Annotated in this window: 55 protein-coding genes and 1 other RNA gene (2 of these 56 cut by a window edge); 30 read left to right on the top strand and 26 right to left on the bottom strand. The window is 44.3% G+C overall.

What is annotated here, in order from left to right:
* A protein-coding gene (rluC, locus tag DKT73_RS02270) for a 23S rRNA pseudouridine(955/2504/2580) synthase RluC (RefSeq protein ID WP_111636958.1) crosses the window boundary here: on the bottom strand, window positions 1–929 show its 5' portion. Its footprint begins 43 nt before the window's first position; only the first 929 of its 972 coding nucleotides appear in the window; its start codon is at window positions 927–929; its stop codon lies beyond the left edge, outside the window.
* Between the two features lie 473 nt (window positions 930–1,402).
* Here rluC and rne point away from each other — a divergent pair, with 473 nt between their 5' ends.
* Both rne and DKT73_RS02260 read left to right on the top strand, forming a co-directional pair.
* Window positions 1,403–4,603 (top strand): ribonuclease E, encoded by a 3,201-nt coding sequence (gene rne, locus DKT73_RS02265; protein ID WP_111636957.1) that lies wholly within the window; start codon window positions 1,403–1,405, stop codon window positions 4,601–4,603.
* A 120-nt stretch (window positions 4,604–4,723) separates the two neighbouring features.
* Window positions 4,724–6,376, top strand: coding sequence for a SulP family inorganic anion transporter (locus tag DKT73_RS02260; protein ID WP_111636956.1), 1,653 nt, complete (start codon window positions 4,724–4,726; stop codon window positions 6,374–6,376).
* 173 nt (window positions 6,377–6,549) lie between these two features.
* Here the strand turns inward: DKT73_RS02260 and umuC are convergent, their stop codons facing one another.
* Window positions 6,550–7,833 carry a translesion error-prone DNA polymerase V subunit UmuC gene (gene umuC, locus DKT73_RS02255; protein ID WP_111636955.1) on the bottom strand — a complete coding sequence of 428 codons (1,284 nt, stop codon included), beginning with the start codon at window positions 7,831–7,833 and terminating at the stop codon, window positions 6,550–6,552.
* Window positions 7,820–8,266, bottom strand: coding sequence for a translesion error-prone DNA polymerase V autoproteolytic subunit (gene umuD, locus DKT73_RS02250; protein WP_111636954.1), 447 nt, complete (start codon window positions 8,264–8,266; stop codon window positions 7,820–7,822). Before umuD ends, umuC begins: the two co-directional genes overlap by 14 nt.
* 696 nt (window positions 8,267–8,962) lie before the next feature.
* Between umuD and DKT73_RS02245 the strand changes: the two genes are divergently transcribed.
* The 3 genes from DKT73_RS02245 (at window position 8,963) to DKT73_RS02235 (ending at window position 11,505) form a co-directional block, all read left to right on the top strand.
* Window positions 8,963–10,060, top strand: coding sequence for a nucleoid-associated protein (locus DKT73_RS02245; RefSeq protein ID WP_111636953.1), 1,098 nt, complete (start codon window positions 8,963–8,965; stop codon window positions 10,058–10,060).
* Window positions 10,057–11,037: a GTP pyrophosphokinase gene (locus tag DKT73_RS02240; protein ID WP_111636952.1), complete on the top strand. Its 981-nt coding sequence runs from the start codon at window positions 10,057–10,059 to the stop codon at window positions 11,035–11,037. Before DKT73_RS02245 ends, DKT73_RS02240 begins: the two co-directional genes overlap by 4 nt.
* A 111-nt stretch (window positions 11,038–11,148) precedes the next feature.
* Window positions 11,149–11,505, top strand: a complete 357-nt coding sequence (locus DKT73_RS02235; RefSeq protein WP_111636951.1) for a hypothetical protein — start codon at window positions 11,149–11,151, stop codon at window positions 11,503–11,505.
* A gap of 474 nt (window positions 11,506–11,979) precedes the next feature.
* Here the strand turns inward: DKT73_RS02235 and DKT73_RS02225 are convergent, their stop codons facing one another.
* Both DKT73_RS02225 and ffs read right to left on the bottom strand, forming a co-directional pair.
* Window positions 11,980–12,369 carry a hypothetical protein gene (locus DKT73_RS02225; RefSeq protein WP_111636949.1) on the bottom strand — a complete coding sequence of 130 codons (390 nt, stop codon included), beginning with the start codon at window positions 12,367–12,369 and terminating at the stop codon, window positions 11,980–11,982.
* A gap of 574 nt (window positions 12,370–12,943) precedes the next feature.
* Window positions 12,944–13,040: signal recognition particle sRNA small type (gene ffs / locus DKT73_RS02220), an RNA gene on the bottom strand.
* Window positions 13,041–13,250: 210 nt separating this feature from the next.
* Between ffs and DKT73_RS02215 the strand changes: the two genes are divergently transcribed.
* From DKT73_RS02215 to DKT73_RS02200, 4 genes are all read left to right on the top strand, one after another.
* Entirely contained in the window at window positions 13,251–14,129 is an 879-nt protein-coding gene (locus DKT73_RS02215) for a 6-carboxytetrahydropterin synthase (protein WP_111636948.1), read from the top strand.
* Window positions 14,130–14,189: 60 nt separating this feature from the next.
* Window positions 14,190–14,597 carry a phosphoribosyl-AMP cyclohydrolase gene (gene hisI / locus DKT73_RS02210; protein WP_111636947.1) on the top strand — a complete coding sequence of 136 codons (408 nt, stop codon included), beginning with the start codon at window positions 14,190–14,192 and terminating at the stop codon, window positions 14,595–14,597.
* A 288-nt stretch (window positions 14,598–14,885) separates the two neighbouring features.
* Window positions 14,886–16,553: a methyl-accepting chemotaxis protein gene (locus DKT73_RS02205; RefSeq protein ID WP_111636946.1), complete on the top strand. Its 1,668-nt coding sequence runs from the start codon at window positions 14,886–14,888 to the stop codon at window positions 16,551–16,553.
* A gap of 82 nt (window positions 16,554–16,635) precedes the next feature.
* Window positions 16,636–17,421, top strand: coding sequence for a class II glutamine amidotransferase (locus tag DKT73_RS02200; protein WP_111636945.1), 786 nt, complete (start codon window positions 16,636–16,638; stop codon window positions 17,419–17,421).
* Window positions 17,422–17,513: 92 nt separating this feature from the next.
* On the opposite strand, the gene DKT73_RS02195 is transcribed toward DKT73_RS02200, so the two are convergent.
* From DKT73_RS02195 to DKT73_RS02185, 3 genes are read right to left on the bottom strand one after another with little or no spacing between them, the layout of a single operon-like run.
* Window positions 17,514–18,470 (bottom strand): isopenicillin N synthase family dioxygenase, encoded by a 957-nt coding sequence (locus tag DKT73_RS02195; protein ID WP_111636944.1) that lies wholly within the window; start codon window positions 18,468–18,470, stop codon window positions 17,514–17,516.
* A 10-nt stretch (window positions 18,471–18,480) separates the two neighbouring features.
* On the bottom strand, window positions 18,481–20,787 hold the full coding sequence (locus DKT73_RS02190) for an ATP-dependent helicase (protein ID WP_111636943.1): 2,307 nt from the start codon (window positions 20,785–20,787) through the stop codon (window positions 18,481–18,483).
* Between the two features lie 58 nt (window positions 20,788–20,845).
* Window positions 20,846–21,988: a succinylglutamate desuccinylase/aspartoacylase family protein gene (locus DKT73_RS02185; protein ID WP_111637175.1), complete on the bottom strand. Its 1,143-nt coding sequence runs from the start codon at window positions 21,986–21,988 to the stop codon at window positions 20,846–20,848.
* 168 nt (window positions 21,989–22,156) lie between these two features.
* Here DKT73_RS02185 and DKT73_RS02180 point away from each other — a divergent pair, with 168 nt between their 5' ends.
* The 6 genes from DKT73_RS02180 to DKT73_RS02150 all read left to right on the top strand — a co-directional run bounded on the left by DKT73_RS02180 (window position 22,157) and on the right by DKT73_RS02150 (window position 28,823).
* A complete protein-coding gene (locus DKT73_RS02180) occupies window positions 22,157–23,368 on the top strand; it encodes an ABC transporter substrate-binding protein (protein WP_111636942.1) in 1,212 nt (403 codons plus the stop codon).
* 20 nt (window positions 23,369–23,388) lie between these two features.
* Window positions 23,389–25,128, top strand: coding sequence for an ABC transporter permease (locus tag DKT73_RS02175; RefSeq protein WP_111636941.1), 1,740 nt, complete (start codon window positions 23,389–23,391; stop codon window positions 25,126–25,128).
* Window positions 25,122–25,760: an ABC transporter ATP-binding protein gene (locus tag DKT73_RS02170; protein ID WP_111636940.1), complete on the top strand. Its 639-nt coding sequence runs from the start codon at window positions 25,122–25,124 to the stop codon at window positions 25,758–25,760. The genes DKT73_RS02175 and DKT73_RS02170 overlap by 7 nt, the downstream gene beginning before the upstream one ends.
* Window positions 25,761–25,875: 115 nt before the next feature.
* Complete coding sequence (locus tag DKT73_RS02165) at window positions 25,876–27,237, top strand: biosynthetic peptidoglycan transglycosylase (RefSeq protein ID WP_111636939.1); 1,362 nt, start codon at window positions 25,876–25,878, stop codon at window positions 27,235–27,237.
* A 405-nt stretch (window positions 27,238–27,642) separates the two neighbouring features.
* Window positions 27,643–28,182 (top strand): nucleotidyltransferase family protein, encoded by a 540-nt coding sequence (locus tag DKT73_RS02155; RefSeq protein WP_198666517.1) that lies wholly within the window; start codon window positions 27,643–27,645, stop codon window positions 28,180–28,182.
* Window positions 28,183–28,343: 161 nt separating this feature from the next.
* Window positions 28,344–28,823, top strand: coding sequence for an acyl-CoA thioesterase (locus DKT73_RS02150; protein WP_111636937.1), 480 nt, complete (start codon window positions 28,344–28,346; stop codon window positions 28,821–28,823).
* 127 nt (window positions 28,824–28,950) lie between these two features.
* On the opposite strand, the gene DKT73_RS02145 is transcribed toward DKT73_RS02150, so the two are convergent.
* From DKT73_RS02145 to DKT73_RS02125, 5 genes are all read right to left on the bottom strand, one after another.
* Complete coding sequence (locus DKT73_RS02145) at window positions 28,951–29,580, bottom strand: M15 family metallopeptidase (protein ID WP_232827759.1); 630 nt, start codon at window positions 29,578–29,580, stop codon at window positions 28,951–28,953.
* A 127-nt stretch (window positions 29,581–29,707) separates the two neighbouring features.
* Complete coding sequence (locus tag DKT73_RS02140) at window positions 29,708–30,985, bottom strand: TRAP transporter large permease (RefSeq protein ID WP_111636935.1); 1,278 nt, start codon at window positions 30,983–30,985, stop codon at window positions 29,708–29,710.
* Window positions 30,979–31,464 carry a TRAP transporter small permease gene (locus DKT73_RS02135; protein ID WP_111636934.1) on the bottom strand — a complete coding sequence of 162 codons (486 nt, stop codon included), beginning with the start codon at window positions 31,462–31,464 and terminating at the stop codon, window positions 30,979–30,981. The genes DKT73_RS02140 and DKT73_RS02135 overlap by 7 nt, the downstream gene beginning before the upstream one ends.
* Before the next feature lie 44 nt (window positions 31,465–31,508).
* Window positions 31,509–32,543: a TRAP transporter substrate-binding protein gene (locus DKT73_RS02130; protein WP_111636933.1), complete on the bottom strand. Its 1,035-nt coding sequence runs from the start codon at window positions 32,541–32,543 to the stop codon at window positions 31,509–31,511.
* Window positions 32,544–32,690: 147 nt separating this feature from the next.
* Window positions 32,691–33,605 (bottom strand): LysR family transcriptional regulator, encoded by a 915-nt coding sequence (locus tag DKT73_RS02125; protein ID WP_111636932.1) that lies wholly within the window; start codon window positions 33,603–33,605, stop codon window positions 32,691–32,693.
* Window positions 33,606–34,195: 590 nt separating this feature from the next.
* On the opposite strand from DKT73_RS02125, the gene doeB2 reads away from it, so the two are divergent.
* From doeB2 to DKT73_RS02100, 5 genes are all read left to right on the top strand, one after another.
* The gene (gene doeB2, locus DKT73_RS02120; RefSeq protein ID WP_111636931.1) at window positions 34,196–35,380 is read left to right on the top strand and encodes a N(2)-acetyl-L-2,4-diaminobutanoate deacetylase DoeB2; all 1,185 of its coding nucleotides are present in this window, start codon (window positions 34,196–34,198) and stop codon (window positions 35,378–35,380) included.
* Between the two features lie 56 nt (window positions 35,381–35,436).
* Window positions 35,437–36,696 carry an aspartate aminotransferase family protein gene (locus DKT73_RS02115; protein WP_111636930.1) on the top strand — a complete coding sequence of 420 codons (1,260 nt, stop codon included), beginning with the start codon at window positions 35,437–35,439 and terminating at the stop codon, window positions 36,694–36,696.
* Complete coding sequence (gene doeA, locus DKT73_RS02110; protein ID WP_111636929.1) at window positions 36,693–37,970, top strand: ectoine hydrolase; 1,278 nt, start codon at window positions 36,693–36,695, stop codon at window positions 37,968–37,970. Before DKT73_RS02115 ends, doeA begins: the two co-directional genes overlap by 4 nt.
* A gap of 12 nt (window positions 37,971–37,982) precedes the next feature.
* Window positions 37,983–39,344 (top strand): NAD-dependent succinate-semialdehyde dehydrogenase, encoded by a 1,362-nt coding sequence (locus DKT73_RS02105; protein ID WP_111636928.1) that lies wholly within the window; start codon window positions 37,983–37,985, stop codon window positions 39,342–39,344.
* A 99-nt stretch (window positions 39,345–39,443) separates the two neighbouring features.
* A complete protein-coding gene (locus DKT73_RS02100) occupies window positions 39,444–40,190 on the top strand; it encodes an AAA family ATPase (RefSeq protein ID WP_232827758.1) in 747 nt (248 codons plus the stop codon).
* A 157-nt stretch (window positions 40,191–40,347) separates the two neighbouring features.
* On the opposite strand, the gene DKT73_RS02095 is transcribed toward DKT73_RS02100, so the two are convergent.
* The gene (locus DKT73_RS02095) at window positions 40,348–40,905 is read right to left on the bottom strand and encodes a CBS domain-containing protein (protein WP_111636926.1); all 558 of its coding nucleotides are present in this window, start codon (window positions 40,903–40,905) and stop codon (window positions 40,348–40,350) included.
* Between the two features lie 279 nt (window positions 40,906–41,184).
* Between DKT73_RS02095 and DKT73_RS02090 the strand changes: the two genes are divergently transcribed.
* From DKT73_RS02090 to DKT73_RS02070, 5 genes are all read left to right on the top strand, one after another.
* On the top strand, window positions 41,185–42,528 hold the full coding sequence (locus DKT73_RS02090) for an alpha/beta fold hydrolase (protein ID WP_111636925.1): 1,344 nt from the start codon (window positions 41,185–41,187) through the stop codon (window positions 42,526–42,528).
* A gap of 98 nt (window positions 42,529–42,626) precedes the next feature.
* Window positions 42,627–43,160, top strand: a complete 534-nt coding sequence (locus DKT73_RS02085; RefSeq protein WP_111636924.1) for a glutathione peroxidase — start codon at window positions 42,627–42,629, stop codon at window positions 43,158–43,160.
* A gap of 151 nt (window positions 43,161–43,311) precedes the next feature.
* Window positions 43,312–44,034 carry an arsenical resistance protein ArsH gene (gene arsH / locus DKT73_RS02080; protein WP_111636923.1) on the top strand — a complete coding sequence of 241 codons (723 nt, stop codon included), beginning with the start codon at window positions 43,312–43,314 and terminating at the stop codon, window positions 44,032–44,034.
* An 8-nt stretch (window positions 44,035–44,042) separates the two neighbouring features.
* Window positions 44,043–44,267, top strand: a complete 225-nt coding sequence (locus DKT73_RS02075) for a thioredoxin domain-containing protein (protein WP_232827757.1) — start codon at window positions 44,043–44,045, stop codon at window positions 44,265–44,267.
* Window positions 44,264–44,932 carry an NADPH-dependent FMN reductase gene (locus DKT73_RS02070; RefSeq protein ID WP_111636922.1) on the top strand — a complete coding sequence of 223 codons (669 nt, stop codon included), beginning with the start codon at window positions 44,264–44,266 and terminating at the stop codon, window positions 44,930–44,932. The genes DKT73_RS02075 and DKT73_RS02070 overlap by 4 nt, the downstream gene beginning before the upstream one ends.
* On the opposite strand, the gene DKT73_RS02065 is transcribed toward DKT73_RS02070, so the two are convergent.
* From DKT73_RS02065 to DKT73_RS02045, 5 genes are all read right to left on the bottom strand, one after another.
* Entirely contained in the window at window positions 44,924–45,679 is a 756-nt protein-coding gene (locus DKT73_RS02065; RefSeq protein WP_111637173.1) for a hypothetical protein, read from the bottom strand. The two genes, DKT73_RS02070 and DKT73_RS02065, sit on opposite strands and share 9 nt — an antisense overlap.
* Window positions 45,680–45,731: 52 nt before the next feature.
* Complete coding sequence (locus DKT73_RS02060; RefSeq protein ID WP_157959141.1) at window positions 45,732–46,505, bottom strand: helix-turn-helix domain-containing protein; 774 nt, start codon at window positions 46,503–46,505, stop codon at window positions 45,732–45,734.
* Window positions 46,506–46,543: 38 nt separating this feature from the next.
* The gene (locus DKT73_RS02055; protein WP_111636920.1) at window positions 46,544–46,999 is read right to left on the bottom strand and encodes a carboxymuconolactone decarboxylase family protein; all 456 of its coding nucleotides are present in this window, start codon (window positions 46,997–46,999) and stop codon (window positions 46,544–46,546) included.
* Window positions 47,000–47,158: 159 nt separating this feature from the next.
* Window positions 47,159–48,478 (bottom strand): YjiH family protein, encoded by a 1,320-nt coding sequence (locus tag DKT73_RS02050; RefSeq protein WP_111636919.1) that lies wholly within the window; start codon window positions 48,476–48,478, stop codon window positions 47,159–47,161.
* Window positions 48,479–48,754: 276 nt separating this feature from the next.
* A complete protein-coding gene (locus DKT73_RS02045; protein ID WP_111636918.1) occupies window positions 48,755–49,879 on the bottom strand; it encodes a tRNA-queuosine alpha-mannosyltransferase domain-containing protein in 1,125 nt (374 codons plus the stop codon).
* A gap of 104 nt (window positions 49,880–49,983) precedes the next feature.
* On the opposite strand from DKT73_RS02045, the gene DKT73_RS02040 reads away from it, so the two are divergent.
* Window positions 49,984–50,727 (top strand): dienelactone hydrolase family protein, encoded by a 744-nt coding sequence (locus tag DKT73_RS02040; protein ID WP_111636917.1) that lies wholly within the window; start codon window positions 49,984–49,986, stop codon window positions 50,725–50,727.
* A 47-nt stretch (window positions 50,728–50,774) separates the two neighbouring features.
* Here DKT73_RS02040 and DKT73_RS02035 read toward each other — a convergent pair whose 3' ends face one another.
* Complete coding sequence (locus DKT73_RS02035; protein ID WP_111636916.1) at window positions 50,775–51,329, bottom strand: YaeQ family protein; 555 nt, start codon at window positions 51,327–51,329, stop codon at window positions 50,775–50,777.
* 466 nt (window positions 51,330–51,795) lie between these two features.
* Between DKT73_RS02035 and DKT73_RS02030 the strand changes: the two genes are divergently transcribed.
* Window positions 51,796–52,011, top strand: a complete 216-nt coding sequence (locus DKT73_RS02030) for a DUF1127 domain-containing protein (RefSeq protein ID WP_111636915.1) — start codon at window positions 51,796–51,798, stop codon at window positions 52,009–52,011.
* Between the two features lie 273 nt (window positions 52,012–52,284).
* Here the strand turns inward: DKT73_RS02030 and DKT73_RS02025 are convergent, their stop codons facing one another.
* Window positions 52,285–52,485: a helix-turn-helix domain-containing protein gene (locus tag DKT73_RS02025; protein WP_111636914.1), complete on the bottom strand. Its 201-nt coding sequence runs from the start codon at window positions 52,483–52,485 to the stop codon at window positions 52,285–52,287.
* An 84-nt stretch (window positions 52,486–52,569) separates the two neighbouring features.
* Here DKT73_RS02025 and DKT73_RS02020 point away from each other — a divergent pair, with 84 nt between their 5' ends.
* Both DKT73_RS02020 and csrA read left to right on the top strand, forming a co-directional pair.
* Window positions 52,570–53,217 (top strand): LexA family protein, encoded by a 648-nt coding sequence (locus DKT73_RS02020; protein ID WP_111636913.1) that lies wholly within the window; start codon window positions 52,570–52,572, stop codon window positions 53,215–53,217.
* Window positions 53,218–53,353: 136 nt separating this feature from the next.
* Complete coding sequence (gene csrA, locus DKT73_RS02015; RefSeq protein WP_111636912.1) at window positions 53,354–53,566, top strand: carbon storage regulator CsrA; 213 nt, start codon at window positions 53,354–53,356, stop codon at window positions 53,564–53,566.
* A gap of 96 nt (window positions 53,567–53,662) precedes the next feature.
* Here the strand turns inward: csrA and DKT73_RS02010 are convergent, their stop codons facing one another.
* Entirely contained in the window at window positions 53,663–54,298 is a 636-nt protein-coding gene (locus tag DKT73_RS02010) for an SDR family oxidoreductase (RefSeq protein WP_111636911.1), read from the bottom strand.
* A gap of 292 nt (window positions 54,299–54,590) precedes the next feature.
* Between DKT73_RS02010 and DKT73_RS02005 the strand changes: the two genes are divergently transcribed.
* Window positions 54,591–55,439, top strand: coding sequence for an endonuclease I family protein (locus DKT73_RS02005; protein WP_111636910.1), 849 nt, complete (start codon window positions 54,591–54,593; stop codon window positions 55,437–55,439).
* Between the two features lie 64 nt (window positions 55,440–55,503).
* On the opposite strand, the gene DKT73_RS02000 is transcribed toward DKT73_RS02005, so the two are convergent.
* The 4 genes from DKT73_RS02000 to DKT73_RS01985 all read right to left on the bottom strand — a co-directional run.
* Complete coding sequence (locus DKT73_RS02000; protein WP_157959140.1) at window positions 55,504–56,007, bottom strand: GNAT family N-acetyltransferase; 504 nt, start codon at window positions 56,005–56,007, stop codon at window positions 55,504–55,506.
* Window positions 55,970–56,281: a type II toxin-antitoxin system TacA family antitoxin gene (locus tag DKT73_RS01995; RefSeq protein ID WP_111636908.1), complete on the bottom strand. Its 312-nt coding sequence runs from the start codon at window positions 56,279–56,281 to the stop codon at window positions 55,970–55,972. Before DKT73_RS01995 ends, DKT73_RS02000 begins: the two co-directional genes overlap by 38 nt.
* 172 nt (window positions 56,282–56,453) lie before the next feature.
* On the bottom strand, window positions 56,454–56,654 hold the full coding sequence (locus DKT73_RS01990) for a hypothetical protein (protein ID WP_111636907.1): 201 nt from the start codon (window positions 56,652–56,654) through the stop codon (window positions 56,454–56,456).
* A 164-nt stretch (window positions 56,655–56,818) separates the two neighbouring features.
* On the bottom strand, window positions 56,819–57,671 hold the 3' portion of the coding sequence (locus DKT73_RS01985) for a transposase (RefSeq protein ID WP_111636906.1). The gene runs 119 nt beyond the window's last position; 853 of the gene's 972 nt are visible here — the last part of the coding sequence; the start codon falls outside the window, past its right edge — the gene reads right to left on this strand; it ends in the stop codon at window positions 56,819–56,821.

Below are 57,671 nucleotides of genomic sequence, written 5' to 3'. Positions count from 1 at the left end.
CATTCTTTATCAAGCGGCGCCTCAAACAACATACGCTCACCATTAAGCATGATCTCCAATCGTGTCGCGTGAAGACACAAACGCTTAAATCCTAGCGCTTTTGACTCTTTTATCGACTCTGCTGGCGCATACTTGTCATCTCCGACAATGGGATAACCTGCATACTGAGTATGAACACGAATTTGATGCGTACGCCCCGTCACCGGTTCACACTCCACTAAGCTGTATCCCTCAAATTGTCGAACCAACTTAAATCGAGTCAAACTGTCCTTGCCATCAGTGTGAACGCGAACAATACGCTCTCCAGATTGCAGCTCATTTTTTAATAATGGGGCATTAACCTGTAATTTGCGCTTCGGCCAACTGCCATAAACCAAGGCCAAATAGGTTTTCTGTACGCCTTCTTTTTCACGCAACGCTGTATGCAACTCTTTGAGTACAGAGCGTTTTTTCGCCACCATGATAAGACCTGAAGTATCACGGTCTAATCGATGAACAAGCTCAATGAATTTTTCTAGTGGTCGCATTTGACGGATCACTTCCACCAAACCAAAGCTCAATCCACTCCCACCATGAACCGCCAAACCAGAAGGTTTATTAATCACGATTAAGCCTTTGTCTTCATAGACAATGCGCGATTCTATCTCGTTTTTTAAACGATCAGACAGCACTGGCTTGTCCGATTCTGGCGCAATAACAATCGGCGCAATACGCACGATATCGTCGTTTTGAAGGCGATAATCGGGTTTGGTGCGCTTCTTATTGACACGAATTTCGCCTTTTCTTAGCAGATTGTAAATCTTGCCTTTCGGAACCCCCTTGAGAAAAGTAACCAAAAAATTATCGATTCGCTGACCCGTATTATTGTCGTCAATCGTGACGTAACGAACCGCGGGACGCTCTGTTAAATTAAGTTCTGAGTCCGACATAAGCTAAGATTGGTTTCCTTTATAATTGAAGCACTTAGTTTTTACTGTTATATTCACATTCGCAAAGGGTAAGAGGCAACAAAACACCTCGAAGATAAGATGCAAGAATTGAATGACAATTGCCGAAGCGACACTTTGGCCCCCTATCTTACCTCTGTAACAGTTAATCTTAAATAATAAACCGCATGATTCGGAAAAATCCGCTTCAGTGGAAGGAACTCTCATTAAATTGCTCGACCGCGCGTTCGCGTTGTTTCGTAAAAAGGCAAAGAAACGAGACCGGTTAAAGAGACTATTTGGTATTGATCACGGCAGCGACCGCATGAAAGCGTTTAACATTAAGTAAACGAATCGCGTACTCCTCTCGCCAGAAAAGACTGAATGACTTGCTCTCATGCTGAGTCAGATTTATTAATGGTTACCCTATCACTGTTGTGACTCTTTCGAATCAGCTCACAGAGTTCACACATACAATGATTAGAATGCTTATCAATGCAACTCAACAAGAAGAGTTGCGCGTCGCCCTAGTAGACGGTCAACGTCTATATGATCTAGATATCGAATCCGGTTCACGCGAACAAAAGAAATCCAATATTTACAAAGGTCGCATCACTCGCATCGAGCCGAGTTTAGAAGCGGCGTTCGTTGATTTTGGTGCCGATCGCCACGGTTTCCTTCCCTTAAAAGAAATCTCCAAGACGTATTTTTCTAAAAAATCCAACCATGATGGCCGCATCAACATCAAAGATGTACTAAGCGAAGGCCAAGAAGTCATCGTTCAGGTTGATAAAGAAGAACGCGGCAACAAAGGCGCAGCACTAACGACCTTTGTTAGCTTAGCCGGACGTTACTTGGTTCTTATGCCAAATAACCCACGTGCTGGCGGTATTTCTCGTCGTATTGACGGTGACGATCGTTCACACCTAAAAGAAGCCATGTCAGGCCTCAACACACCAGAAAATGGTGGTTTGATCGTTCGTACCGCAGGGGTTGGACGTTCAACAGAAGAGCTTCAGTGGGATTTGGATTACCTTGATACCCTATGGTCTTCCATCACCAAAGCCGCTTCTGAAAAACCAGCACCTTTCTTGATTTACCAAGAGAGTAACATCGTCATCCGTGCCATTCGCGATTACCTACGTGAAGACATTGGTGAAGTATTAATCGACGAGAAAAACGCTTACCAAGACGCGATTAACTTCGTTATGCAGGTTATGCCGCACTTCAAGTCACGTATTAAAATGTATACTGACTCTACACCGCTGTTTAACCGTTTCCAGATCGAAACTCAGATCGAAACCGCTTTCCAGCGTGAAGTTCGTCTGCCTTCTGGCGGCTCTATTGTTATCGACCCAACAGAAGCCCTTGTTTCTATCGATATCAACTCGGCTCGCGCAACAAAAGGCGGAGACATTGAAGAAACAGCGTTGCAAACAAACTTAGAAGCGGCTGACGAAATCGCTCGTCAACTCCGTCTTCGTGACATTGGTGGCTTGGTAGTGATCGACTTTATCGACATGACCCCAGTGCGCAACCAAAAAGAAGTTGAAAACCGCATGAAAAACGCCCTAGAAGCGGATCGTGCACGTGTTCAACTGGGTCGCATTTCTCGCTTTGGCTTATTGGAAATGTCACGTCAGCGTCTGCGCCCTTCTCTGGGTGAAACCAGCGGTATCGTATGCCCACGCTGTAATGGCCAAGGCTTTATCCGCGACGTAGAATCGCTCGCCCTTTCTGTGCTTCGTCTGATCGAAGAAGAATGTTCCAAAGAGCGCACTGCGCAAATTCGTGCCGTTTTACCGGTATCTGTCGCCACTTTCTTGCTCAACGAGAAGCGCACAAATATCGCTAAAATTGAAAAACGCAATAACGTTCATATCATTCTTGTGCCAAATCCACACATGGAAACACCGCACTTTGAAGTAGAACGTATTCGTGACGACAGCACCGTCATTACCCAAAACGAAAACAGCTACACCTTGGTTGAGACACCGGAACAACCACCGTATGAGCCTCGTAAAGCAAGCGAAAACGTGCGCGCTCAAGCCGCCGTTACCAGCATTGCACCAAAGGCACCTGCGCCAGAGCACACAACACCTGCGCCAGCAGCGGCCGCAAAACCGGCTAAAAACCAAGCGAGCAAACCCAGTTTGTTCAAACGCATTGTCACAGCCCTATTTGGCAGTGCAGAGGCAAAACCTAAGCCAAAAGCGCCGAGTGCAACACCAAGCTCAAACACAGCGCCTCAAGCCGAACGTAATACGTCAAGCAAGCCTGTAAACAACCGTACTAACCGTAACAAACGCACGGTTAAGCACCAAAATGCAGACCGCGATGACAGCCAAAGTTCAGCAGAAAACAACCGCTCTACACGCCAATCTCGTCGTGAACAAGCAGAAGCGGCGACCAAAGGCAACAACAATAACCGTCGCAACAACCGCAACGGCAACAAGCAAGACGCTCAAGAACCAAGAGCGGAAAAGCAGGAAGCCGCTGTAAAAGCATCACCACGCCAGCCTCAGCCTCAGAAAGACGTGCCTGAAGTGAAAGAGCGCAAACGCGAACGCAATGATAATCGTCGTCGCAATGGCAAATTGAAAGACGAAGCATTGGAAGCAACGAAACTGCAAGAGCAAGAAGATGCGGCGTTGGTAGAAGCGGCACAAAACGCAGATGTCGAAAACGCAGACAACAATGACGAACCTCAACGTCGCTCGCGCCGTTCTCGTCGTTCACGTCGTCCGCAAAAAGAAGACAACAGCGTACAGCAAGAAAATGCAGAATCTGACAATGATGACACTCAAACGGCTGACTCTACAACACCAGTAGAAACCGCTGACACGTCGTCATCTGATTCAAAAGACACTGACGTTAAAGCAGAAACAGCAGAAACGGCCTCCAAACCAGAAGCGGAAGCAAAAACCGACGTTATTGAAGCCCCAAAAGCCTCAACGGAAGAGAAGCCTAACCTGGTTGAAGCCCAACAATCGTCAGTTGAAGACAAGCCTGAAGCCGCATCAGAAGAAGCGCAAGTAACCACAGACGATGTTGCCGATAAAAACAACACGCCTGACGTTAAACCTGCAAAACCGAAGATGTCAGTCAAAGCTCAAATGCGAAAAATTGAGCAAGTGGAGCAAAAGGCATCAGAGGCAACAATCGATGCACCTGAAGCGCAATCTGAAACCGTTGTCGAGGCGGCCGTAGAAGCCAAAACCGAAGCGACACCAGAGACGAAAACAGAAGTGTCTGCAGACGTCACACCGGTAGAAGCAACGCCTGTGGTAACAGAAAAAGAAGAAGCCCCTCAATCCACCGCTACTGCGGTAGAGACAGAGAAAGCCTCTTCTGAAAGCCAAGCACAGACAACCGAAGTGAACAAAGAAGATGATGCCGCGGAGAATACGGAAGAAGATACCGCACGCACTACTCGGACACCTCGTCGCGGACGTGGCAAACCAGCAACAAAACCAGCCGCTTCGGAAACCAAAGCGCCTGTGGAATTGCCCGCTGCCATTTTAGCTCAGCAAGAAAAGCTACGCTTAGAGCAAGAGCAAAAACGTAACGCAGCGTCGTCTCGTCGACGCGAATCAACCGGTCGTGTTAAAAACGACCCTCGAATCGCTCGAGAAGAAAACAGCACAGAAGTAACATCAGAAACGCACGCAGAATAACGCTACCAACGCTGATGTAAAATACAAAGAGCCCGCAAATGCGGGCTCTTTTGTAACAGACTATGATGGATTACTTCAACGGATTGATTTAAATACAGATAACGGACAGGTAAACAAACAATGATCATTGATTTTTCTCGCTTCAAAGACTGGACTCTTACTGGCGATTTATTTGGCGGGGCAACCACCGCCATTGTCTCACTTCCTCTGGCGCTTGCTTTTGGTGTGGCATCAGGCGCCGGCGCCGAAGCCGGACTATGGGGCGCGATAATTGTCGGCTTATTTGCCGCATTATTTGGAGGCTCTACCAGTCTCATATCTGAACCCACCGGCCCTATGACGGTGATTATGACCGCCGTACTCACCAGCATGATGGCGAGCAGCCCAGAAGGGGGTGTTGCCATGGCGTTTACCGTGGTGATGATCGCAGGTTTATTTCAAATCACATTAGGTTATCTAAAGCTAGGCAAATACATCACGCTGATGCCCTACAGCGTTATTTCAGGCTTCATGTCTGGCATCGGCATCATCCTGATTATTTTGCAGATCGCGCCTTTTTTAGGACACCCCTCCCCATCTGGCGGTGTCATGGGAACATTAAGCGCCTTGCCTACCCTCATATTCAACCTAAAATTCTCTGAATTGTTCTTAGGTTTACTGACCGTAGCAGTGCTTTTTTACCTACCAAAACATTGGCGTCGATATGTCCCACCGCAACTTGTTGCATTGGTGGCTATTACTCTTATTTCCGTTCTTCTGTTCAGTGATTCTGACGTTCGCCGTATCGGCGTTATTCCATCTGGCTTACCCTCTATTCACTGGCCGACATTTGAACGCTCAGTCTTTATTGAGATCATTATCAATGGTTTAGTGTTGGGCACACTCGGCTGCATTGACACACTATTAACGGCGGTCATCGCAGACAACCTAACACGCAAAGAACACGACTCAAATAGAGAACTCATCGGCCAAGGGACCGCTAACTTCTTTTCCGGTTTGCTTGGCGGATTGCCAGGCGCGGGTGCGACGATGGGTACGGTAGTGAACATACAGTCTGGCGGCAAATCTCCTCTTGCTGGCATAACAAGGGCGCTTATTCTATTGCTCGTGGTGCTCGGCGCGTCGGAACTGATTAGCCCGATTCCCATGGCAGTTCTGGCTGGCATCGCTTTGTATGTTGGTATCAATATCCTAGATTGGAGCTTTCTAAAACGCGCACACAAAGTCGCCTTGTCACCAACCATCATTATGTATGGCGTCATGGCACTCACTGTATTTGTTGATTTAATGGTGGCTGTAGGAATCGGTGTCTTCATCGCCAACATCATGACCATTGAAAAGCTCAGCCGCTTACAATCGGGCAATGTAAAAGCGATCAGCGATGCAGACGACGACATCCCACTGTCGAAAGAAGAAAAAGCATTATTAGATCAAGCCGATGGCAAAGTATTATTGTTCTATCTGTCTGGCCCAATGATCTTTGGCGCCAGCAAAGCCATCGCCAAACACCATAACCGCATACACAATTACAAAGCCGTGGTATTAGACCTAAGTGCCGTACCGATGATGGACCTCACTATTGGTCTCGCACTCGAAAACGCCATTAAAGACGCGATAGATGCCAACTGTGCCGTGTATATCTTTAGCCCCAATGGGCAAACAACCGAACGATTGGAGAAACTGGGCATACTAAGCCGCTTGCCTCATAACGCTTTTTGTGACTCAAGAAAATCGGCGTTAGCACAAGCAGTAGAAAGCCTAAAAGACGCCTAGTAAAGAGTGTAGCAGTGCTTACTTAAGCCGATATCGATTCATAGAAAACGACAGTCGGCTTGGATAATAAATTAGATCAGGCGTGAACCCACATAAAATACCCTCATCATTTATTTAACGATGGGGGTATTTTTTTGCCAACAATACACGAGCCACGCAGCAAGGGTGACCGTTCACCAAACCTTGGGCAAATCATCCCACTTGGTCGTGTAGGCGGGCGACAGATGCTCTCGTTTCATAGACCACTGTGGCGACACACCTTGCGAAGCAAAGAAAACATGCCCGAGCCCGCTGTGGTTGATTGTGTCCATCACCCCCATCAAGGCTTTTGAATGATGCCGTGCGCTGTCTGCGCGCAAAAAATCTTGTTGAAACAGACCCTGTTCATAAAAATCAGCCAGCATCACACCACCTTTGGCATAGCGATAACCAGCACGATACAGACGATCAAACAGCACGTCAGCAACGGCCAATAAATCCCGCGTGTCGTCGGTTGGGCAGGGTAACTCTGCAGATAAAATTTTCGAATATTGCGGCTCACTAGGAACAAAGGGGCTGGTACGAATAAACACGCTCACTGAACGACAAAGACGTTTTTCCCCACGCAGTTTCTCAGCGGCTCGGGTTGTGTATTTAGCAATGGCTTCCCGTAGCTCGCGCTTGTCTGTCACCTTATGGCCAAAGGATCGACTGCAAATGATCTGCTGTTTAGTGGGCCTGAGCAATTCCAAATCCAAACAAGACACACCATTCAACTCTCGAACGGTACGCTCCAATACCACAGAAAACTCGCTTCGAATGGATTTAGGGTTAGCATTTGCCAGATCCAACGCGGTGTTCACTCCCCTCGCCTTTAACTTTGCCGTGGCACGACGACCCACACCCCACACATCACTCACATCGACCAAGGCCAACAAACGCTTTTGCCTGTCTGGATCCATCAAATCCACAACCGAACCGGTGGCTGGATATTGCTTTGCGGCATGATTCGCTAACTTCGCCAGCGTCTTCGTTGGCGCAATGCCCACACCGACCGTAATACCGGTCCACTGATCTACCTTGGCTTTTACCCCTTTGCCAAAGGCCAGCAAATCCGTCACATGACCCACACCCGTTAAATCCAGAAAGGCTTCATCGATGGAATACACCTCTAGCCGTGGCGCCTCCTCTTCTAAGATGGTCATCACCCGATTCGACATATCCGCGTACAAGGCGTAATTCGACGAAAAACACACAATACCATGCTTTTTTATCGCATCCCGAACCTGAAACATCGGCACGCCCATCTTAATGCCCAGCGCTTTTACTTCTTTAGAACGCGCCACAATACAGCCATCGTTATTCGACAACACCACCACAGGCGTATGCTTTAAATCTGGGCGAAACAGCTTCTCGCAACTGGCGTAAAAGTTATTACAATCCACCAAAGCAAAAGCGGTCTTCTTAGCTCCGTTCATATTTGCGAACCACACCCGCGACCACGCCAAAAATCTCCAACTCCGATTCCTCGGTAATAGAGATGGCCTTGTAGGCCTTGTTTTTTGGGCGCAGCAACACATGAGGCTTCAGCTCTAACGTTTTCACCGTCATCTCACCATGAATACAGGCAATCACAATGTCCCCATGCCGTGCGGTTAACGAACGATCCACCACCAACACATCGCCCGAATGAATCCCCGCCTCTATCATCGAATCCCCCTGAGCCCGCACATAAAACGTCGCATTCGGATGCGCCACACAGAACTCATTCAAATCCAACGATTTCTCAACAAAGTCTTGAGCAGGCGATGGAAAACCCGCCGACACCGAATCCACATACAAAGGGATTCGCACACTATTGGCCGCAATAAACGCCGCCGACTCAGACACACCAAGATACGTCACACGCATGATAAACACTCAAAAATACTGTATGGATATACAGTTTAATTTAAAGTCTCGTAAATGACCAAATTAATTTTTGTAAAATAACCTTTAACAGCAAAGCATAAGTGTGTTCTACAGACACAAAAAAACCACTCGAAGGTGGTGTTTTTATGTCTGCACTGGATTGTTAAATCATGATGCTCTTACCAATAGAGTAAAACTTGGCACTGAACACTCAAGTTTTACTAGCAAGGCCTCGACAGTAAGAGCTCAGTAATTGCATCTTGCCCCCAAACTCAAGCAAAAACAAAGGCAGCAATCCGCATTAGGCTGCTGCCTTATTGGATTATTTTTGAGGTCTTGGGGTCAGATGCATAACTGATCAATTTTTCATCTGACACCAGATTCAGGCTGATTTCGACCACAAAAAACACGTGGAGCGTGTTCTAGGCCGCTGTTGTAAAACGGGGTCTCAATCCTGACACTGGATTTTGCCAGTGCAGGGAAATAGGAGATCAGGAAGGCTGGGAGGTCAACTTTTTACAAAATACCACAGAAAAAGTAAGGAAACCGTCAACAAAAGAGCTGACAAAGCGTGACAGGTCACATAATATCGAATTAACAACTTAATCAATGACAATTTCGCGACAACCAAGGAAGGTGCAGCAATGTTAAATCCCCCCTTCTCTTAGCTTGTCAGCCAACTCACAGAGAAGATTTATGCAGTTTTTGAACCCAGTAATTAACCGTATAGTAATACATCAAATTTACAAAAAAAATAAAGATGAAAAGTTAAAAGAGCCTCCATTTAAAGGGACAGAACTGACTAACTTTGAAGACTCAGCAATGAGAAATTTCACCAAAAGATACGATGAAGCTATTGGCGAAAACAGCAGAGCAATAGAAATGCTTATAGATATAGATAGAAATGATGCTGTTATCCAAAATGTTATTCAATCAATACACGATTCAGATGACGATTTTATTGACTCATCATTCAAAATAGCAAAAAAACTAGATAAGGCACAAGACCAACCAATACACAAACAAGGAATTGTTGTTGTTTTTACAGGGAAATGTAACTACCCAGCAAGAGACTTTCTAGGAATAATAAAAGCTGAAACACATAGCGGCTATGAAAAAATAAAAGATCTTAAGACAGGTAAAATTTCTTTAAAGTTTATAGAAGAAGTACTATTAACTCCAGGCACTAAGCTTTACAAGAGTGTAGCCTTCTTAAAAAAAATAAAATATAACCCTAACGAAACTGATCTAAATAAAAACTGGGAAGTTTGGGTTTCAGACAGTCAAGTAAACAAAGCCGAAGGGAAAGCCGCAGCCGCATATTTTCTAGAAAAATTCCTTGGCTTTATTTACCCTCAAACAGATTCAAGAAAAACTAAAATTTTCTATGATGTAACCTTACAATATATTCAACATTTAGATATTGAGCAAGAAAAGAAAAATGACTACTTAAATGCCTTAACCACGTATTTAAAAGTAGACAAATCAAATATAATAGACCCTATTGATTTTTCTGAAAAATACTTTAATAAAGAAGAAAATACAGGCTATCTAGAGCATCTTGAGCAGATGGATATTGAAACCTCTTCTTTCGTCAAAGATATTGAAAGCATAAAGTCAAAGTTAAAAACCAGAAAACTTTCATTTAATGGAAATATCAAAATTATAGGATCACCAGAAGAATTTAAAGATAAGGTTTCCTTTGAGTCAATAGACGGTGAACCAGATAAACATGACAACATTCCTAAATGGACTAAAATAATTATTAAAGACGTCATCAAGAGTCAAGAATGAACGAAGAAGAATTTTTAGACTTATGGAAAAAAGACAAGCCTCGATATGAGGCTTGGGGAAAATTTATACAAGAAAAAGTCTGCAATTCTCTTAAAGATAAAAATAAAAATCTCGATACCTTCTTAAAAATCCCAGTTAAATACCGTTTAAAAGAAGACAAGTCTATAGTAGACAAAGCGTTCAATAGAAATAAAATTTATGGCAACCCCTACGAAGAAATAGAAGATAAGGTAGGTATTCGATTCATAGTTCTTTTATTGGAAGATATTAGAGATATTTGTAAAATAATTGATAATTGTGATGACTGGGTGCATGACCCTTGCAGAGACTTTAATAAGGAAAGAGAAGATAATCCACTTCTTTTTGACTATCAATCAATGCACTACATCCTTAGGCCTGCAAAAACTTTAATCATCGGTGAAGTTGAAATACCACAAAACACTCCATGTGAAGTACAAGTTAGAACATTACTTCAACATGCCCATGCTGAATTAACTCATGATGCTATTTACAAATCTAAGAAAAAAGTAAAAGCAAAAACTCATCGTAAAGTTGCTAGAAGCATGGCGCTAATAGAAACTACAGATGATTTTTTTGAAGATGTGAACAATGAGCTTAATACATCAAGACTGCAAGAATTCCAGTTAAAAGAAAAGCTAGATAATCTGTATCAAACATTGATTGGTGTTCCGCCAAATTTCGAGAAGTCATCTCTTATAATTTGGGATGCGTATGATGACATTATTGACGACGAATTATATTATAAAATAGATAGATACTTAAAAAAAAGACCAGACGTAATAGAGCTAATAAAAGAAAAATCAAAAACAAAATCAATATATAGACAGGGTATTATTTTTTTCCTAACTTGGTTAGCTATGAAAAGGCGATCAGAAATAGAAAATAAGTGGCCTATCGCATTAGACGTAATTGAAGAAATTGCATTAGATTGTGGGTCAAGCTATTTTAGGGATTAACCCCCTAAACTCATCTTTCAAATCAATATACCATCTATTTTAAAAATTAAATAATCATTGAAAATGAAAAAATCGTATATATTTATATACAACACAACATAGGAGAAAAATATGAGCACCTTTCAAATAGAAATTTTTAGCCCACGCTGGGGACATAACGACACATATACTATCAAAATGACAAATAACCAAATGACAATTACTGCGGGTGCTAGGTCATCAACAGCAATTAATAGGCCAAATCTCGATCCACAATGGACTGGAGAGGAGCTTTCAAGAATATTATCAAACGACTCAATTACAGCACCAGATAACCTCAAAGATGTACTAGAACATGCTTGGGAAGAATGGCGTAACGGCAATATCAAAGATCCAGATCTTCAAAATGAATTAGAAATTTTAGCAGCATGGATCAATGCAATCACTCAACATAAACCTAAGAGCCAATTTTGGACCAACTACTTTTAGAAATTAGCTCGCGCTTTTCTAAACCACTCCCCCAACGCCCTGCGCATCTGTTCTCTTGAATATTTGTGCATGTAGCGTTTGTCCAGTCCGTCTCGTTCGTGGTTGAGTAGCATTTCCCCGCTTTTTACTACAAGAAAGCCCAGTCGATCTCTGCTCTTTTTGTCTTGCCAGCAGTCGCGGGCGAGTTTGCGCATGTCGTGGCTGGTGAACTTGATGCCGATGTCGTCGCTTAAGGCTTGGTAGCAGTGCTCTATGGTGCGTTTGGATATAGATTAGAATCTATTAGCGAATCTATTAGGGTCAGATGAAAAAAGAATCTATTAGGGTCAGATGAAAAATGGTTTGCACCCGCAAAAGAAAGCTGCGCTTTCACGGCAGATTGCGCTTCGCTTATCGTGCCCTACGAGTGATGTTGTTTGTGTTCTGCAGCGAGAGAATTTATTGAGGTCAGATGAAATGGTTAAAAAATGGAGTCTATACGATGAAAAGAGAGCCACTAGGAGGAAGATAAAAAGTACCATCACTCTTATAATGGTAATATAGATCCACTAACACAATGTAATTTTCAGATTTGAACCACTGAAAGTGCAGAACCCAATCAGACGTTTTATAGCCACCAAGAGACTGTCTGTAAGTAGGGATTCCTATATGATAATGCCAAAGACTATGAGCTAAAGCATATTGTCTTGAGGTTGGATCATTAGTTTTGTAAGAAGGACCTACTTTTCCTTCATAAGCATTAAAATCCCTTAACCCATGAAGTTCATATACCTCGATAAAATCAAGAATTTTATCCTGTTGATCTTTAGGGAAATTTTTAAATTCTTTGGCAAACTGATCGTGAAAATTCCATTTATACGACATCGCTTACCTTAAGCTCGCGATAGTATCAGGGCACGCTTTTCTTCACGAGTAAGATTTGAAGGCACTTGAGTAACATTAGATGACAGAGCTTTGCGCATACGCGTAACATCAAAACTAGCCTTTGAGACTTTTGGCTTTTTTTCTTTAACCACTGTCGTAGACATAAAACACCTATGATTAATAAATACTGACGATACCGTCAATCCTCATAATAGTTGTGTTTACTTAAAAAATAAAGATGGGTAAACACATTAGCCATAATTTGATACCTTACAACAGACAAAAACGAAGAAACTTTATTATTTAACATACTGTTTTAATTAGTTTTTTCTCTACCATCCATAAGCCAAGATTTAATTTTACAAGAATTTATTAGGGTCAGATGAAAAATGGTTTGTATCCGCAAAAGAAAGCTGCGCTTTCATGGCAGATTGCGCTTCGCTTATCGTGCCCTACGGGTGATGTTGTTTGTGTTCAATAACAGCAAGGGGCAAGGCGAACGCTATGAGCGAAGCCAAACGGCGATCTATATAAAAAAGGATAATTTAGAAAATTGGAGAGATTAAGGTGGCATCTCTACCAGCCGCACCTCGGCACACAAGTCCACCGCTGTGGCTGCTTCCTTCCGGACCTGACCAGATTAACGGTTTATCGTTGCGAGGGGACCAGCAGAGACACCATAAAGGAGGCTTGTTGACCTTGGGGCGCAATTATACGCAGCCAATTCGAAATATCAACCGCCTTTCTTATGTATTTTCAAATACTTAAATCTTTGGGTTGCGAATCACCTTTTCCTACTCTGGTGCTTTTTAGCATCACGCTATAACGCGGCTTCTATTTACGGTAAGATACGCGCCATTCAGAATCATAGGAGTAGCGAGTTGAAGCTATTTGTTAAAAACCTAACCCACGTGGATTTTTCCTACTTTGATGCCACGCGTGGTTTGTTGGGCGAAAGCTGGCAGACTGACATTGTGCTGACTGGCAAGTTAAACGACGAAAGCATGATTTGTGATTTCAGTATCGTGAAAAAACAGATCAAGAAGTGGCTGGATGATAATATCGATCACATGCTGGCGATCCCTGCTGAACACGGTGGTTCCACTCTCACGCCATTGGCAAATGATCGTGTGTCGTTTCATTTTGATCACAGTAAAGCCGCCGCTGAGGACAAACGTGTCTTTCAGTGCGATGCGCCAACTCAGGCCATTTGCGTGTTACCCATGACTGAAGTCACGCCAGAAGCGGTCGCAAAATGGGTTGAGTCACAAATTCTAAACCTGCTGCCTGCGGAATTAGAAGCGGTCAGCGTGCGTTTTTCACCCGAGCACATCAGTGGTGCGCAGTATCAATACAGCCATGGTTTGAAAAAGCACGCGGGCAACTGTCAGCGTATTGCCCATGGTCATCGCTCGACCGTTGAGATTTATGCCGATGGAACACGAAATGCGGCAATGGAACACGATTGGGCAAAGCGCTGGCAAGATATTTATCTAGGCACCCAAGAAGACTTGATAAGCCAAGTCACTGAAAACGACGTGAATTATCATCACTTTAGTTACACCAGCCAGCAGGGTCTGTTCGAACTAAAGATAGACAGCAATCAAGTCTACATGTTGGATTGTGACACCACGGTTGAGTCGCTCTCTGCGCACATTGCGGATGTATTGGCTAACGAAAATCCGGGCACACACATTGAGGCTCATGGCTTTGAAGGCATAGGAAAAGGTGCCATTTCAGAGCAGAAGATATCCGCTTAGCAAATACGCCCTATCCTCGTGCATGAGGTACACAGTTCTCTTGATAAAGTAGGTAAGAGTATGAGTTTAAAAGAATACGAAAATCTCGCCAAAGGCGAAACCTTGTCTCTAGACACCGTCTTAGCCAATTTAAAAACGGACGAACACGGTTTGATCGCCGCTATCGCCCAACAACATGATACTGGCGAAGTATTAATGTTGGCGTATATGAACGAAAAATCGATTCGCGAGACGTTAGAAACAGGCCAAGTATGCTACTGGTCTCGTTCTCGTCAAACGTATTGGCGTAAAGGCGAAAGCTCAGGCCACCGTCAAACCCTGGTTTCTATGTCGTTTGACTGTGACGGTGACGCTATTTTGGTCAAAGTAGATCAACAAGGCCCAGCCTGTCACACCAACCGTCGCGATTGTTTTTTCTTTACCGTAGATGGAAAAGACGTCGTCATCCGCTCTGCTCCTCTCTGCTAACGCCTAAAGCGCACAAAAATGGGGCATATTGATAAAATATCACTATGCTTTCCCTCTCTATTTGCGTTATCTTAGTGCCATGTAGTTTTTTTTGCACATTTCATACGATGTCGTAATTAGAACAGATTAGTAATGCAATGCACTTTATCAAACAATCTCAAATCCAGCGGATATTTTGCCAGTTTTCTCGCTAAAATGAGCGAAGTATGCACAAAATCGCAACTTGATTGGCATAAGTATTGCTGGACAGAAGATACCGACCAACACGATTAACTCATTGGATTAAGTATGCTAAACCTGTCTGTACGCACTAAAATACTCGCTCTTATCGCCCTTTTCTCTTTGGTCATCGTTGGCATCAGCGTAAGCTCAGCCTTATCAAGCAAATCCGTTTCAGCAAAATTACAAGACCTTTCATTGCAGAGTCTGGATTTGATGAAAAACTTAGAAAAAAGCCGTCAATTACTCCTTCAACAATCGGTAGAGTTCGAACGCGGTTTTTTCCAAGTGTCCATTGCTAAGTCCATCGGTGGCTATGGTACGGAGCAAATTGCAGAATCTGAGGAAAAGTTCAAAACCTATACCAGTGAGCTGTTGTCGAGCATAGAAAACGTAAAAAGCATTCTTGCCACCCTACCGGCTAATGACGGTTTAAATAATCTATTGGCGCAAATAACCGCCTTAGAAGAACAGCAAGCCATCTTTCTTGAAGCAAGCACAGAAACCTACAGCTGGTGGGTTAAGCTTAATACCATGAAGGCGGGTAAATCTCGCCGCGCTGCGGATGACAGTTTGATCGCAGTCAATCAGCAAATGGAGGAAATCATCACTTCCATTAATGAATACAACACCATAGTTGCAGAAAACCAAAACCGAAAATTAGATCAAACCATTTACGCCAGTGGCGTGCTTGCGGCGGTATTAATTGCGGTGGGCATTCTGATCAGCATCATCATTGTGAACGGCATTTGCAGACCCTTAATCAGAGCCGTACGTCGTGCAGAAGAAATTGCTTCTGGGGAATTGGTGGAGCCGACTTATACCAGCAAACGCACTGACGAAATTGGCATGTTGGAGATCGCCATGGACAAACTGGTGGTTCAGTTGCGCAGTATTTTACATGATGTTGCCGAATCCAGTTCCATGCTGACCAATGCCGCAAATGACTTAAACCGCATCACGGATGAGTCGTCTGATATGGTGGATCGTCAGCAAGAAGAAACCAACTTTATTTCCCAAGCTGTGCAAGAAATACAGGCCACAGCGGTGCATGTGTCCGAATCCACTAACGATGCCAGTCAAGCTGCTCATACTGCCGAAGTCGCGGCCAATGAAGGCACCGCCATCGTCACCAAAACGATTCAAAGCATCCAAGAATTGGCCGCTGAAATTTCAACCTCAGCCAATACCATTAATGAACTACAGAGCAATACTAAGGAGATCAGCAATATTCTTAACGTGATTCTGGGCATTGCGGAACAAACCAACCTACTCGCTCTAAATGCCGCAATAGAAGCCGCTCGAGCTGGTGAACAAGGCCGAGGCTTCGCGGTTGTCGCGGATGAAGTGCGTCACTTGGCACAAAATACGCAGAATGCCACGCAAGAAATTGAGAAAATGATCAGCCTCTTACAGACTGGCACTTCGTCTGCGGTCAAAGCCATGACATCCAGTCATCAGCGTTCTACCGATGCGGTAAACCAAGTGAAACACGAAGAAGAATCGCTCAGAAACATTAACCAGTCTGTGTCTAAGATTCGTGATATGAACGATCGCATCTCAGCCACCGCGGAAGAGCAAGCGTCCGTCACCGCTGAGGTCAGCCGAAATGTTGCCAATATTAATGACATTGCTTCGCGCACAACAAAATCCATTCATGCGATTAGTAATTCAGCGGATCAATTAGCCACCTTAGCAACACAATTATCGACAAAAATCAGCTATTTCAAAGTATAGATCTACTGGAAAACAGAAGATTAGATTACCATTAAGGAAGCAATTTATTGCTTCCTTTTGCTTTTATTCCTAGGAGAAAATCATGTGTCGTTGGATGGCGTATCAAGGTGAAGCGGTTTACCTTGAGTCGTTGCTTTTTAAACAAGAGCATTCTTTAATTCATCAAAGCCTCAGTGCCAGGAAATCGGAAGTCACCGTAAACGCCGATGGTTTTGGATTAGGCTGGTACGATGAACGTGAAGAACCCGGCCTTTACCATGAAGTGTTACCAGCGTGGAGTGATAGCAATTTAAAAAGCTTGGCGAAGCACATTAAAAGCGGCTTGTTCTTTGCCCATGTGCGCTCTTCTACCGGCACAGAAACCAACCGCTCAAACTGCCATCCATTCAGTTACAAAAACTGGCTATTCATGCACAACGGACAAATTGGCGGCTATGAGTCGCTTCGCTGGCAATTAGATCGTTTGATTCCGGAACATCTTTATAGCCATCGCCATGGTGCGACAGACTCGGAAGTCATTTTCTTATTGATGATCGCCAATGGTTTAGAAACGAATTCAGAACACGCAATTGAAACAACCTTAGCGCAAATTCTGGACATGATGAAACAGAAGAACATAAAAGACCCATTGCGCTTCACGGCGGTCTTTTCAGATGGCGAAGAAATCACCGCGATTCGATTTTCCAGCGACGAACAAGCGCCAAGTTTGTACTGCAAGCAATTTAGTAAGCATATTGTCATAGGCTCTGAACCTCTTGACCATTGCAGTGACAGCTGGACACAGATCCCAGCTGGGCACATTGCTAAAATCAAAAACCAACATTACCGCATTCATCCTATGCCAGAATTGCTAAAAATGACCGCTTAGCGGTCATTTTTTGATAATACATTTATTCTTATTATCATTAAGCATTATCCTCACGACAGGAACGGCTAGACGACTCGCCTTTGTCACTCAGATTAGGCCTGTTCTTTTTCCCGATACGCATAAGTCGCATCAAAGCGTGACTGAATCCAATCACCACTCAAAATAGCATCGTATTTTGCAGGGCTTTCCGCTGTGGCACAACTCGGCACACATGCCACGCTCGTTTCGTAATCCGGCTCCACAAAAAATGGGAAAGAGTAACGATGCACATCTGGCAAAGACGCACGCACGCGGTGAGCAGTAGAAACGTATTCGTCATTGGTCCAACGTTGCATCAAATCCCCAATATTCACCACTAGGGCATCGGCAATCGGCGTTGCATCGACCCACTCTCCTTGACGATTTTTCACCTGCAAGCCACCGACCTGATCTTGCAACAACAGCGTGACACAACCGTAGTCTGTGTGCGCTCCTGCGCCATTGTCATGATCATTTGCAGGACGCGGCGGATAATGGATCATACGCAAAACTGTCACGTGATCTTTAAAACAACGCGTGAAGAAATCGTCCTGCAAAGACAAGGCTTGTGCCATCGCCGTCAGCAGCTTCTGCGCGACTTGAAAAGCTTGCACATAGTATTCTTGCAGCACTTCGACGGTTGCAGGATCACTTGGATTTTGGTTCGGCCCATACATGGTTGGGTATTTTGCCACTAATGGATGATGTGTAGGAAAATCCAACGCCATATCGAAGGTCTCTTTCCAGTCCGCATGACCAATTTCATCAAGCTGCTCTTCGCCAATATTGCCGTAACCGCGATGATTGATGCTGTTTTTAATATCAATACGATTTTTAACCTCTTGCGGCTGGTTAAAAAAACGCTTGGCTTCACGCATCAAAGCCGCCATCAGTTCTTTCGGAATCCCGGTATTCACCAGGTAGAAGAAACCAATTTCTCGACACGCCTTGTCTAGGGCGTTTATTTCATTCAAACGGACAGACTCACTCTCATGAATCAGCTTAGACAAATCAATCAATGGAATGGACATTGGGTGTTCCTTAGGCTCTGGAAGACAGTTTAATAAGTTGTGTGTGCTTGGGATTAAAGCGTTTTAGACCCACTTCGCCAAAATCCACAAAAATCATTTGCTTGGCATCTTGTTCTTGCCTTACAACCACACCTTGACCGAATTGATCATGGCGGACTTTGTCACCCGGTTGCAAGAGGCTTTTTCCTTCCACGCGATGGCGAAAGGTCAGCGACGGTGAAGGATTCACTGCGTTTAAATAACGCTGAAAAATCGCCCCTTTTTCCGTATCAATTGGCGTGCCAACCTTGTCGACGTACCACGCTTCACAGATACGACTCACCGCATAAGGCTGAGCTTCAAACACAAAGCGCGACAAAGACAAGCTCTTTAATGCTGCTCGCGGAATATCTCCCTGCTTCATGCGTTTTTGTTCATCTGCACTGGGGCTTTCTAACAGCACAAGCTTTTGCTTTGCACGGGTAATCGCCACATAAAATAGCCGACGCTCAGACGCCAAATCACTGGCGGCTTGCTTATCAATGGCGCTCAAATCCTCGTCATAGTAAGGAAAGCGCCCTTCTTGTAAGCCAGACAATAACACCTGATCAAACTCTAAACCTTTTGACTTGTGAATCGTCATCAAATGCACACCATGGCTGTCGTCGGTGTGTTTTTCATTCAAGCTCGCAAGCTGTTCTAAAATCGCCTTGGCATCGCTGCCAACACCGCGCACGTACGCCATAAAGGCGTCACAAGTGGCTATCTTTTCTTGGGTCTGGATGTCTTTACTGCTGGTGCTTTCAAAGTAACGATAAATGCCCAACTTCTCTAAAGTATGCGCCAGCCCTTGCGCCGGATCAGTGCGATAAATGCTTAGGCTGCGAAGCCAGTCAGCCCGCTCATAGAGCTTTTTCGCGCGCCAACCGTCCGTTGCATCGGCCACAGATTCAATAATTTGCGGCAACAATTGCGGCGCTTGTTTGGCTTGTTGTATCAAAGTTTTGCGTTGCGCCAGCGAACCACCAAGGCTTGGCGTCGTCAGCAAATATTCAATGTCGTCTGGATGAAAAAAGACGCTTGGTGTTTCCAAGCCGCCCGCAATCACTGCAAGATAGGCCATCAGCATACGAATTTGGCGATTTTCCAACAGAGGCGAATCACCGTGCAGCTGATACGGCACGCCTTTGTGCATCAGCGCCAGCTGTACCGGCACCATGTCGCTGTACAAACGCACCAACACCGCGGTATCGCGTAATGCACGCCCTTCGTCCACCCACGCTTTTAGCTCGCCTAATAAAGCCTTGCCCGTCTTTGGCGCGCGGGCAAAAGACACACGTGTGCGCTCGCCAGCACCGATCACTAAGGCATCTGGATCGTTTTCACTGATCACACTCGACGCCATTAGCCCCACCGCATGACCAAAGCGAAAACTGGTGCTCAATGGGTACGTCACCACATTGGCAAAATCTTGGTCAAACTGGCTCGCCATGATCTCAGGGCTCGCACCACGCCACTCATAAATGCATTGCTGCACATCGCCCACTATCATCCATTGGCACGGTACGGGATACAGCAATTTTAACAGCTCGTATTGACACGGATTAATGTCTTGGAACTCGTCAATTAATAGGTAACGGAAATCCGGCACTAGGCCACGTATTCTCAGGCGTTCTGCTTCGTCTAATTCGCACATTAACTCATAAGGGTCACTGAGCAAATCAGCAAAAAAACGAATATTATTGCGTTTACGCAATGTCTCTAATTCGTCGTACAGTGCGGGGAAAAACTTTCGTTCGTTAGACCAGCCCAAGGCTTCAAAAACGATTTGTGCGGCTTGATGCGAGGCTTTCACTTGATCGACAAACAATAGCACGTCTTCCAACCAATCTTTTTCGTCAAGCATGGCGATTTTCTCACCACGTCGAACCAGGCGCTGCAAGGCCTCACGTAACATTTTCACTAGACTGAAATCGTCGGTGACAAGCTTCGCAGATGTGAGCCAACCTTGCTGCTCCAAACGACGACAAAACTTCATGCCAAACGCGTGAAACGTCATCACGCTGGGGGAACGAAAATGTCCCGCCGCCATAAGGCGTTTGCTTAAACGTTCAGAAAACTCTTCCTGCGCGCTTTTATTAAACATAAACACGCCAATGTGAGACGGGTCCACACCTTGAGCCAATAAGTGCTCAATACGAGAAATTAAGGTCGTGGTTTTGCCCGCACCCGCCACGGCAATAACTTTCGCGGGCGTAGCGAGATCATGATTTACAACAAGCGTTTGCTCATCGGTTAACGAGGTAGTTACCTCAGTATTGGGCTGAACCTGTGTCAAAATACTCTAGCCTAGTATGGATACAATGGGACCTTTAATGGCGAACTTTCAAGATTTTCTAGTCTTCAAACAACTTGCCTATCTCACGAAACGCAAGATGCTCTTTACCGGCGATCTTGGCAATGGACTCACCACACACCACCAAACGTCGCTGCACACGAGCGAAAAACACGCCATTGGTACGCGCCACCAAGGGATAGCTTGAGGTTTCCACCTCATCGTCCATCAAGTTGATCACTTCACCAATCACCTCACCGGCTTCCACTTCCTCGCCAATGGCCTTATGGTAACAAACAATGCCCGCACACGGTGCTTTGACGAGGTCCATGGCGTCCAGCGGATAATATTCTACGCCGCTGTCATCGACAGATGGCGCTTTACCTGCAATCACGTCTCGCAGCACCAGATAATCGAATAAGGCTTGCGAATCCTGTTCCGCAAACGCATTAGAGATGTCATTTTCGCCGCGCAATTCTACCGTTAAAGAACGACTTCCCCAAGGAATCAAATGCGCGTAATGGGCTTTTAAATCACGCCACACGCTGACATTAGTTTCATCAAAGGATGCCGCGCCCGTTTCCAATTCAGACAAACCAACTTTCGCGCCCAAAAGCGCCAGTAAGGGCTTGAAATAACCTTCAAATTCTTGCGCCACATAAGCGTGCATACTGGCTTCACCAGAACAATGCAAATCAATCACTTCATCCGCATCCATCGACAAGGCCAACAAGGTTTTCTTCATGCCTTGCAGTTCGGTGGTGTCTGGCAACAAGGCCAACTCCTCGTGAATCGCTTGACGAACCAGATCAATATTACGTTCAATGTCTCCCGTTACGTCGCCTTTGATGCGCTTTTCTACTTTTGCCCCTAATTGCGGCCAGTTGCGATTAAAATTGCCACCGCCATCGGAAAAGGCAAAACGCCCAGGAATGTATCCGTGAAAATTTTGTGCCAAGCCAATCGGATTCGCGACTGGAACAATGATAATCTCACCTTGAATAAGCCCTGCGTCATCGGCTTTTTTCAATTTGCGCAGCAAACTGTTAAGCACCAAAAAACCGGGCCATTCATCCGCATGCAAGCCCGCTTGGAAATAGACTTTTGGACGTGCACCCGCCTCGCCAAAATGATGCGCTTTTAAAATACGCTGGGTGCCCGGTGTCGCGCTTGGTAAGACATGAGAGTAAATTTGATAAGACATAGCACCTCGCATAATGCATTCAACGGCAGTAAAAACACTCACCCAATTTTTGCCAACACATGGTACGCTAAAACCTATTTTTAATAAAAGACTGTAAGAAACAAGGATCTATTTACGTCTAAGCATCCGTACCAATGTCAACCATCCAAAAACGTCAGGAGAAAAGGAATGAAAAAATCGTTAATTGCGGCATCCATTGTTGCCACATTCGCGCTGACCAGCTTAACCACCGAAGCGAATGCAAGTTACCAATGGCAAGACACCTTAGATCAAGCCAAAGGCCAAACTGTGTATTTCAATGCTTGGGGCGGTGCCGATAACATTAACGATTACATTCAATGGGCTGCAGACCGTATTAAAGAAGAGTACGACGTCACTTTAGTACACGTAAAACTGACCGACACATCCGATGCGGTCAATCGCGTATTGGCCGAAAAAGCCGCCGGCAAAGACGACAATGGCTCAATCGATCTTATCTGGCTAAATGGCGAAAACTTCCGCGCTATGAAAGACAACAACCTTTTGTTTGGTCCATTCAGCCAAGCTCTGCCCAATTACCTTCATTACGTGGATGAAAATGCGCGTCAGAGTTTAACCCAAGATTTTGGCACCCCTGTCGATGGCATGGAGTCGCCTTGGGGCATGGCACAAGTTATCTTTATGTACGACACAGCGACGTTAAGCAGCCCACCTAAATCCATGGCAGAGCTGCTCAATTTTGCTAAAGCGCACCCAGGACGGATCACTTACCCTGAGCCACCACAGTTCCTCGGTTCTACTTTTTTAAAACAGGCTTTATACGAATTAACGTCTTATCGCCAAGCCCTGTCACAACCAGCAGACAGTGTTAATTTCGATACCGTCACAGCGCCTTTGTGGGCTTACTTAGACAAACTGCATAAGGTCGCATGGCGCGATGGACAAACATTCCCATCCAGTGCGGAAGAAATGATGCGTTTACTGGATGATCAAGAAATCGATATTGCCCTAAGCTTCGACATCTCCGCCGCGTCGGTGCAAATCGACAAAGGCAATTTGCCAGACACGGTACGTTCTTATGTTTTCACAAATGGCACCATTGGTAACACACATTTCCTCGCCATTCCCTATAACAGCAGCGCGACAGCAGGTGCACAAGTTGTCGCCAACTTTATGCTGTCACCCGAGGCGCAAATCAAAAAACAAAACCCAACCGTCTGGGGCGATTTAAGTGTTTTATCTTACGCCAAATTACCCGCTGATGAGCAAGCCAAGTTCAACGCGCTGCCTCGTGGTATCGCCACGTTAAGTATCGAAGAATTAGGACAAACCTTGCCTGAACCGCACAGCAGTTGGGTGGGCGCATTAGAGACTGAGTGGCGTAAGCGTTACGCCCAATAACTAGCCAAATAAGAAGTAAGATGCCACTAAAACACGCGAAATGGATCACGGGGATCATAACCTTATTGCTGATCTTTCCCATTGTCATTGGCTTGGTCGGCACCTTGCTTCCAGCGTTTGCGTATTTCCCGCCCCTTGGCGAATACACTGTTTCCTTGGCCCCTTGGCGCAACCTACTTTCCCAAGGGGAATTCTATGCCAGTTTAAAACTCACGCTCATCACCGGGATCGTCGCGCCTTTGCTTGCTCTTTGGTTGGCTCTGTCGCTGCTGGCTTGGGGTTATCAGCGTCCGTTTTTTCGAAAAATAGAAGCACTGTTATCACCAATTTTAGCGATTCCCCACGCTGCTATTGCCATTGGCTTATTGTTTCTATTGAGTCCGTCCGGTTGGTTGGTGCGCTTATTTAGCCCTTGGCTAACAGGATTTGATCGACCGCCCAATTGGATTACCGTGCAAGACCCTTATGGCATTTCACTGATTCTCGCCCTAGTGATCAAAGAAATGCCCTATCTTTTGTTTGTTATGCTCGCCACCATGAAAAGCATTAAGGCACGAGAAAGCCTGCAAGTCGGCCAAACCCTTGGTTACAGCCGTTTTACTTTGTGGCGCAAGGTGCTGATTCCTCAACTGTATCCCATTATTCGCTTGCCGATTTTTATCGTCATTGCGTTCAGCCTCACGGTGGTGGATTTGGCCCTGGTGATTGGCCCCAACACTCCGTCTACGCTGGCGGTGACCTTGTTGCGTTGGTTTAACGATCCCGATTTAACCATGCGTTTAATGGCCAGTGCTGGCGCCATTTCTCTCATGTTGGTGATTGTACTGGTATTAGCAAGCTGGGAAGTGGCGCATTTACTTTTTCGCCAGTTGACTCGAGCCGAACGCAGCAATGGCAAGCGCTTTGGCTTGACCGATAACATACTGAGACTGGGTGTTGTCTTGGGACTATTCACATTGCTGAATGCCTTTGTAGCACTGGCTTTGCTGCCAATTTGGTCGCTTGCTAGACGCTGGCGTTTTCCCGATGCATTGCCCAGCCAATGGACATGGGACAATATCGAACGCGCCACGCCCTTGCTGATGAAACTCACCACCAATACTCTGACCATAGCCTTCATTGCCACACTCATGGCGTGTGTCATTAGCCTCGTGATGCTGGAAACCAAACGACACAATATGACCGATGCAAACTCAAGCAAACCCCATGTGTTCGATTGGCTGATTTATGTGCCGATTCTGTTACCACAAATTGGTTTTTTGTTTGGCTTGCATGTGTTGCTGATTTACCTAAATCTCAATGGCGACCTTGACGCCATCATCGCCCTGCATCTGATGTATGTATTGCCTTATGTATATCTCACGCTCAAAGGTCCGTATTTATCTTATGAAGAAGAATATTTACAACAAGCCAATCGACTTAGTCATCGACCTTGGCGCAATTATTTTATGGTCAAAATCGCCATGCTAAAACCCGCGTTATTCACTGCTTTTGCGATTGGTTTTTCCGTTAGTATCGCCCAATATTTGCCCACACTCATTGCCGGTGAAGGCCGTTATAGTACGTTAACCACAGAAGCAGTAGCACAAGCGGCATCCGGTGACAGAAAGCAAGTCGGCAGCATGGCAATGCTGCAAGCCTTCTTTCCCATCATGGTATTTTGGCTCGCGCAATTTATTCCGCCGCGCTGGACAAGATGGCGACTCAAACTCAAGCAAGTCTTTCATATTGGATTAATCAAAAAGGATAAAACGTGCTGACTGTAAACGCTTTTTCTCTGTCATTAGGCGATAAAACACTGATCAAAGCGTTAAGCTTCGAGATCGCCAACGGTCAGGTCTTGTCCATCATGGGACCAAGTGGCATTGGCAAATCCAGCTTACTGCACTTTCTCAGCGGCTCGTTATCGCCTAATTTGACGACCACTGGCGAAGCCTTTTTAAACGATGAAGCCCTGCACACTAAAGCCATTCAGGATCGAAAAGCCGGCTTGTTGCAGCAAATGCCCTTGCTGTTTCCGCACATGAGCATTATTGAAAATCTGTTGTTTGCCATTCCAGCCGACATCAACAAACCAGCACGCATCGCCATGGCACAAAATGCCTTACAGAAACTCGGCATTCCGGACAAAGCCAATGCCTTACCAAAAGCGCTTTCCGGCGGCCAACAAGCCCGCGTTGCCCTGCTCCGTACGCTTCTGTCAAAACCCGATTTTTTACTGCTCGACGAACCCTTCAGCAAACTCGACCCAGCCCTAAGACGCGACGTACGAACCTTTGTACTCAACGAGATTCGCCAAGCGAACATCCCTGCATTACTGGTGACCCACGACCCTGAAGACGCCAAAGCCATGGAAGGGGAACGCTTGGAATTGGGGAAGCAAAATAGTTAGATTTTTTTTCCTAGAAAGAATTGATAAAGCGGATTAGTATCAAAGAATGAAAATGTAAAGGCATAAAATTATTGCCCTTCTCTAACATTACAGTTATTAGAAAAATGGAATGAAAATGATTCATGACGATCAAAATGAAGGCTGGAAACAACATTTCCCAACTTATCATTTTTCTGAAAGAGATATTGCTCTTGAAGAATATAGCGTAGCAGCTAAAGCACTTGAGTCAGAAGAGCGAGTTTTTCTCAATGCTTCAAATATTACTTTAGTAGCAGCAGCGACCTTGGGATCATTAGCAGTAAGCTCAACAGAAAAATTATCAAACACTTTAGATTCTGTACTTCCTAGCTATTCAATCCCCTTAGTCCTTTTACTCATGGTTAGCCTCTTCTCTCTTGTTAGCATTCGATATTTTGCCGATAGACAAAGAGCAATCATTTTTGCGAGCCGAAAGGTTGTTACTTTACGCAGAATGCTTGGGCTATCTTATGGTCGAATACATTTGGTTCTACCTAATTGGCGGATAGAAGGTGCAGATCAACCGCTATCTATCCGACTATTTCCTGGTTGGTTTACTTATGCATCATACCCTTTCTGGATATTATTAATAATTTCAAGCTGTATATGTTTCCTACTATCAGCATTACTAGTTAAAAGTATAGAACTTCCTCTAGTATTAGAAAACTCAGTTTTATTTATTTTATCAACAAATTTCATATGGATTACAATACTCACATATACATTCAGATCATCATTACTTGACACACACGAAAGTATGAGACTTTTATTTACTAAAGTTATTGGAAATTTTATTCGCCTACCAATTGCATCAAATATTGAATACTTAGTTTATAGAGCAACATTAGCAACCTATGAAACTGACAGAATGAAAGTCTCACTAACAAAATTAATCAAGTTATTAATTTTTATCGAAGATAGAAGCTTCTACCAACACTCTGGAGTTAGCTTTAAAGCAATTTTTCGTGGACTCCTCAGTCTTTTTAACCTCAAACGGCGATCTGGAGGCTCAACGATTCACCAACAGCTAATACGAACTTTATTTATACTTGATCTCAAAAAAACCAAACGTAGAAAGGCAATAGAAATCCTCTTAGCACCCTGGTTAAATAAGATCTTAAAGAAACAACAGATCTTAGAAATTTATCTTTCTTCAGTTAGGTTTGAAAATAAATGCTTTGGCGTGATTCCTGCAATGAATTATTTTTTCGGCTCAGTTATTACTAACCCAACATCCGCTCAAGCATTCTTTCTGATCGAACGAGTCTCAAATATTCGACAATCACTACTTACAAATAAAGTTATAGCAACAGCAAAATCTGCCGTAAAAAATAAAGTACTATCACAACAAGATCTTAATGAGCTTGCTCTTATATACAAAGAGTCTGTTATCAAAGGAAATATTATAGATCACAACAATAGCATTGATAGACTTATATCAGAGCTAACATCTGAATAAGATTCTTATAAATTTTTAGCCTAATTATTAGATTCTGTAAAAAACATTATGCCTGAACTAAAAAATGAAAGATCCATCACGAAAAAGTTCTTCAAGGAAATACTGAAAGCCGATGACACGGGAAACTATGAATTATTTGTTAAACATTATAAAGAAAAAGATCTAGTCTATTTTCTCCTGAGCATTTTGAGCAAGACATCAAACAGATGCAAGCCAGAAATGACAAAAACATGGGTTACGAATATTTTGGGGCATTAAAAGGATATCACGACGGTAAACGTGACGCCTGCTATCGGTTTGTATGGAAAAGTATTTATGAAAAACGTGAAGCGCTTATCACTATTGGTATTTACCTAAAGATGATACTTGGTATATCAATGAGTCAACCGTTCGATAAAATACTACATGATAAATAAAATCATTCAGCTGATTGAAAAAGATCAGGTTTGCATAAAAGCACTAGAATGCGTCAATTTTCTAAGATTGCCTCAGTGCTATATCGCGGCAGGATTCGTCAGAAATTTAGTATGGGATTCATTACACAATAAAAAAATACCAACTGCATTAAACGATGTGGACGTAATCTACTATGACGCTAACGAAAGCAACGAGAATGCCTATCTAAAGTATGAATCACAGTTATCATCTCTAATGCCCGATCTAAATTGGCAAGTTCGTAATCAAGCCAAAATGCACTTGAGAAACGGTGATGATCCTTATTTAGACGTGATCGATGCAATGAGCTACTGGCCTGAAAAAGAAACAGCGGTAGCGATTCGTAAACTCGATAATCACGACTATGAATGTGTATCGGCCTTTGGTTTTGATACGTTATTTGACTTAAAGGTGAGCCACAACCCTAGGCGCACAAAAGCAGTATTTAAGGACCGATTAACATCAAAGCAGTGGCTTGATCGGTGGCCAAAACTCATTATTATTTCTTAGCATATCTCCTCCGCCACGCAAGTCATGTTCTCCCTCTTACTCACAAGCAAATTTGTTAGTGTTGTTGGCTTTTTTTGTTCTAGTTTTCCTAAAAAAGCCATTAGCATACGAAAAAGACTTACCCAGTCTGTTTGCTAATAAATACAAGAAAGGAACTCAGGATGAGCTTAATTTTTCGCATGATCATGCTATTGATCGCCTCAAAATTTAAACCAAGATTACCCATTGAGTACCCTAAAAACACCCTGACATTACGAGTACTCCCTAACGATTTAGACATCAATTTACACATGAATAACGGTCGCTATTTGACCATTTGTGATTTATCAAGAATTGATATGTTTATTCGCACAGGATTGGCAAGAACCATGCAAAAAGAAGGCTGGATGCCTGTTATTGCTGAACACACCATGAAATACAAGCGCTCTCTAAAACCATTCCAAAAATACCGAGTCACCATGGAAATAATCGGATGGGATGAGAAAAGATTCCATATGATACACACCTTTTTAGTCAGTGATAGAGTCGTTGCAGAAGGCACTTCTATTGGCTGCATTATCAGTAAAACAGGTACCATTTCCCCTGAGGAAGTCATCAAAACAGTGACCGCCAGACTCGAGGCTAAAACACACCTGAACTAACAATGGGTAGACACCTAGTTAGAGTGAAGATTAGTTAGAAGCAATTTGTTTGAAATGATTGCCCTAGATAACACATATTATCTAGGGCAACTTAATTTTTGATCTGCACCGAATATTCAACAGAAAACTATATAAAACCATTATCTATGATTTCACTTTCCCATTGTTTGAGAATGTCTCTTGGCCGGGTAACACCATAAATTGCTTTCTTGCTTTGAGTACGATATGCCCATAACTGATTTCCAAAATCATAGTGCCACCATTCGCTAGGCAAATTAGTAAAACCGACTTCGATCATTGAGTTATAAAGAATTCGCCGATTTTCCTGTGGCGCTTTATTGTTCCAACTGGGCGCTTCAAGCGCATCCGTCCATGAGTACCGACTGGCTTCATCGAAGTGAGTGCCCATATCTAAAAAGCGCCCCATTTCATCACACAAAGTAACGTCGACCGATCCGCCAGTAAGATGAGGACTGGGAGCTTTAACATCAGTACTTGGTGGTGAAACCAGACTTTTTGCCTTTTCATGCAAATGACTTTCAGCATGATTAGGAAATGTCTTTTTCAGGATGTTAATTAAACTATCAAACAAATATTGTTGTACCGAAAAAGGCCGCCAACCATCCAACACAACCAGCCTCACACCAGAAGGCATAAGCTTGGTTACTTGGTGTAATTTATCAAACACACTTTCCCGCACAAAACACTCGGGAATGGCATTGGCAATACCCATTTTTGCGTAAAAAGGATATGTCACTAACCGGCTCGATGTACTCAGAGGAATTAATATTTCGCCGTTATCCTCAATGGTAATTTGTCTGTAATTATCCCAAGAAAAATCATTTGACGGAGGAATCTGATTTTGTGTTCTGCAACTGCTCATATCAATTAAAAATGCTCGGTAATAGTAAGGTTAAGCTTGGGAAGCAAATAACAAAGATCTGAGCAAAAACAGCCACCATCACAAACGGCCAAATACTTTTAAACATCTCAGTAATCTCAATTTTACTCACCGCAGCAGCAACAAAAACACATGCTCCCATTGGCGGGGTTATCAATGCAATGGTGATATTTATGGTTATAACCACACCAAGATGCACAGGATCAACACCTGAGGCAATCGCCACTGGAAAAAATACCGGTGTAAGTAACATCAGTGCAGATACTTCTTCCATCAACATACCGATAAAAAAAGTAATCAGGCTAAGAATCAAAAGCACCACTGTCGGATTATTTTTAAAAGGCTCCAGATATATAGCGAGCTGTGAAGGTAATTGTGCGTAAGCCAATAACCAACTAACTACAGACGACGCAGCAATAATGACAAAGATGGTACCAGTCAAAATAGCAGTATCAACCAGAGCTTCACGAAGCTTGGCAGAGGATAAGCTACGATTCAACACCCCCAGCACCAAAGCGTAAGCAACAATTAAAGCACCCGATTCAGTGGGTGTAACAAAACCAAAAACAATACTAGAGACAATGATAAAAGGCGCAATCAAGGCTGGGGCCGAATACCAAAAAGCCTGTAAAATGCCTTTAAAACTGGATTTTTTCGTTTGACTTTGTAAACCCGCTTTTCTGGCATACAGATAATTCATCACGATAAATGCACCGCCAAACAATAGACCTGGAATGACACCTGCAAGAAACAAGTCACCCACCGATGTATTGGTCAAAGACGCATAAAGAATCATGAAAATACTGGGTGGAATAATCGGTCCAATCAAAGAACTGGCTGCGGTTAAACCGGCTGCATAGCTAGTCGAATAGCCTTCTTTTTTCATCGCGGGCACCAGCAGCGAGCCAAGAGCAGAGGTGTCTGCCACAGCCGAACCATTCACACCGGCAAAAAACACGCTAGAGACCACATTAACGTAACCCAAGCCACCGCGTAGATGTCCGACCAATGAGTTCGCTAAACGAATCAATTGTGACGTCAATCCTGAGGAATTCATCAAGTTACCGGCAAAGATAAAAAGCGGAATGGCCATTAAAGCAAAGGAATTAATACCGCCAAAAAACTGTTGCGGAATCATGCGATAAGCTAACGAAAAATCGACAAAATAAAAGCCGATTAATGATGCCAATAGAAGACAAATAAATAATGGAACACCTAATAATATGTTCACTAAAAAGGTAACAACAATAGCAATCAACATGCTTCATTCCTCTCTTGATTCTGCACAAATGGTCCCTTTATAAGCACCATCAGAAACAATGCACCAAAGCCAATAGGCACAGATAACAAAGGAATAGATTTACTCACGCCAAGACTCATGCTGGCAAATTTACCCATGGATATTGAGTAACGTGCACTTACGTAAGTAAAAAATAACGAGACGCACAAAACGACCAACCATTGATACATACGAATCAACTGACGAACAGTACGACCGACATTTTGTTCGACAAAAGAGACTCTCATGTGCCGGGAGTCTACATAAGCGCAAGACATCGCCAACATGACACTGGCAATGATGCCATACCGAGAAAGTTCATCCGACCAAATTGGCGAATGGTTTAAAATATAGCGAGTAAATACGCTATACAAAATAAGCAATACATTCATAGCGAGAATGGATGCAGATATAAACAACAACAAGCGATACGCTGATGCACGCATAGAATTCAGAGTCATAATTGCCTCGTAACGGCGCCCGAAGGCGCCGAACTAAATGGGATTTACTTATTAAAACCTACATCTTTTAATGCTAAATCGACCCATTTTTGATCAATACCTTCCTCTTCTAACCACTGGAAGTAAGAAGGCTGACCTACTGTACGAAACTCTTCTAACTCTGCAGCCGAAGGGCGATATACTTCCATCCCCTTCTCTTCCAAGAAAGCAATACGAGACTCAACCTGACTTTGCACCGCTTTTCTGTTGATGTCATTAGCCTCTTTCACAGCCTCTAATAAAGCCGCTTTGTCTTTAGCTGATAAGCTTTTTAGCAATTCATCATTACCTACTAAGAACTGGTCTGAATATTGGATATTTGCCAAAGTTGCGTATTTTTGTACCTCAAATAAACTGCCTAAAATAATGTACATAGGCGGATTCATCTGACCATCAGCAACACCTGTTTTTAGTGCAAGATAAACTTCTGTCCAAGGGATTGGTGTACCAGACGCACCAAATGCGTTGTAAAGAGCAACCTGACTTTTATCCATGGCACGATAGCGAAGACCTTCAAAATCTTTCGGAGATTTAATTGGGTGTTTGTTATTGGTAAAAGCAAGAAAACCGCCCTCTTCCACTACGGCCATTAGGTGTCCACCAGTGCGCTTATAAAACTCGCTCTGCACTGCTTTCCAGTAACTACCTTCATCAAAAAACTGACGGGCTTGATCAAAATCACTGAATAGGAAAGGAATTGCACTGACAAAAATTTCAGGAAATAAAGGAGAAACACCACCAAAAGAAGCAACATTTAGACTTGGAGTATTTAATACCTGCTCCATGCGCTCTTCCTCTTCACCCAACATGCTGTTTGGATAAAGCTTTAAGGTCAGCTCACCATTGGTTTTCTGATCTACTAATTTTTGCAGATTCGTCGCAAATAAATGTACAGCATTCTTATCTACATCAGCCGCACCGTTATAACTTAGGTTGATTGTTTGAGCTTGGAGAGCAAACGACATGGATGAAATCGCCGCTCCCAATACCATTGCTTTAAACAAACGAGTTTTGCCTACTACTTGATTGATAACTGTCATTTTTGAGTTCCTTTATGATTGTTAAGTCATGTGTTTTTTCTATCATTTTATTATCCACACAACCAACTTAAACTTGAGCTGTTGACATCACAAGCATGAAAGCGTTGCAATTAAATCAACATTCAAAATAAAACAAAATCTATCGCTCTATTTATGAGCTAAAAATTTCATTGTTTCACTAAGATGATTCAATAAAGCCTGAGCAGCAAGGGTGAGTTCTCTACTCTCTATGCTTAAAACCTGAACTTTTGCTTGGGAAAAAATATTACTTTCCATAGGAATAACCACAATTTTTCCTTGCTCAATTTCTTCACGTACTGTCAGTAGCGGCATAAAAGTAATGCCAAGGCCAGACATCACAAAATTCTTCAATGCCGCAACTGAGTTGGTTCGCAGACGCGGTGTTAATTTTAAATGATTTAGCTCCTCAGCAAGCGCGACCAAACGCCCCATGCCAGTCGATTTATCAAGAAGGGCGAATGGATAATCAGCAACGGAATGAAAAGTCACAGGACTTTCCAGTTTAGTTAAAGCATGTCCTGGCGGCACAATCAGCTCAAGGGGATGACCGGTTTCTAAATGACAATAGAGCTTAGGGTTATTCACAGATGCATAGGTTAACGCAAAATCAATATGCTCCTCTTGAAGTAGTTGTACCGCGTCTTGCGCTCCCGCCATTTCTACTGAAAGTTGGATTCCTTTATGTTTTTCCAGAAATGACTGCAATGAAGATGAAATAAGATCACCTAAGATTCCCTCACCTACAGCAATGCGAACTTCGCCAGTTCTCAGGTTCAGTAAATCGTCTATCCTCGATAAAGTTGCCTGCTCACTGGCAAACATTTTTCGATAGTACTGAAGCAGCTCCTCTCCTGCAGGAGTGATTGGATTACGATTATTCGTTCTATCCCAGATAGGTAATAACAAATTTTCTTCTAACTGAGACAATAGACGACTTACTGCTGAAGGATCAACATTTAGTCTAGCGGCAGCTTTTCGCAGAGTTTTGTACCTAGCAATAGCATTGAGGTACTCCAATGCGCGAGGCGGTAGTTTATGCATAAATCACCATAAAAATGTAAAGACGAATACACCTTAGCCTAAATTCAATTTAAAGTGGGAGAAAAAAGAGTTTCGCTTTTCTGCCATCCAATTTAGTCAGTAATAACAACGCCTCTGCACATTATTTCTTCATCATCGCCATCTAAGCTTATTCTCAGTCCTTTTACATTTCTACAATATAAAAGCCAAAATGAAAAATAGGCCATACTAAAATAATTAGATATGTAACATTTAAAAATGAAATTCGTTACATAACGAATCATTAGACATAACACCAATAAAATGAGAATAATTTGATCGCTAAACGCTTATTTATAGGGCGTTAGCGCGCTTTTTTAGCGCACTTAAAAACGTGTATTTTATTGATTGAAATGTGAATTTTAAGATTTTTTTGAATTTTTTACACACTTCTCTATGTGTTTGTTTTGAGCGTTTTTTTTGAAGATTTTAAGTTTTATTTTCGACCATTTAGCGTTTTTATTAACGTCATTTTAATTTCAAGCACTTGCAACCCTGAAAATATTTAATTACTACTGTATGCAGTTTTTCATTATTAAAAAGTTTTTTGCGATATCTTTCAGGGAGGCATTATGCAGAGCACATGGCAAGACAACATTATCTTTGCTGAAAAAGTGCGTAAGCAATTACACGCTCATCCTGAGTTAAGTTGGCAAGAAAAAGGTACAGCGGCGTTGGTTCGCAGCCAACTGGATGCGATGGATATTCCGTGGCGCGCGTGTGCCGATACTGGGACGGTCGCGTGGCTGAACAAAAACGCCAAAGGCGCGGCAATCGCCTTGCGTGGTGACATGGATGCTTTGCCAATTGACGAGCAGACAGGTAAAGCATGGCAATCCGTCAATCAAGGCTGCATGCATGCTTGCGGTCACGATGGACATACGGCGACCTTGTTGGCAACGGCGCGCTGGTTAAAGCAATTTGAAAAAGAGCTGCCTCAACCTGTGGCGCTCATCTTTCAGCCAGCCGAAGAAGGCTTTCACGGTGCCCGCGAAATGATCAAGGATGGCGCGCTGGAAAATGTCAGTGCTATTTACGGTTGGCATAATTGGCCAGCTCTTCCCTACGGAACCATTGCTTGCCCTGACGATATTGTCATGTGCGGCAACGGCACTTTTAATATGACATTCAAAGGCCGTGGCGGTCATGCCAGCCAACCAGAATTGTGTGCTGATCCACTGTTAGCCGCCAGCGCGGTAAACGTGGCGTTGCAGCAAATTGTCAGCCGACGCATTGCCCCACAGTCCACCGCGGTGATCAGTGTCACACAAATACACGGCGGAACGGCACCCACAGTAATTCCAGAAACAGCGATGTTGAGCGGCAGCATTCGTGTCCCTGACGAAGCGACTCGTCAACTCATCAATCAACACATTACCGATGTCGCTACGCAAACAGCAGCGGCTTACGGTGTGGAATGCGTTGTGCAACATGACACTCGCTACCAAGCGACCATCAATCATAAAAACCAAGCCACAAACGCCCGTGAGGTTTGGCAATCGCTTTATGGCGAACAGACACTTAATCACGGACAAGCCTTGCCGATCATGGCCTCGGAAGATTTTAGCTACTATTTGCAAGCGATTCCCGGTGCGTTTGCCTTGATTGGCAGCGACGACGGTGAAGGTCACAACGTGGCTTGCCACAGTCCACATTACGATTTCAACGATCGATTGATTGCCGATGTCTGCCGTTGGTTTTGCCAACTTGCTGGCCTTGGCGATCAATCACTACCAAAGCAATCACGACAACAGTAATAACCAAAAAAAACACTAACCAACAACCTATAACAAAAAGGTTGATAGGAGACGTTATGACTATTTTCGAACAACGAGAATCCAATATTCGAGCCTACGCTCGCACGTACCCAACGGTTTTTGTTACGGCAAAAAACGCTCGCCAAACGGATGAAAGTGGCAAGGAATACATTGATTTTTTCGCTGGCGCTGGAGTGCTGAACTTTGGGCACAATAATCCCTACATGAAAGAAGCCATGATCGATTACCTGCAAAAAGATGGCGTTCTGCACAGCTTGGACATGCAAACCCAAGCCAAAGCCAATTTTATGCAGAAATTTACCGATGTGATTTTAAAACCTCGCAACATGCCCCATCGCATGCAGTTTATGGGGCCCACTGGCACCAACGCCGTTGAGGCCGCGATGAAGCTGGCACGTAACGCCACAGGCCGTCACAACATTGTCGCCTTTAGCCAAGGCTTTCACGGCATGACATTAGGGGCGTTAGCCGCAACGGCCAACGAATATTTCCGTCAAGCGTCTGGCGTGCCTTTGCTGCATGTAAGCCACGAGTTGTTCGATCAAGAACACGATCATGAATCGGCTCTTGCGGCATTAGATGCTTTAGGGCACCAATACCGTGACCCTTCAAGCGGCATCAAACCACCAGCGGCCTTTATGGTCGAAACCATCCAAGCGGAAGGCGGTGTTAACGTCGCTAGCAAAGAGTGGATGCAGAAGCTGGAAAAACTCGCAAAAGAGTTTGGCTCTGTACTGATTGTCGATGACATTCAAGTGGGCTGCGGCCGCACTGGCTCGTATTTCAGCTTTGATGACATGGGCATCAATCCAGACATCATTACTTTAGCCAAAGGGGTTGGTGGCGCGGGTACGCCAATGGCAATGAATTTGGTGCACCCTGATTTAGACAAACATTGGTCACCAGGCGAACACACTGGGACCTTCCGTGGACAGAATTTATCCTTCGTCGCCGGTGAAGTGGCTTTAAGCTACTTTGAAGACGACAAGCTAATGTCTGAAGTCTCAGAAAAAGTAAATACCGTTCGCCATGCTTTAGAACCCTTAGTGAGCGAACACAGCGCCAAAGAACTGCGTGGCAAAGGCTTGATTCTCGGCCTAGACATGGGCAGCGGTGACCTAGCCGCCAAAGTAGTACAACGCTGCTTTAAAAACGGCTTGATGCTGGGCGCGTGTGGTAGCGGTGGTCGAGTATTGAAGATCATTCCACCACTGACCATACCGGATGCAGACCTGATCGAAGGTTTGGATATTCTAAAAGATGCCGTACGTTTTGTAATGGAGGAAGCCGCATGATTGAACGGGACGATATGACGTTTACTTTCGCTGAATATCAGCGCCGATTAGCCGAGTTGCGCGCTCGCATTGCTGAGCGTCGTTTGGACGCGGTAGTGGTGACTGATCCTGAAAACATCACTTACCTAACCGATTACCAAACCACAGGCTATTCTTTTTTTCAGGCGCTGGTGATCCCGCTCGAAAAAGAGCCCTTCATGATCACGCGAGCCTTAGAAGAGTCCAATATTTTTGCTCGCACTTGGGTCGAATTAACTCGTCCTTACCCAGACACAGGCGATGCGATTCAAATGCTAGTGGATGCCCTACGCGAATTTGGTTTGGCAGACAAACGCATTGGTTACGAGCGCAACAGCTACTTCTTCCCAGCGTACCAACAGGATTGCATCCATACTACCTTGAAGAACGCTAAGCTGATGGATTGCTTCGGTATCGTCGAAGAAGGTCGAATCTGTAAGTCGCAAGAGGAAATCGCCATCATGCGTCGTGCCGCCCTCGCAACCGAAGCTGGTATGAAGGCGGGCATTGAGATTTGTCGTCCAGGCATTACAGAAAATGAAATCGGCGCTGAAATCGCCGCGGCCATGTTTCGTGCAGGCGGAGAGACACCCGCCGTCATGCCTTACGTCACCTCTGGCCCACGTACCATGATTGGTCACGCCACTTTTGAAGGTCGTACGGTACAACCCAACGAGCATGTCTTCTTAGAGGTGGGCGGTTGTTATCGCCGTTATCACACTGCCATGATGCGCACCGTGATTCTGGGCGAATTATCCGATGCTATGTATCAGTCACAAGAAGTCATGAAGCGCGCGCTCAATGAAATCCACCGCGTGGTACAACCCGGCATGACGGTATCGGACGTGGACAACATGGTGCGCAATATCATTATGGACAACCAAGTGGGTGCGAGTTTGATTACCCGATCTGGCTATTCCATTGGTATCGCCTTCCCGCCAAGTTGGGACGAAGGTTATATCATCAGCTTAAAACAAGGTAATTCAGCGGTGCTCAAACCGGGTATGACCTTCCATATGATTCCGTGGATGTGGGGCATTGAAGGCAACAAAACTTGCGGTATTTCAGACACTATTGAGATCACCGAAGACGGCTGTCGCTCTTTCTTTAGTATGGATCGGGACTTCACAGTGAAATCCGCCGTTGCAATTCCTCAGGAAAAACAATGCATCGATTTGTCTGGCACCGTACCAATAAAAGAGGACACGAAGAAAACCAAATCAAATCCTAAGCAAACCGAGAAAGCAGCCAGCTAATACGAGGTGATTATGCTAGAAACCATTAATCCAACCACTGGGCAAGCCTTGCCTGCCAGCCCGTCACTCAGTTTAGAGCAGGCACACACTACCATCAATCAGGTGGCGAAGGGCTTCAGCGAATGGAAAGCCAAAAGCTTTGCTAAACGAACCGCGGTGTTAAAAGCCGTGGCAACGACATTGCGAGAAAATAAAAGCGAACTGGCCAATTTAATGGCATTGGAAATGGGCAAGCCGATAAAAGAGGGTCTGGCCGAAGTAGAGAAAAGCGCCTGGTGCGCCGATTATTACGCAGAAAGCGGTGCTAAGTTTTTAGCGTCAGAATCGCTGGAATCCGACGCTAGCCACAGTTATGTGCAATACCCTCCTCTCGGCACAGTATTGGGCATATTGCCTTGGAATGCGCCTGTTTGGTTAGCATTGCGCTTTCTGGCACCCGCGTTAATGGCGGGCAATACTTGTGTACTCAAGGCAGATCCTAATGTGCCAGCTACGGCCCACAAATTGGTCGAATGTTTTCACCAAGCAGGCGTGCCAGAAAACGTGGTCGCCAATTTGCCAGTACCAAACTCGGTGGCCAGTAAAATGATCGACCACCCAAAAGTCAAAGCCGTGTCTTTTACTGGTTCCAGTAAAGCGGGACAGGCGATTGCCTCGCAAGCGGCCTCAGGCTTAAAGCCTGCGGTATTGGAACTGGGCGGTTCTGATCCTTGCATCCTAATGGCCGATGCCGATTTGGAGAAAGCGCTCGATATTATTACCCTATCGCGCATGATCAACGCAGGGCAATCTTGTATTGCGGTGAAGCGCTTGTTTGTTGAAAAATCCATTTACAACGAAGTTTGTGAAGCGCTGCGAGAACGCTTTAGCAAACTCAAGTGTGGCGATCCAAGGGACGAAAGCAATAATCTCGGCCCATTGGCTCGGGAAGACTTGCGAGATCAACTGCATCGCCAAGTATCAGAAAGCATCGACGCCGGTGCTCGCTGTTTAACCGGAGGCGATTTGCCTTCTCGCTCGGGGTTCTTTTATCCACCGACATTATTGGTCGATGTAAAACCCGGCATGACCGTGTTTGAAGAAGAAACCTTTGGCCCTGTGCTGAGCGTGACGCCGATTGATACGATTGATCAAGCGCTAGAACTGGCAAACAACACTGAATACGGCTTAGGCGCCAGCATTTGGACCAGCAGCCAAGTGGCCATAGATCGAGCCATTGAGACACTGGAATCTGGGCAAATTGCTGTCAATGGCATTGTAAAAAGCGACCCTAGATTACCATCAGGCGGCATTGGTAAATCCGGCTATGGTCGTGAACTTGGTCCGCAAGGCATACGCGAATTTGTTAACGTCCAGCAGATTTGGATTGCTTAGCGCTATATTGCTATTATGTTTAAAACTCATCAAAAGAGCCTTCCTTGAGGCTCTTTTTGTATGTGAACAACGCCCTAACAAGTAGCAAGAGTAATGAGCATGGAACCGCTGCCATATTTAAAAACCATCGAACTTAAACGAGTTTTAATCGACTCTTTTGACGTTTATCCTTTCTCTATCCCTGCGGTAAAGGAATTGGATTTTATTGAATTCGATAAAGCAGTGACGATTTTTGTTGGGGAAAACGGCAGTGGCAAATCCACCTTGCTCGAAGCTATTGCAGTGAGTCTGGGATTCAACGCAGAAGGTGGAACCAAAAATTTCAACTTCGGCACGCGCACTACTCATTCGGATCTCCATAGCTACCTTCGCCTTTCAAAATCCTTTAAACGCTACCGAGATGGCTTTTTTCTTCGAGCGGAAAGCTTCTATAACGTTGCCACCAATATTGATGAATTGGATGAAGACCCCGCCCCTGCGCCGTTTATTAAAGACAGCTATGGTGGAAAATCGCTGCATCAGCAATCCCATGGCGAATCCTTTCTAGCGCTTATGTTGAAACGCTTTGGCGGAAACGGACTTTATCTACTTGACGAGCCGGAAGCCGCGCTTTCACCGACAAGACAATTGGCAGTATTGAGTCGAATGCACCAACTGATAAACCAACAATCTCAATTCATTATCGCGACACATTCACCGATTCTAATGGCGTATCCTGGAGCGAAAATTTACCAAATCGATAAAACAGGCATTTACCCAGTCAAATACGAAGACACCGAACACTACGGAGTGACCAAAGCCTTCTTAAACAACCCTGAGCCAATGTTAAAAGAGCTGTTTTCCTAGGAAGGAGGCCGATCGAGCTTTGTATGTAAATGCTGTTGAAGATGCTATCAAAAGATCAATTATATGAAGGGTATAAAACCAAACAGCCTCTTATTGCCTATGAGTCGTAGGCAATAAGAGGCTATGAAAGTGCCAGACAAAACGTCTTGTTTGAATTTTAAAGTGTCGCGGTAAATACTTTAGAAAAGCTGGTTTTTTCTTGAATATCGATATTTAGGCGCAGTCTACGAGAGATATCACTGGCAGAGAAGATACCACGAATCTTGTGATTTTCACGGTCAAGCACAAGACAGTGACGCTCACCGTTGTTTTGAAGCGCGGTGATTACGTCAGAAATGGTGGCTTTAGAAATATCTTGCCAGTCCAACGCTTTTAGATTCTTTTTAGGCGTCATCAAGTCAGCGACAACAATTTCAGCTCGCTCCAATCCTTCCGATACTTTTTGAACAATTTTGCGCTCAATAATGTCGTCAGAACTCACAACGCCAATAAAATGCTCTTTTTCGTCAACAACAAATTTCAGTCTCACATGCTCTTTCTGCATTAGTTCTTTGACTTTTAATACGGGTGAAGTGGACTCAACCACCAGAGGTTTATTATTTTGAAAATCCGTAAAAAAAAGCAGTGCTGAAGAATCGATAGTCAGATCGTAGTTTTCTTCAGGCCACGCCAATTCATCAATGTTGGTTGTTGGGTAAAAATCAAGTTTCTTCATATAAAGGCACTCCGTAGCGCTGTTTTGTCATAAATGTAAAGTGGAATGTGTCTCTCCATGATCATATCTAATCATTTTGCATAGAGTAATAAGTTGGTACTAAAAATAACAATTACAAGTCTAGGGATAACACTAAACCAGATTCTACGTTATTTTTCGGCTGGCGCCACCAGAACACAAGAAACCAAGCAGCTTACCAACAAACAATTCGAACGCCCGTGTCTACTAATGCTAAAGTGGCAGGCAATCTCTATCGCTATTGAACAATAACGGGGCAATATGAACACAGCACAGCAGCAATACAAGATGAAAGGCATGCTTATTACCGAGTACGAGTTGGAGGTTCCGTTGGATTGGCGTCCCTTTAACAACAGCCCTAACAAGAGCCCTAATAACAGCCCAGATAACAGCCCAATGATTACCTTGTTTGCTCGTGAGGTGGTAGACGTAAACCGCGCCGATGATGAGCTGCCTTTGTTGCTGTTTTTACAAGGTGGCCCTGGTGGCAAGTCCCCTCGCCCAATGCCGGGTTCGCCTTCTTGGATGGCGGAAGCCTTAAAAACGCACCGTGTCATTTTAATCGATCAACGTGGTACAGGTCGTAGCAGTCGGATCGATACTAAGCTGATCAGTCAATTGTCTGCCGAAGAAGGCCGTGATTATCTACTAAAATTCCGCGCTGACAGCATAGTGGCCGATTGCGAGCATTTACGCAAAACCGTGTATGGCGGACGTTTATTTGAAACCCTAGGACAAAGCTACGGTGGCTTTATCACGCTGACGTATTTGTCCCAAGCACCAGAAGGCCTAGCAGCGTGTTACGTGACAGGCGGATTAGCAGGACTGGAAGAATCAGCACAAGAGGTGTACCAGTTAACGTACCAACGGGTGATCGAGAAAAACCAAGACTATTATGCGCGCTATCCAGAAGACGCCAAGGTCATGGCGAAGATCGCACAATGCTTAACTGACGACAAAGTGCTTTTACCTGATGGCGATCAACTTACGTTAGAGCGATTCCAAAGCATCGGTATTTTGCTGGGCATGGGACCGGGGATTGATCAACTGCATTGGTTGGTCGATGAAGCCTTTGCGGGCAGTGACAAAACGCGCCTTAGCGATGTATTTTTAGAACAAGTGATGAACCATACCAGCTACCATGAAGGACCACTTTTCGCCGTCATCCATGAAAGCATTTATGGTCAAGCAAACAAAAAAACAGGCTGGGCAGCCCAACAACTGCGTGAACAGTTCGACGAGTTTGATGCGTCCCATTCGCCACTCATGCTAACGGGCGAAATGATCTACCCATGGATGTTCGAACAGATTAGTTCGCTGCGCCCTTTTGCTGGTGCTGCACATGCCCTTGCCGACTATAAAGATTATGCGCCCTTGTACGATCTAGAGAAGCTGGCACAAAACAAAGTGCCTGTGGTAGCAGCGGTGTATCACAACGACATGTACGTGCCCCGTGAATTGTCTTTAAAAACCGCTAGACAAGTCGCCAACACACAAGTTTGGCTGACCAACAGTTACGAACACGATGGTGTGCGTCAATCACCAGAAGTGTTCTGCAAACTACGCGAGTTACTGTTAGATCAAGGTGGTCCGTTAAAAGCCTAACAATAAATCGGCCCTTAGGTTGTGCATTTTTTCCGCATTATAGACGACCGTAAACCGCTAAGATCTTAACATTGAACACAAATTAATAAGGAGTTCTTATGAGTCACCCACTGAATCTAAGCGTAAATGACATACAAGGCAAACAGGTTGATTTGTCCACTTACCAAGGCAAAACGGTTTTGGTCGTGAATGTTGCCTCTAAGTGCGGATTAACGCCTCAGTACGAAGGTCTTGAAGCTTTGTACAAGAAATACCACGAACAAGGCTTAGAGATTCTTGGTTTTCCAGCAAACGATTTCGCGGGACAAGAACCTGGCAGCGATGAAGAAATTCAACAATTCTGCAGCCTAACTTACGATGTGACCTTCCCTATGTTCAGTAAAATTGTTGTCACCGGTGAGAATAAACACCCACTGTACAAAAATCTGATTGAAGCGGCACCTGTTACACCCAATCGCGACGCCATGGTGAACATGCTAGCGGGACATAAAATCGAAGCAACCAAGGCACCTGAAGTGGTGTGGAATTTTGAGAAATTCTTGATCACCAAAAATGGCAAAGTAGAACGTTTCTCTCCTGATGTAACACCGAAAGACGACGCGCTTGTTGCTGTCATTGAAGCCGACCTGTAATCCATACATGGCACATGCTCGATTTGCCAAAAGAACAATGCCAGCATTTGTATGCTGGCATTTTTTATGGTGAGGCCCAGAAAGAACCGCTTGAATATATGGATAATAAATATATGATTATCCATATATTTATTAACTGGCTGATTAAAGAATGACTCAAGACAACCGCAATGAACTACACAATATCGATTTCGCACAGTTAGAAACGCCAGACTTTCATCATTTTGCTTGCGCAACCTCTGCACACAAACCTCGTATTTTATTGCTGTATGGATCATTACGAGAGCGCTCATTCAGTCGTTTGGTGATCGAAGAGTGCGCTCGTATCCTTACGCATTTTGGTGCCGATGTAAAAATCTTTAATCCTGAGGGATTACCTCAAACCGACAGCGGTGATGACAAACACCCAAAAGTAATCGAACTACGAGAACTCATGGTGTGGTCAGAGGGGCAAGTATGGTGCTCACCTGAACGCCACGGTTCCATGACCAGTGTTTTCAAAAGCCAAATTGATTGGGTGCCCTTAAGCATTGGCAGTGTGCGACCGACTCAAGGGAAAACGCTTGCTGTTATGCAAGTTTGTGGCGGCTCGCAATCGTTTAACGTTGTCAATCAACTGCGTATTCTTGGCCGTTGGATGCGCATGTTTACCATTGCTAATCAATCTTCTGTGGCCAAAGCATTTTTAGAATTTGACGACAATAACCGCATGAAACCCTCGCCTTATTACAATCGCATCGTGGATGTAATGGAAGAACTCATGAAGTTCACGCTTTTACTAAGAGACAATACAAACTACCTAGTCGATCGTTATTCTGAGCGTGTTGAATCAGCCGAACAACTAAGTCAACGCGTCAATCAATCTTCAATATAGGAGTCACTGTGATTGTCATTCATCACAGCCCAGATTGCGGTACTTCCCGCAATGTGCTCGACATCATTATGGACGCGGGCTATCAGCCAGTTATCATCGATTACCAAAAAGAAGGCTGGACGAGAGCGCAGCTATTAGCATTATTTGCCACTGCGGATTTAACGCCTAAAACCGCCCTAAGGGTTAGCAAGTCTCCTGCTGAATCATTGGGCTTACTAAAGGAGAGGACATGAAGGTATTGGTATTTTTAGGCAGCGTTCGGGACAGCACACCACCGTCTCCTGCAAGACTTGGCGAACGTGTTGCCAGAGCTTGCGTCAGCTACCTTGAAGAGCATTTTTCTGATTTAACCGTTGAATTAATTGACCCACTACACTACCCACTAGAGACGATTTTTAAACCGCATTTTTCTTATCACCAAAGTAAAGTACCAACAGGACTCGATAACCTAGCGACTAAAATCGCTCAAGCCGACGCTTATGTGATGGTTAGTCCAGAATACAACCACTCCATGAGTCCAGCATTAGCGAATTTACTCAACCACTTTGGCGCATCGCTGTTTTCATACAAACCCAGCGCCATTGTTACCTATTCTGCGGGTCAATGGGGTGGCGCTCGCGCCGCTGTAAACATGCGAACTTTTTTGGCAGAGCTCGGTTGTTTGTCGGTATCCGCCATGATACACATCCCCAAAGCCCAAACGGTTTTCCAGCAAGATGGCGATTATTTACAGGACAAAGAACACTGGCAGGATTATTTGGGGCGCACATTTAATCAGTTATGGTGGTGGGCGGCCGCGACAAAACAACAGCGCGAAGCCGTTGACCCGCGTACATTAGTGAAAGATTTGAAACGAGATCCCTCACAGCGCAATGCTCCAAACACGTCATCAAGCTGATTGCTTAATTTCTCTAGCCACTGACAAGCGTCGCAGTGTTTTCATGCGGCGCCACTTCTTGCCATTCAGTTTTTTATAAATCCACAGACAACCAACATCGAAACCAAAGTAAAACACGCTGATACCGCTGGGTGGATTACTACTAGGAATAAAGGCAACCTCGTCGAACCAAATAGCAGGCCACACCCAACATTGGTAGTAGGTTCCAAGTAATTCTAAATACGCCACCATGAAAAACATGATGAGAAAAAACACGGCATTTTCGGGTGTCTTTTTCAAAAGGAAAAGAATGCCCAACATACACAGAAAGCCAAACACGTCTTTATCAAACACCAACCATAGGCTTGAATAGACAATCATGCCCCAATACAGAATAAACACCACCCGCGCTTTATTGTGCTGGATAATCTTCTCTTTTTGGATGTAAAACACCGCAGCGTAGACAAGGCTATGACCTAAAGGAACATAAATCGGTACGTTTTCAAGACGGTATTCGTACATACCCAAAAGAAGAGAAAACACCACTTCACCAAGCAATGCCAAGACAACGCCATACAGCATCAGCTTTTTGATCTTAGCGGTGACGCGTGAATACACCCAAGCAAAGCCCCCCAACACTAAAGCATTGGTCATCCACTGGTTAAAGTGAGCTTGCTCAGCCACGGTTTTGCTGTCGAGAAAAAGCCCCAGCCATAACACCAGCAATACGGGAAGGTAAATAGAGGTAAATTGAAGTTTTGAATTCATGTTTGAATCATAAGGAAACATGGCGAATGGCACCACTAAAAATACGCACTGCTTATGTTAATAGCTTACGATTAATATAACGCTTTGGGGTAATACCCGCGATTAACTGGCACTCACGTGTCATATGCGCTTGATCAGAAAAGCCGTACTCGATAGCGAGTTCAGCCAATCTCCCATGATTTTCTTCATTTTTTAAAGCCAACAAAACGGCTCGCACTCTTCTCAACCGTTGGAAATATTTTGGCGACATACTCAAACGACGTTGAAACTGTCGCTCTATTTGACGCTGACTAAGTGGGAGCGCATCTAATAAATCGACCCTAGAAGATTGCTGCAACAACTCTACCGCTTTCAGTACAGGATCATGACTGTCCGTCATGCTAGCAGTCCTTTGATTAAAAGACTTCTCTAACAAATCTATACGCTTTTGAATGCTCGTACCGTCTTTTAATTGCATCAACAAAGATTGAATAAATTCAGACTCTTCTAGTGAATCGGTCATGTCTTGTTGTTTTGCCAATTTTGTTTGAAATAAGCGCCCCATTCCGGGCTGAAAACGCACACCAACTAAATCCGTTCCTGATGGCAAATGAATGAGATGAGCATGTTGATTCGTTGGTTGGAACATCACTGGATCTTGGAATGCTTGCTGGTCGATTAACACTGGCACCCCAAGATTAAACAAGATGCCACTACCAGCATCCGCAACCAAACGGCGAGTCACACCTTGTTGATCCATTGGGATTTGAGCTGACCAAATAGCCTGTACCCATAGAGAAAGTGGCCCTTGAGGAAAATGGATATCAAACAACAAGGGCGACAGCATATTCATCCTCTAACTTACTGTGAGTGGAGACGGCTTATTTAGCGAAAACTGCCAACCTCAGGCTTAAAGACTTTTACCATTCGATTCCAACTCGAAATAGCATTTATTGCAATGGTTAAATAGGTTAATCCAGATTCACCGAAACTGGCCAACATTTCTTCATAATGAGCATCATCTACAGAATGGCCTGCTACAAGATGCTCTACCCAGGCCAAAGCTTGACGCTCTTGCTCTGAAAATAGTGGAGAATCTTGCCATGCACTTAAAGCAATGATTCGCTCGTGCGTTTCCCCCATTTCGAGAGCTTGTGTACTGTGCATATCCAAACAAAAAGCACACTGGTTTATTTGTGATGCACGAAGCTTCACTAGCTCTAAAATCGTCTTACCTAAACTGGGTATCTGTGCGAATTGCTTGCCTAAGATGTCTTCTTGCTTCAGTAAAAGCTCAAATGCTTGTGGTGCAGCAGCATAATAGTTAATGCGTTTTAACATAAGGAAATCTCCAAAAAATACATTTGAAGCTCAATCCTAACGACCGAAAGCCTGTATTAATTGAAGAAATTCGACATTCTGAAAAAAGAATAAAACACACTAGATTGAGGCAACATCATCAATTTAGCGTGTTTTATTTCGCTTTATCCGTTAAGTGTTTTACTTAACAAATTGTTCTGCCCAAAACGCCACTGGCGAAGCGATTAGAATGGTCAAAGCGACTCGTTGATACCAAACAATCAGCATTTGCTTGATGCTCAACGGGATCTCGGTCGACAAAATACACGGAATCGACGCAGAGAAGAAAAGTATCGACGAGATAGACACCACGCCAACCACAAACTTCACGACAAAGACGCTTTTCGCGGCGATCAAAGCCGGTAAGAACATTTCCGCTAGCCCTGTCGCCGACGCCGTCGCCACCATCATGGGATCAGGTAATTGTGCAATCCACGCAAAGGGGTAGAACAAGTAACCAATCCACTCAAATACTGGCGTGTATTTCGCCAATAGCAAGCCACACAAACCCACAGACATAATAGAAGGCAATATACTCATCGCCATGAGCATGCCCTCTTTGATATTTTGTAGGATACTACGAGCAATCGGCGTGGCATTGTTCGCCACTTCCAGCCCTTCTAAAGCCGCCTGTTTAAAACGAGAGTGCTGGAATTTTTCCACTTCTCGACTCTCGGCTGTGTCGTCCATTTTGCTCAGCGGGAAAAGTCGCACTGTAATCGCTGTCACCACAAAGGTAATCAGCAAGGTTGCCCAGAAAAAGATATTCCAAACCTCCATCAACCCCAGTGTTTTCGCGACAATTACCATAAATGTCGCTGATACGGTGGAAAAGCCTGTGGCAATAATCGCGGCTTCTTTGGCAGAATATTGACCGGATTTGTATACTCGATTGGTAATCAGCAGCCCAATAGAATAGCTGCCGACAAAAGACGCCACCGCATCAATCGCAGACTTACCCGGCGTTTTAAACAATGGTTTCATGATTGGCTGTAAAAGTACGCCTGCAAACTCAAGCAAACCATAGCCAATCAAAAACGCCAAAAACACCGCACCAATAGGGACAATCAGGCCAACTGGCACCACCAATTTACTGAATAAGAATGGCAACATGTCTTTTTCTAACAAAAAAGCCGGTCCAACGGAGAAAAACGCCATCACCGCTGTCACCACACCTAAAACCTTAAAAACAGACAACACCGTTTGTGTTTTGCTAGCACGCCAGCCGCCCGAAATAAAAGGATACGCACCACCCGCCAACACCACCAAAATGGCGTAGACCTCGGCCATTTGACCAAAATCGTTTCGTAACCAAGACACGATATGATCGAGTGGTATGGTTTCTTTTCCACCGACACTGATCGGGATAAAAAAGACAAAAATACCAATACAACTGTACGCAATGAGCTTAAGCAGAGACAAGGGAGACACAACACCGGATTTAGAATCGTTTGCATTCATGTGATACTTCCTAAAAGAAGGTTATTAATACCAAGAGAAAAGCAACAAACATACCAACATGTATATACATATAAAAATACGTCAATCTCGCTAATTTCCGTTTGGAACTAATATTCAATTATTGTTATTTTTACCATCAGGCATCAGAGAATCGCACATAATTAGCGCAAAATAAACAAGGGTGCGCTAATTTAATTCACTCGTCACTTTAACGGTCACTAAAGAATAAACACTTAAAAAGAGGGAAATAAAAATAGTTGTCTATACATAACAGGACTAAGAGCGATATCGCTCAACCAACTGATCGTAGTGTTTGAGCAATACCTCAGACTGGTAGTGGGTCACTGTGGGAGCTTTCACACCATTTGCCACAATAGATTGAATCAAATCCACAGCTTTCGCCGCTTCCTGCTGAATGTCCATTAAATCACTTGAGTAAAGGTATCGATCACCAAACAGCTCCGGATAAACCTGTCGATCTGGCAACACTGGCACACAACCCAAGGCAACCGCTTCTAATACCGCTAGACCTTGAAATTCATGCAAAGCGGTCGATAACACTATGTCTGACGACGCCAGAAAACGCAGGTAATCCTCCCTGCTCGGTGCAAAGCCAAACTGTGTCATTCGATGGGAAAACTGGGCTTGGATTTGATCAAATTCTTTTGGTACAGAACGAAATTGCTCGCCAAGAATAGCAATCTCATAGTCCAGTTCGCGACGTTCTAACGCCTCTAAAATAGCTAATAACCTGTCTGGCCCTTTGTCAAACTCCCAACGTGCGGACCAAACCAACTTGATTCGCTCCGGGGCTTCTCTATTCCCCTTCTCTTCTGACGCTAAATGCGCTTCCACTAAAGACTCAACCGAAGTGGGGATATCTAAAGGAACAGGAAGCACTTGGGCTTTTTCTTCCGTGTTATTTAGCCAATCTGGCGAGACATAATCCGGCAGTTTCTTCAACAAGGCCCGAGCACCAGCAAAAAAACTGCTCTTATTAAACTGACTATTGAACACACAAGCGTTTGCAGCCAACGCGCTGTACATAGTCACCATCTGCATTTCAATCAGCCCCTGTTGTTTATCACTGGCAGGATAAGCAAACTGATTTTCGTGAAAATACAACAACCAAGGAATCGTCTGTAAATGAGGGCAAAAGGCTTTCAGGCCCACACAATCTGTCATCGACGTGGCGATGACTAAGTCATAGGATTGATCCAGTATGGGTTTGAATTGCGGATCAAACGCAAAACTCATCGCATTGCCACGAATCCGCCACGCAAAATGCCGAGCTGGCAAAGACAAATAACGCCATTCGTGTTGATCCAACCCCTTCATCAAGGTATTTGCCCATGCTTTATGGCTGCTGGCTTCATAGGCACTGATCAGTAAAATTCGCACGCTTCTTTTTCTCGCTTGTCTCTTTAAATTTTGCGGTTACGGCTGGCTCATCTAGGTTGGGTCGAATATCATGTAGGAAAGTAACGCATCCTTTGAGGAAAACCATGATCATTCAACGCCACGATGAAGATATTAATACGCCAACGGGCACCATGCGCTGCACCGTGTATCGCCCTAAAGCAGACGGCCGCTTTCCTTGTATCTTCTTCTATTCTGAGATTTTCCAACAAACTGCGCCGATTGCGCGCTCTGCTGCTATTATGGCGGGCCATGGATTTATTGTAATTGTCCCAGAAGTGTTTCACGAACTGAATCCAATCGGCACCGTATTGGGCTACGACGACGAAGGCAAAGACAAGGGCAATGCGGACAAATTCACCAAAACGCTGGAAGCACACGACAGCGACACCCTTGCTATGCTGGAACACTTCGAACAGCAAGCTTATTGCACAGGACAATTCGGCTCCATGGGCGTTTGTTTGGGTGGACACCTAGCTTACCGCGCCGCCCTAAACCCTCGTATTCAGGCATCTTTTTGCTTATACGCCACGGACATCCATTCGAATACCATTCCTTGCCACGAAGGCAATGACTCTTTCACTCGCACCAAAGAGATTCAAGGGGAATTAGTCATGGTGTGGGGCAAACAAGACCCGCACGTTTCCACTGAAGGACGCCAGAAAATTTACCAGCAATTAATCAATACTGACCGCCTATTCACTTGGCATGAATTCAACGGCCAACATGCGTTTATGCGCGACGAAGGCGATCGTTACGACCCAGCCCTCGCTCTAGAGTGCTACAACAAAGCCGTTGCATTATTTCAACGAACTTTGCATAAAGCCTAACCGTATTTAACCATAATACTTAGGCTCAATGAGAAAACGAGGTGAGCTTATTGCTCGCCTCGCCACATTGGTGACATCGCGCATTCACCTAGCTCACTAGAAATCCACATATCACCGTCTTGAATCGTGACATTCAATTGCATGGATCGCGTGCAAATCTTCGCCAAGGCTTCCACTTGTGCCTCAGGAAAACGCAACACACGCATGTTCTCAAAACGGCTATTTTTGCCTTTATTTTGTTCCCACCAAATATCTGACTTGTCGTTGTAATTAACAATAATCACTTGCTGGGCACGACCGCACGCTTTGCGCAAGCGTTTCTCGTCAGGCTGACCCAACTCAACCCACAATAAAATTTCGTCCGAGTAATTTTTTTGCCAAAGATCAGGCTCGTCTTCGGTACTGATGCCTTTACTGAAACTCAACTGCTCGCTGCCTTCTTTCTCATCAGCCAATAGAGCAAACGCCGCCAAACGCACCATCATGCGCTCTTCCGTTTCAGAAGGATGTAATGCCAAGGTCAATTCATAACTTTGGTAATGGTTTCGATCCATATCGGATACTTGAACCGATGCTTTATAAATTGTTGCTTTCGTTGCCATGAGGTCACTTACTACATTTGTTAACTACAAGAAGATCAAGAAAAATCGCGACGAATTGTACAGCAAAAAACGCCGCTAATACCGCACCAAACAGACTGTTTTTCTCTCCTTATAAAAGTATTTATTGAGCCCAAAAAAAGAATCGTTATTTCGATATAAGTGATTGACATAAGACTTAAAAAAGGGCTCAATGAAAAAGCTCACTAATGAGCAAAAATTACACAATGCATTACGCAATTAAGACAACTCAAAGTTAAGGAGAAGCACAATGACTATTTACACGCTACATCATTCTACTTCCTCCATCGCGACTCGCGCTAATAATCGAGTACGTAACACTTTGTCCACGCGTTCAATGCCTGTGTAATACACCATTGACCGCGGAATTTACGCGGTCACCTCTGTAAGAAACACCCCGTAAGTTCCGCCAAAACACACTATTAAATGTTAATTTTGGAGAAAACTTATGAGCATCATCGCCCTATTCAACGCTGCTAAAGACTATTTCGAGGCTCGTCGTACCAACCAAGCCTTTCGTCAGCTTGATGATCACTACTTAAAAGACATCGGCTTCTACCGCGACAACGGACATATTCGCCCACTGGCTGGCAAAAAAGATTTGGACATTGAAGTAAAAGGCCACGTTCAAATACCACCGGGCGAACAACCGAGCGACGGGTGACGAGAACGTCACCTTAGAAAGAATCTAAGGTGACGGTAAACCACTCGGCTGGATAGCCAAAACGCCTTTTACTCTCTGGCAGTAAAAGGCGTTTTTTTATGGTCTTTAGCCACTTTGTGTCCACTATTTTCACCTAGCCTTTTTTCGCCTAGACTTTTGTTAACCGTCCCATGATTCGTCAACAAAGTAATGATATGCCTCCCTCCTCTAGACGCTATTTACTAAAAGCTACTTACTAAAAACTATTTATTAAAAGACCGTTACGCTTAGACACTATTTGCGTTCATGATCTTTAAGCAAATCACTTTCAGTGACTTGTCCATTGGTGGCTTGTGCAATACGCCGAATGTACTTGGCTGGCGAACGCTTGTGTACGTGTAGCCAATTCCAAACATGGGCTTGTTTCACGCCCAATAAATTGGCGAGCGCTGTTTGACTTCCTACAATCTCGACGGCTCTAGCGATGGCTGACATATAACCTCCTTAACAACCTTTACTGTATCTAATGACAGTTTTTATTGTTTGTCAAATACAGATAAAGTTGTAATCATTCTGTTTATGAGTATTGCAGATCGCGTTAAACAAAAAAGAACCTTATTTAGACTGACTCAAGCGGAGTTAGCGAAGCGTGTCGGCATTACGCAGCAGTCTCTGCAAAAAATTGAAGACGGCAGAACACAAAATCCTCGAAAACTGCTTAACTTAGCAAAAGCGCTAGGTTGCAGCCCTGAATGGTTACAACTTGGAACCACCACAGAAATCAGAGAAAGCAGCTCACACTACCATAATGAGAGCGCACCGCATGCGTCATTGAGCACACACCAAAGACCCATCCTCAGCGCCTTTCAAGCCGCACAATGGCCTAACCATTCCCTGGACCTTGAGCAGCAAACCTATTTAGACACGCCACCAGACACCTCCCCCTCGGCATTTTGGTTTAAAGTGATTGGGGACAGCATGACATCTACCTCCGGAATCAGCATACCCGAGGGCTATTTCATTCTGGTTGAGCCAGATTTAACCGCTAAAAATGGCGATTTGGTTGTTGTAAAACTGGCCAACAGCACCGAAGTAACCTTCAAGAAATGGGTCGTAGACGTTGGTCAGACTTACCTAAAGCCTTTAAACTCTGACTATCGAGCCATTGAAGTCTCTCAAGACTTGGCTATCATTGGTGTCGTAACACAAGCGCGTCTCTTGTTTTAAACAATTTACAAAAGAAACACGACAAGCTAACGTGAATAAATATCTTATTAAAAAATAAAAACAACATTAACTGTTGACGAACAGACAATATAAACTGTATTTTGACTGTGTCGATAACAATCAAAGGATAGAAATTATGTTAATTCTCACTCGACGCCCTGGTGAAACCATTCATATCGGGGACGACACGGAAGTCACCATCCTAGGAATACAAGGCAGCCAAGTCCGAGTCGGCATTAAAGCGCCAAAGAAAGTAAGCGTACACCGCGAAGAAATCTACCAGCGTATTAGAGCCGCCGAGTCACAAGAAAATGATCAAGATCAGAACGGCAAATCACAACCCGCCTAACCTGTTCAGAAACGCCTATGATCTAAAGTAGCCGCCCCAACCAGAGCACAACGCTTAGATTGGGGCGCACTTCAGCGCACAATGCCTGCCATTTATTTAGACAAGTACGTTATCCACATCGTACGTACCATTGAACAGCTCAAAGATTTTGCCATTTAAATTATCCTTACTCAGAATAAATAAAACGGACTTCGCCACATCCGCCCGTGGAATCGCCATTTCTTCTCGGGTATTAGGTCGTTTTATGGTGATTTTACCTTGACCTTCTGTGTTAGTTAAGGGACCGGGACGAACAATAGTGTAGGGAACACCGGATGCCATCAAATATTGATCTGCCATGTGTTTCGCCACTAAATAGGGCTTGATATCCGACTCGAGCGCTTCTGGGTCGTCTGCGCCAATGCTGCTTACCATAATAAATTTCTTCACATCGGCATCTTTCGCATAATCCACCGCTTTTTTAGCCGCCCACAGATCAATCAATAACGTTTTATCCGCGCCTGTTGAACCGCCAGAACCCGCAACAAAAATAACATTATCAATATCATCAAAAGCCTGACTAAAATCGCCTTCTAAATCCGCTTCAACAATATCTACATCACGATCACTAAGATGGTCTAACTTAGATTTATCTCTCACCAATGCGCGGGCATCTTCTTCTGTTTCTACAAGTGTCTTTGTGATCAACTGGCCAATTTGACCGCTGGCACCGATAATCAGCGTCTTACTCATAACTTGCCTCCTTTTCGTCTCAAGGAAGGTAATATGGCGACAAAACCACATCACCTTTTGAAGTGTTACCTATTACCATAAGGACAGGACGCTAGGATAAAACCCCAAACAGACAGCTTGCATATTTACTGGACATTCATTGCAATCATCACCATACAACGACCACCAACAATCCATCACACAACTCTCGTAGAACTCATACAATTACCCACAAAACACTGCACATCCAGACGCATTCCTGACAGCGAAGAGCCCTACAATCCAGCCGAATCTACTCCTCAGGAAATGGGCCATGCGTCGCTGTTTTTTTGTGTTGCTTATGTTGTTCTCGGTATGTGTATCAGCAAGTTACTACGATGGAACGCAAGGCCTTAGTGGCGATGCATTGAAATCCAAACTACACACTATAATAGACGGTCAAACGCCGCTTAAATATACTCAGAGCGGCAATACCGATTGGTATGATGGTCAGAATATTGACGTGTGGGAAGCACTGGTTTATACCGACTCGGCTTGCCCCGACGAGCAACCAAAATGCGGCCTAGTGCAAATGCTTTACCTTGATGACGTAAGGCACATTGACCAAGCAAACCGCGGCAAAAGCAATGACGACTCATGGGACAGAGAACACGTCTGGCCCAAGTCACGCGGTTTTGCCAAACAAAGCCAAGACGGCTACACCGACCTGCACCACTTGCGCCCTGCCGATAGAAACATAAACGGCGCGCACAGCAACTACGGCTACGCCATGGGCGGCAAACCTTTCTACGACACCCTAGGCGATGGCAGCAAAGTCTACAGCGGCACTTATGTGGACAAAGCCAATGAATCGTTTGAACCAACCGACCGCGCCAAAGGCCAAATCGCCCGCATGATCTTCTACATGGCCACACGTTACGAAATAGGCGACAACGCCTCACCGGAAAACATGCCAGACCTACGCATCGTCAAAGGCAACGAAAAACAAAGCGGCCAACCCACCATAGGAGACCTCTGCACGCTGGTAAAATGGAACCAAGACTTCCCCGTCACCGACTTTGAAAAACGCCGTAACGACAGAGTACAAGAGCTACAAGGCAACCGTAATCCGTTTATCGATCACCCTGAGTTTGTGGGTGTGATATGGGGAAGTAAATGCTAAAAATTCGCTTAAAAATTCAAGGTAATAGACCAAATACCATCTCGATTACCTTCCACAAATTAGGTTATTTTCGATCTTTGAAGAATTGCACAATGGAGCCGATCGGCATCCAAAGTTTGGAGGTGTGTTCTTCCCTTTGAAGGAAGATGAAGCCGCGATTCTGGTAAAATTTAACGAGATCATCGTCTTTAGCGTCAACAAATAGCCCTATGACGCCCATGTTCTCGTTTATCAGTATGGTTCGCCGCATTGCATCGACTACCATTATCTTGGCGATGCCCTGCCCTTGGTAGTCTTTATCCACGCCCATTCTGGCTAGTGTCACGCCGGGCAATGGGTTAGGGTATTTCTTGTAAAGTTTGTGAGGAACAGGAACTTTGACCTCAATATTGCTGAGCGAGTAGAAGCCCGCAATGTCTGTTTCATCGCTCCCTTCCAGAACAAACGTCCTAGATAGATTACGCTTTGCTGCACTGTTCGCAGATTCTTTTAAGAACTTGTTAATTCGTTCATTGCCACAATCGAATCGTTTACGATTGTGGCTTTCTTTTAAAGGTGACACTGCCATTTTCATAACCCTTTAGCGCTTCATAAGCGTCATCAAGATGTTGAATCTCTGGCGAATTGTCTAATGCTTCAAAAAATCGGTTAGCCCCTTCCATAGACAACGTTAGCAGCCTACTTCGCTCTACCACTTCCTTTGCCTTATCTAAGGCTGCATCAATCATAAACTGAGACATTGAAGCACCGGACAATTCCGCCGCATTAGTAATGATCTCTTGAACATCTTTTGGCGCTCGAGCAACGAGTCGCACATTTTCTTGTACATGAGATATAGTCATCGCTTTCTCCTTGGCTTACTCATAGTTCAGCCAAAATTTCTGTGTGTTTTCTGTTTCGTATCAACTCCTAAAATCGCTAAGTTACGGCTTTCATTTTCAAGCTATTCATTTTTATTACTCCTAGTTAGTTAAAGAAATTACAAAATAAGCAGAAGAATACCACTTGGTGCCATTATGGCACCAAAATCACAAATCTGTCAATATGACGCCATTCTGGCACCAATAATTCATCAAACAACCTCACTAGCCACCACAACACACCGATACCCTGCTTTGCTGTCGCCGCGTGCAGTGACTTTGTCGATGGACCATTCGATTTACGAGACACCCACATTAATTTACGAGACACCCACATTAAAAACCGCCACATCATACAAAACCACCTTCTTCACAGAAAGAATTTATATAAAAATTCATCTTTTATCGTTTCGTTAGGGCTAATTAACCACTAAAAAGCTGGTTATCGGGTTGTTAGACGAGTGAATTTTCTAATACATGATTAGTAAATAAAGAAAGTGTATGAATGGTGAAATTGACCTAGGCGAGTAATCGATTATGACTGGATCTTGGTTTTCTATTTAGTTTGTTTGAATCACAGTAATGAGCAATAGATTGTTCATCACCAACCACAGCACCAGTTCTTGCGCCAAATTCTGTCGCGATACAGAGCCAGTTTTCTGAGGATATATTGAGTCGTTGAAGAATCGGCAACAGTGACGCATCTATTGCGCCACGTTTGTCTTCTCGGATAATTCGCCCAGTCATATCAACCAATTCAAGATAGTCTGATAGTTCAAAAGGTAGACCATCTGGCATATTTTCTCTAGGGTTACCGACAAAAGGATAAAGCAATTTTGGTTGCTTTTGATGCCTTGCAGCGGCGACGCGTTTTTTAACGCTAGTGAACTCCGAGGTTTCGGGTGTTTGGCTAATTTTCGCTCTCAATGGATTTAGGTCAACATAGGCCATACAAGCCGCTAGCGCAGACTCATCAAGCAACGCTTGAGATTTGAAGCGCCCTTCCCAGAACCTTCCTGTGCAATTGTCTTCAAAATTCGCTTGGCGAGCAATAGGCTCATTCAGTTCTCTCATGAACCAACTAATACCCGTAAGCCGATTTCTAAAGGTTTCGGCTGAGGATTCCACCAATGTCATAGCATAATCAGGCAATGACTCGCCTCGCACAAACTGCTGAGTAAACAAGGTGCCTTTATGTAACTTATGCCATCTTTGCAAAACCTCTAATGTAGACCACTTCGCGGCTTTTTCTGCATTGATATGCAACACAACATGCAGATGATTACTCATTACCGCATACGCACAAACATCGATAGCAAAGACACTGGCTAAAAATAACAAACGCTTTTCAACCCAGCCACGGCGGTGCTCA

It is taken from the genome of Marinomonas shanghaiensis (genome assembly GCF_003259175.1).
Lineage (GTDB): Bacteria > Pseudomonadota > Gammaproteobacteria > Pseudomonadales > Marinomonadaceae > Marinomonas > Marinomonas shanghaiensis.
Note: the sequence above shows the minus strand (reverse complement) of the source record. Positions and strands in the feature narration are given on the sequence as shown.

What these genes read in the sequence shown, in the direction of transcription:
- DKT73_RS02205 (WP_111636946.1), top strand. Translation starts at nt 14,886, where the DNA reads ATGCTAAACCTGTCTGTACGCACTAAAATACTCGCTCTTATCGCCCTT.
- DKT73_RS02040 (WP_111636917.1), top strand. Translation starts at nt 49,984, where the DNA reads ATGATCATTCAACGCCACGATGAAGATATTAATACGCCAACGGGCACC.
- DKT73_RS02115 (WP_111636930.1), top strand. Translation starts at nt 35,437, where the DNA reads ATGACTATTTTCGAACAACGAGAATCCAATATTCGAGCCTACGCTCGC.
- DKT73_RS02140 (WP_111636935.1), bottom strand. Translation starts at nt 30,985, where the DNA reads ATGTTGATTGCTATTGTTGTTACCTTTTTAGTGAACATATTATTAGGT.
- DKT73_RS02105 (WP_111636928.1), top strand. Translation starts at nt 37,983, where the DNA reads ATGCTAGAAACCATTAATCCAACCACTGGGCAAGCCTTGCCTGCCAGC.
- DKT73_RS02235 (WP_111636951.1), top strand. Translation starts at nt 11,149, where the DNA reads ATGAGCACCTTTCAAATAGAAATTTTTAGCCCACGCTGGGGACATAAC.
- DKT73_RS02135 (WP_111636934.1), bottom strand. Translation starts at nt 31,464, where the DNA reads ATGACTCTGAATTCTATGCGTGCATCAGCGTATCGCTTGTTGTTGTTT.
- DKT73_RS02025 (WP_111636914.1), bottom strand. Translation starts at nt 52,485, where the DNA reads ATGTCAGCCATCGCTAGAGCCGTCGAGATTGTAGGAAGTCAAACAGCG.
- DKT73_RS02085 (WP_111636924.1), top strand. Translation starts at nt 42,627, where the DNA reads ATGAGTCACCCACTGAATCTAAGCGTAAATGACATACAAGGCAAACAG.
- DKT73_RS02035 (WP_111636916.1), bottom strand. Translation starts at nt 51,329, where the DNA reads ATGGCAACGAAAGCAACAATTTATAAAGCATCGGTTCAAGTATCCGAT.
- DKT73_RS02155 (WP_198666517.1), top strand. Translation starts at nt 27,643, where the DNA reads ATGATAAATAAAATCATTCAGCTGATTGAAAAAGATCAGGTTTGCATA.
- doeB2 (WP_111636931.1), top strand. Translation starts at nt 34,196, where the DNA reads ATGCAGAGCACATGGCAAGACAACATTATCTTTGCTGAAAAAGTGCGT.
- DKT73_RS02180 (WP_111636942.1), top strand. Translation starts at nt 22,157, where the DNA reads ATGAAAAAATCGTTAATTGCGGCATCCATTGTTGCCACATTCGCGCTG.
- DKT73_RS02065 (WP_111637173.1), bottom strand. Translation starts at nt 45,679, where the DNA reads ATGAATTCAAAACTTCAATTTACCTCTATTTACCTTCCCGTATTGCTG.
- DKT73_RS01990 (WP_111636907.1), bottom strand. Translation starts at nt 56,654, where the DNA reads ATGATGTGGCGGTTTTTAATGTGGGTGTCTCGTAAATTAATGTGGGTG.
- DKT73_RS02005 (WP_111636910.1), top strand. Translation starts at nt 54,591, where the DNA reads ATGCGTCGCTGTTTTTTTGTGTTGCTTATGTTGTTCTCGGTATGTGTA.
- DKT73_RS02260 (WP_111636956.1), top strand. Translation starts at nt 4,724, where the DNA reads ATGATCATTGATTTTTCTCGCTTCAAAGACTGGACTCTTACTGGCGAT.
- DKT73_RS01995 (WP_111636908.1), bottom strand. Translation starts at nt 56,281, where the DNA reads ATGACTATATCTCATGTACAAGAAAATGTGCGACTCGTTGCTCGAGCG.
- DKT73_RS02050 (WP_111636919.1), bottom strand. Translation starts at nt 48,478, where the DNA reads ATGAATGCAAACGATTCTAAATCCGGTGTTGTGTCTCCCTTGTCTCTG.
- DKT73_RS02010 (WP_111636911.1), bottom strand. Translation starts at nt 54,298, where the DNA reads ATGAGTAAGACGCTGATTATCGGTGCCAGCGGTCAAATTGGCCAGTTG.
- DKT73_RS02200 (WP_111636945.1), top strand. Translation starts at nt 16,636, where the DNA reads ATGTGTCGTTGGATGGCGTATCAAGGTGAAGCGGTTTACCTTGAGTCG.
- DKT73_RS02225 (WP_111636949.1), bottom strand. Translation starts at nt 12,369, where the DNA reads ATGTCGTATAAATGGAATTTTCACGATCAGTTTGCCAAAGAATTTAAA.
- DKT73_RS02185 (WP_111637175.1), bottom strand. Translation starts at nt 21,988, where the DNA reads ATGTCTTATCAAATTTACTCTCATGTCTTACCAAGCGCGACACCGGGC.
- DKT73_RS02070 (WP_111636922.1), top strand. Translation starts at nt 44,264, where the DNA reads ATGAAGGTATTGGTATTTTTAGGCAGCGTTCGGGACAGCACACCACCG.
- DKT73_RS02060 (WP_157959141.1), bottom strand. Translation starts at nt 46,505, where the DNA reads ATGCTGTCGCCCTTGTTGTTTGATATCCATTTTCCTCAAGGGCCACTT.
- doeA (WP_111636929.1), top strand. Translation starts at nt 36,693, where the DNA reads ATGATTGAACGGGACGATATGACGTTTACTTTCGCTGAATATCAGCGC.
- umuD (WP_111636954.1), bottom strand. Translation starts at nt 8,266, where the DNA reads ATGCGTGTGACGTATCTTGGTGTGTCTGAGTCGGCGGCGTTTATTGCG.
- csrA (WP_111636912.1), top strand. Translation starts at nt 53,354, where the DNA reads ATGTTAATTCTCACTCGACGCCCTGGTGAAACCATTCATATCGGGGAC.
- DKT73_RS02000 (WP_157959140.1), bottom strand. Translation starts at nt 56,007, where the DNA reads ATGGCAGTGTCACCTTTAAAAGAAAGCCACAATCGTAAACGATTCGAT.
- DKT73_RS02195 (WP_111636944.1), bottom strand. Translation starts at nt 18,470, where the DNA reads ATGTCCATTCCATTGATTGATTTGTCTAAGCTGATTCATGAGAGTGAG.
- DKT73_RS02175 (WP_111636941.1), top strand. Translation starts at nt 23,389, where the DNA reads ATGCCACTAAAACACGCGAAATGGATCACGGGGATCATAACCTTATTG.
- DKT73_RS02055 (WP_111636920.1), bottom strand. Translation starts at nt 46,999, where the DNA reads ATGTTAAAACGCATTAACTATTATGCTGCTGCACCACAAGCATTTGAG.
- DKT73_RS02095 (WP_111636926.1), bottom strand. Translation starts at nt 40,905, where the DNA reads ATGAAGAAACTTGATTTTTACCCAACAACCAACATTGATGAATTGGCG.
- umuC (WP_111636955.1), bottom strand. Translation starts at nt 7,833, where the DNA reads ATGAACGGAGCTAAGAAGACCGCTTTTGCTTTGGTGGATTGTAATAAC.
- rne (WP_111636957.1), top strand. Translation starts at nt 1,403, where the DNA reads ATGATTAGAATGCTTATCAATGCAACTCAACAAGAAGAGTTGCGCGTC.
- DKT73_RS02090 (WP_111636925.1), top strand. Translation starts at nt 41,185, where the DNA reads ATGAACACAGCACAGCAGCAATACAAGATGAAAGGCATGCTTATTACC.
- DKT73_RS02030 (WP_111636915.1), top strand. Translation starts at nt 51,796, where the DNA reads ATGAGCATCATCGCCCTATTCAACGCTGCTAAAGACTATTTCGAGGCT.
- DKT73_RS02240 (WP_111636952.1), top strand. Translation starts at nt 10,057, where the DNA reads ATGAACGAAGAAGAATTTTTAGACTTATGGAAAAAAGACAAGCCTCGA.
- DKT73_RS02020 (WP_111636913.1), top strand. Translation starts at nt 52,570, where the DNA reads ATGAGTATTGCAGATCGCGTTAAACAAAAAAGAACCTTATTTAGACTG.
- DKT73_RS02100 (WP_232827758.1), top strand. Translation starts at nt 39,444, where the DNA reads ATGGAACCGCTGCCATATTTAAAAACCATCGAACTTAAACGAGTTTTA.
- DKT73_RS02165 (WP_111636939.1), top strand. Translation starts at nt 25,876, where the DNA reads ATGATTCATGACGATCAAAATGAAGGCTGGAAACAACATTTCCCAACT.
- DKT73_RS02130 (WP_111636933.1), bottom strand. Translation starts at nt 32,543, where the DNA reads ATGACAGTTATCAATCAAGTAGTAGGCAAAACTCGTTTGTTTAAAGCA.
- DKT73_RS02245 (WP_111636953.1), top strand. Translation starts at nt 8,963, where the DNA reads ATGCAGTTTTTGAACCCAGTAATTAACCGTATAGTAATACATCAAATT.
- DKT73_RS02125 (WP_111636932.1), bottom strand. Translation starts at nt 33,605, where the DNA reads ATGCATAAACTACCGCCTCGCGCATTGGAGTACCTCAATGCTATTGCT.
- DKT73_RS02150 (WP_111636937.1), top strand. Translation starts at nt 28,344, where the DNA reads ATGAGCTTAATTTTTCGCATGATCATGCTATTGATCGCCTCAAAATTT.
- hisI (WP_111636947.1), top strand. Translation starts at nt 14,190, where the DNA reads ATGAGTTTAAAAGAATACGAAAATCTCGCCAAAGGCGAAACCTTGTCT.
- arsH (WP_111636923.1), top strand. Translation starts at nt 43,312, where the DNA reads ATGACTCAAGACAACCGCAATGAACTACACAATATCGATTTCGCACAG.